General features: G+C 48.3%; 53 protein-coding genes and 2 pseudogenes. 22 read left to right on the top strand and 33 right to left on the bottom strand.

From position 1 onward, the window contains the following. Positions 1-1616, top strand: a 1616-nt coding sequence (locus tag ACN0R1_RS15860) for an SAVED domain-containing protein (protein ID WP_417584600.1), incomplete at its 5' end; no start/stop codon positions are given. 46 nt (positions 1617-1662) lie between these two features. Beyond that, positions 1663-1797 (top strand): annotated as a pseudogene (locus ACN0R1_RS15855) (integrase core domain-containing protein); the annotation flags it as partial. Between the two features lie 4 nt (positions 1798-1801). Here ACN0R1_RS15855 and ACN0R1_RS15850 read toward each other — a convergent pair. Then, positions 1802-2195: pseudogene (locus tag ACN0R1_RS15850) on the bottom strand (transposase); the annotation flags it as partial. 518 nt (positions 2196-2713) lie between these two features. Between ACN0R1_RS15850 and ACN0R1_RS15845 the strand changes: the two are divergent. From ACN0R1_RS15845 to ACN0R1_RS15835, 3 genes are all read left to right on the top strand, one after another. Beyond that, complete coding sequence (locus ACN0R1_RS15845; RefSeq protein WP_417584598.1) at positions 2714-2848, top strand: hypothetical protein; 135 nt, start codon at positions 2714-2716, stop codon at positions 2846-2848. 60 nt (positions 2849-2908) lie between these two features. Then, on the top strand, positions 2909-3697 hold the full coding sequence (locus ACN0R1_RS15840) for a hypothetical protein (protein WP_417584596.1): 789 nt from the start codon (positions 2909-2911) through the stop codon (positions 3695-3697). Between the two features lie 1248 nt (positions 3698-4945). After that, positions 4946-5149, top strand: coding sequence for a hypothetical protein (locus ACN0R1_RS15835; RefSeq protein ID WP_417584594.1), 204 nt, complete (start codon positions 4946-4948; stop codon positions 5147-5149). Positions 5150-5237: 88 nt separating this feature from the next. On the opposite strand, the gene ACN0R1_RS15830 is transcribed toward ACN0R1_RS15835, so the two are convergent. The 5 genes from ACN0R1_RS15830 to ACN0R1_RS15810 all read right to left on the bottom strand — a co-directional run bounded on the left by ACN0R1_RS15830 (position 5238) and on the right by ACN0R1_RS15810 (position 10365). After that, on the bottom strand, positions 5238-6347 hold the full coding sequence (locus ACN0R1_RS15830) for a P1 family peptidase (RefSeq protein ID WP_417584592.1): 1110 nt from the start codon (positions 6345-6347) through the stop codon (positions 5238-5240). Positions 6348-6365: 18 nt separating this feature from the next. Further along, positions 6366-7202, bottom strand: coding sequence for an ABC transporter permease (locus ACN0R1_RS15825; RefSeq protein ID WP_417584590.1), 837 nt, complete (start codon positions 7200-7202; stop codon positions 6366-6368). 9 nt (positions 7203-7211) lie between these two features. Beyond that, a complete protein-coding gene (locus ACN0R1_RS15820; protein ID WP_417584588.1) occupies positions 7212-8105 on the bottom strand; it encodes an ABC transporter permease in 894 nt (297 codons plus the stop codon). Beyond that, entirely contained in the window at positions 8102-9214 is a 1113-nt protein-coding gene (locus tag ACN0R1_RS15815; RefSeq protein WP_417584586.1) for an ABC transporter ATP-binding protein, read from the bottom strand. The genes ACN0R1_RS15820 and ACN0R1_RS15815 overlap by 4 nt, the downstream gene beginning before the upstream one ends. Before the next feature lie 86 nt (positions 9215-9300). Further along, the gene (locus ACN0R1_RS15810) at positions 9301-10365 is read right to left on the bottom strand and encodes a polyamine ABC transporter substrate-binding protein (RefSeq protein WP_417584584.1); all 1065 of its coding nucleotides are present in this window, start codon (positions 10363-10365) and stop codon (positions 9301-9303) included. A gap of 268 nt (positions 10366-10633) precedes the next feature. Here ACN0R1_RS15810 and ACN0R1_RS15805 point away from each other — a divergent pair, with 268 nt between their 5' ends. Further along, positions 10634-11503: a MurR/RpiR family transcriptional regulator gene (locus ACN0R1_RS15805; RefSeq protein WP_417584582.1), complete on the top strand. Its 870-nt coding sequence runs from the start codon at positions 10634-10636 to the stop codon at positions 11501-11503. Positions 11504-11599: 96 nt separating this feature from the next. Here the strand turns inward: ACN0R1_RS15805 and ACN0R1_RS15800 are convergent, their stop codons facing one another. From ACN0R1_RS15800 to ACN0R1_RS15765, 8 genes are all read right to left on the bottom strand, one after another. Beyond that, a complete protein-coding gene (locus tag ACN0R1_RS15800; RefSeq protein WP_417584580.1) occupies positions 11600-12883 on the bottom strand; it encodes a TRAP transporter large permease in 1284 nt (427 codons plus the stop codon). Next, the gene (locus tag ACN0R1_RS15795; protein ID WP_417584578.1) at positions 12880-13380 is read right to left on the bottom strand and encodes a TRAP transporter small permease; all 501 of its coding nucleotides are present in this window, start codon (positions 13378-13380) and stop codon (positions 12880-12882) included. Before ACN0R1_RS15795 ends, ACN0R1_RS15800 begins: the two co-directional genes overlap by 4 nt. Positions 13381-13441: 61 nt before the next feature. After that, positions 13442-14434, bottom strand: coding sequence for a TRAP transporter substrate-binding protein (locus ACN0R1_RS15790; protein WP_417584576.1), 993 nt, complete (start codon positions 14432-14434; stop codon positions 13442-13444). Positions 14435-14482: 48 nt separating this feature from the next. Next, positions 14483-16153, bottom strand: coding sequence for a bifunctional 3-(3-hydroxy-phenyl)propionate/3-hydroxycinnamic acid hydroxylase (locus ACN0R1_RS15785; RefSeq protein ID WP_417584574.1), 1671 nt, complete (start codon positions 16151-16153; stop codon positions 14483-14485). Between the two features lie 132 nt (positions 16154-16285). Beyond that, positions 16286-17104 carry a VOC family protein gene (locus ACN0R1_RS15780; protein ID WP_417584572.1) on the bottom strand — a complete coding sequence of 273 codons (819 nt, stop codon included), beginning with the start codon at positions 17102-17104 and terminating at the stop codon, positions 16286-16288. A 63-nt stretch (positions 17105-17167) separates the two neighbouring features. Further along, positions 17168-17989 carry an IclR family transcriptional regulator gene (locus tag ACN0R1_RS15775; protein WP_417584570.1) on the bottom strand — a complete coding sequence of 274 codons (822 nt, stop codon included), beginning with the start codon at positions 17987-17989 and terminating at the stop codon, positions 17168-17170. 5 nt (positions 17990-17994) lie between these two features. Next, on the bottom strand, positions 17995-18852 hold the full coding sequence (locus tag ACN0R1_RS15770) for a fumarylacetoacetate hydrolase family protein (RefSeq protein ID WP_417584568.1): 858 nt from the start codon (positions 18850-18852) through the stop codon (positions 17995-17997). Between the two features lie 175 nt (positions 18853-19027). Then, the gene (locus ACN0R1_RS15765) at positions 19028-20875 is read right to left on the bottom strand and encodes an ABC transporter ATP-binding protein (protein ID WP_417584566.1); all 1848 of its coding nucleotides are present in this window, start codon (positions 20873-20875) and stop codon (positions 19028-19030) included. Between the two features lie 85 nt (positions 20876-20960). On the opposite strand from ACN0R1_RS15765, the gene ACN0R1_RS15760 reads away from it, so the two are divergent. The 5 genes from ACN0R1_RS15760 (at position 20961) to rfbD (ending at position 25655) form a co-directional block, all read left to right on the top strand. Further along, a complete protein-coding gene (locus ACN0R1_RS15760) occupies positions 20961-21950 on the top strand; it encodes a TRAP transporter substrate-binding protein (protein WP_417584564.1) in 990 nt (329 codons plus the stop codon). A gap of 57 nt (positions 21951-22007) precedes the next feature. Further along, complete coding sequence (locus ACN0R1_RS15755; protein ID WP_417584562.1) at positions 22008-22559, top strand: TRAP transporter small permease; 552 nt, start codon at positions 22008-22010, stop codon at positions 22557-22559. 6 nt (positions 22560-22565) lie between these two features. After that, complete coding sequence (locus ACN0R1_RS15750) at positions 22566-23828, top strand: TRAP transporter large permease (protein ID WP_417584560.1); 1263 nt, start codon at positions 22566-22568, stop codon at positions 23826-23828. 94 nt (positions 23829-23922) lie between these two features. Then, the gene (locus tag ACN0R1_RS15745) at positions 23923-24627 is read left to right on the top strand and encodes a methyl-accepting chemotaxis protein (protein WP_417584558.1); all 705 of its coding nucleotides are present in this window, start codon (positions 23923-23925) and stop codon (positions 24625-24627) included. A 125-nt stretch (positions 24628-24752) separates the two neighbouring features. Beyond that, positions 24753-25655 carry a dTDP-4-dehydrorhamnose reductase gene (rfbD, locus tag ACN0R1_RS15740; protein WP_417584556.1) on the top strand — a complete coding sequence of 301 codons (903 nt, stop codon included), beginning with the start codon at positions 24753-24755 and terminating at the stop codon, positions 25653-25655. 21 nt (positions 25656-25676) lie between these two features. On the opposite strand, the gene ACN0R1_RS15735 is transcribed toward rfbD, so the two are convergent. The 4 genes from ACN0R1_RS15735 to ACN0R1_RS15720 form a co-directional block, all read right to left on the bottom strand. Beyond that, positions 25677-26051, bottom strand: coding sequence for a SirB2 family protein (locus ACN0R1_RS15735; RefSeq protein ID WP_417584554.1), 375 nt, complete (start codon positions 26049-26051; stop codon positions 25677-25679). 69 nt (positions 26052-26120) lie between these two features. Next, the gene (locus tag ACN0R1_RS15730; protein ID WP_417584552.1) at positions 26121-27176 is read right to left on the bottom strand and encodes an META domain-containing protein; all 1056 of its coding nucleotides are present in this window, start codon (positions 27174-27176) and stop codon (positions 26121-26123) included. 91 nt (positions 27177-27267) lie between these two features. Beyond that, entirely contained in the window at positions 27268-28584 is a 1317-nt protein-coding gene (locus tag ACN0R1_RS15725) for an MFS transporter (protein ID WP_417584550.1), read from the bottom strand. Positions 28585-28602: 18 nt separating this feature from the next. Then, positions 28603-28950 carry a hypothetical protein gene (locus ACN0R1_RS15720; protein ID WP_417584548.1) on the bottom strand — a complete coding sequence of 116 codons (348 nt, stop codon included), beginning with the start codon at positions 28948-28950 and terminating at the stop codon, positions 28603-28605. 177 nt (positions 28951-29127) lie between these two features. Between ACN0R1_RS15720 and rarD the strand changes: the two genes are divergently transcribed. Further along, the gene (gene rarD, locus ACN0R1_RS15715; RefSeq protein WP_417584546.1) at positions 29128-30045 is read left to right on the top strand and encodes an EamA family transporter RarD; all 918 of its coding nucleotides are present in this window, start codon (positions 29128-29130) and stop codon (positions 30043-30045) included. Between the two features lie 62 nt (positions 30046-30107). Beyond that, the gene (locus tag ACN0R1_RS15710) at positions 30108-30338 is read left to right on the top strand and encodes a DUF2798 domain-containing protein (RefSeq protein WP_417584544.1); all 231 of its coding nucleotides are present in this window, start codon (positions 30108-30110) and stop codon (positions 30336-30338) included. A gap of 26 nt (positions 30339-30364) precedes the next feature. On the opposite strand, the gene ACN0R1_RS15705 is transcribed toward ACN0R1_RS15710, so the two are convergent. The 7 genes from ACN0R1_RS15705 to ACN0R1_RS15675 form a co-directional block, all read right to left on the bottom strand. Continuing rightward, on the bottom strand, positions 30365-31093 hold the full coding sequence (locus ACN0R1_RS15705) for a M15 family metallopeptidase (RefSeq protein ID WP_417584602.1): 729 nt from the start codon (positions 31091-31093) through the stop codon (positions 30365-30367). 16 nt (positions 31094-31109) lie between these two features. Further along, positions 31110-32387, bottom strand: coding sequence for a TRAP transporter large permease (locus ACN0R1_RS15700; RefSeq protein ID WP_417584542.1), 1278 nt, complete (start codon positions 32385-32387; stop codon positions 31110-31112). Beyond that, positions 32384-32875: a TRAP transporter small permease gene (locus ACN0R1_RS15695; RefSeq protein ID WP_417584540.1), complete on the bottom strand. Its 492-nt coding sequence runs from the start codon at positions 32873-32875 to the stop codon at positions 32384-32386. Before ACN0R1_RS15695 ends, ACN0R1_RS15700 begins: the two co-directional genes overlap by 4 nt. Before the next feature lie 70 nt (positions 32876-32945). Continuing rightward, on the bottom strand, positions 32946-33977 hold the full coding sequence (dctP, locus tag ACN0R1_RS15690; protein ID WP_417584538.1) for a TRAP transporter substrate-binding protein DctP: 1032 nt from the start codon (positions 33975-33977) through the stop codon (positions 32946-32948). Between the two features lie 97 nt (positions 33978-34074). Continuing rightward, positions 34075-35016 (bottom strand): LysR family transcriptional regulator, encoded by a 942-nt coding sequence (locus ACN0R1_RS15685; RefSeq protein ID WP_417584536.1) that lies wholly within the window; start codon positions 35014-35016, stop codon positions 34075-34077. A gap of 24 nt (positions 35017-35040) precedes the next feature. Continuing rightward, on the bottom strand, positions 35041-36078 hold the full coding sequence (pyrC, locus tag ACN0R1_RS15680) for a dihydroorotase (RefSeq protein ID WP_417584534.1): 1038 nt from the start codon (positions 36076-36078) through the stop codon (positions 35041-35043). A 64-nt stretch (positions 36079-36142) separates the two neighbouring features. Then, positions 36143-37207, bottom strand: a complete 1065-nt coding sequence (locus ACN0R1_RS15675) for a sulfate ABC transporter substrate-binding protein (RefSeq protein WP_417584532.1) — start codon at positions 37205-37207, stop codon at positions 36143-36145. 303 nt (positions 37208-37510) lie between these two features. Between ACN0R1_RS15675 and ACN0R1_RS15670 the strand changes: the two genes are divergently transcribed. From ACN0R1_RS15670 to ACN0R1_RS15650, 5 genes are all read left to right on the top strand, one after another. After that, on the top strand, positions 37511-37867 hold the full coding sequence (locus ACN0R1_RS15670) for a diacylglycerol kinase (RefSeq protein ID WP_417584530.1): 357 nt from the start codon (positions 37511-37513) through the stop codon (positions 37865-37867). A gap of 14 nt (positions 37868-37881) precedes the next feature. After that, positions 37882-38562 carry a phosphatase PAP2 family protein gene (locus tag ACN0R1_RS15665; protein WP_417584528.1) on the top strand — a complete coding sequence of 227 codons (681 nt, stop codon included), beginning with the start codon at positions 37882-37884 and terminating at the stop codon, positions 38560-38562. Positions 38563-38569: 7 nt separating this feature from the next. Beyond that, positions 38570-39241 carry a winged helix-turn-helix domain-containing protein gene (locus tag ACN0R1_RS15660; protein WP_417584526.1) on the top strand — a complete coding sequence of 224 codons (672 nt, stop codon included), beginning with the start codon at positions 38570-38572 and terminating at the stop codon, positions 39239-39241. Between the two features lie 94 nt (positions 39242-39335). Continuing rightward, a complete protein-coding gene (locus ACN0R1_RS15655; protein ID WP_417584524.1) occupies positions 39336-40607 on the top strand; it encodes a histidine kinase dimerization/phospho-acceptor domain-containing protein in 1272 nt (423 codons plus the stop codon). 91 nt (positions 40608-40698) lie between these two features. Continuing rightward, positions 40699-42333 (top strand): phosphoethanolamine transferase, encoded by a 1635-nt coding sequence (locus tag ACN0R1_RS15650; protein ID WP_417584522.1) that lies wholly within the window; start codon positions 40699-40701, stop codon positions 42331-42333. Between the two features lie 72 nt (positions 42334-42405). On the opposite strand, the gene ACN0R1_RS15645 is transcribed toward ACN0R1_RS15650, so the two are convergent. The 4 genes from ACN0R1_RS15645 to ACN0R1_RS15630 all read right to left on the bottom strand — a co-directional run bounded on the left by ACN0R1_RS15645 (position 42406) and on the right by ACN0R1_RS15630 (position 45361). Next, positions 42406-43095: a VIT1/CCC1 transporter family protein gene (locus ACN0R1_RS15645; RefSeq protein WP_417584520.1), complete on the bottom strand. Its 690-nt coding sequence runs from the start codon at positions 43093-43095 to the stop codon at positions 42406-42408. 33 nt (positions 43096-43128) lie between these two features. Further along, the gene (locus ACN0R1_RS15640) at positions 43129-43599 is read right to left on the bottom strand and encodes a DUF2271 domain-containing protein (protein ID WP_417584518.1); all 471 of its coding nucleotides are present in this window, start codon (positions 43597-43599) and stop codon (positions 43129-43131) included. A 58-nt stretch (positions 43600-43657) separates the two neighbouring features. Further along, positions 43658-44944 (bottom strand): ferric reductase-like transmembrane domain-containing protein, encoded by a 1287-nt coding sequence (locus ACN0R1_RS15635; RefSeq protein WP_417584516.1) that lies wholly within the window; start codon positions 44942-44944, stop codon positions 43658-43660. A 96-nt stretch (positions 44945-45040) separates the two neighbouring features. Further along, complete coding sequence (locus ACN0R1_RS15630; RefSeq protein ID WP_409525742.1) at positions 45041-45361, bottom strand: PepSY domain-containing protein; 321 nt, start codon at positions 45359-45361, stop codon at positions 45041-45043. Positions 45362-45523: 162 nt separating this feature from the next. Between ACN0R1_RS15630 and ACN0R1_RS15625 the strand changes: the two genes are divergently transcribed. Both ACN0R1_RS15625 and ACN0R1_RS15620 read left to right on the top strand, forming a co-directional pair. Continuing rightward, the gene (locus tag ACN0R1_RS15625; RefSeq protein ID WP_417584514.1) at positions 45524-46183 is read left to right on the top strand and encodes a response regulator; all 660 of its coding nucleotides are present in this window, start codon (positions 45524-45526) and stop codon (positions 46181-46183) included. After that, positions 46180-47505 (top strand): sensor histidine kinase, encoded by a 1326-nt coding sequence (locus ACN0R1_RS15620; protein WP_417584512.1) that lies wholly within the window; start codon positions 46180-46182, stop codon positions 47503-47505. Before ACN0R1_RS15625 ends, ACN0R1_RS15620 begins: the two co-directional genes overlap by 4 nt. Positions 47506-47553: 48 nt before the next feature. Here ACN0R1_RS15620 and ACN0R1_RS15615 read toward each other — a convergent pair whose 3' ends face one another. From ACN0R1_RS15615 to ACN0R1_RS15600, 4 genes are all read right to left on the bottom strand, one after another. Further along, a complete protein-coding gene (locus tag ACN0R1_RS15615) occupies positions 47554-47940 on the bottom strand; it encodes a SirB2 family protein (protein ID WP_417584510.1) in 387 nt (128 codons plus the stop codon). Between the two features lie 155 nt (positions 47941-48095). Further along, on the bottom strand, positions 48096-48803 hold the full coding sequence (locus tag ACN0R1_RS15610; protein WP_417584508.1) for an inorganic diphosphatase: 708 nt from the start codon (positions 48801-48803) through the stop codon (positions 48096-48098). Between the two features lie 381 nt (positions 48804-49184). Continuing rightward, positions 49185-49625 carry a hypothetical protein gene (locus ACN0R1_RS15605; RefSeq protein ID WP_417584506.1) on the bottom strand — a complete coding sequence of 147 codons (441 nt, stop codon included), beginning with the start codon at positions 49623-49625 and terminating at the stop codon, positions 49185-49187. Positions 49626-49650: 25 nt separating this feature from the next. Beyond that, entirely contained in the window at positions 49651-49920 is a 270-nt protein-coding gene (locus tag ACN0R1_RS15600; RefSeq protein WP_417584504.1) for a hypothetical protein, read from the bottom strand. Positions 49921-50037: 117 nt separating this feature from the next. Here ACN0R1_RS15600 and ACN0R1_RS15595 point away from each other — a divergent pair, with 117 nt between their 5' ends. Both ACN0R1_RS15595 and ACN0R1_RS15590 read left to right on the top strand, forming a co-directional pair. Then, complete coding sequence (locus ACN0R1_RS15595) at positions 50038-50241, top strand: DNA-binding protein (protein WP_417584502.1); 204 nt, start codon at positions 50038-50040, stop codon at positions 50239-50241. Further along, positions 50241-50741 carry a hypothetical protein gene (locus ACN0R1_RS15590; protein WP_417584500.1) on the top strand — a complete coding sequence of 167 codons (501 nt, stop codon included), beginning with the start codon at positions 50241-50243 and terminating at the stop codon, positions 50739-50741. The genes ACN0R1_RS15595 and ACN0R1_RS15590 overlap by 1 nt, the downstream gene beginning before the upstream one ends. Positions 50742-51115: the final 374 nt, after the last annotated feature.

The raw sequence follows: 51115 nt of genomic DNA, 5'->3' as shown, positions 1-51115 counted from the left end.
GGACGATGATTAAAGTAATGGACGTCATTACCGCGACAACTCAAACGTTACAGCCGCCCCTAGAAGATTTATCCCTAGTAGAGACTCATAAGTTGCTTCTCGAAAACCTTGAGCAAGTATGGAGTGATGTGGGTATTCTGACTGATAAGGATCAGCACGCTACTCTGATACTGCTCTTGGATAAAATGCGTGTAGTGGCTGTCTTGCGATTCTCGTTGTCAGCTCAAGAAAGCCGTGACGCTGTGGCTCTTTTGGTTAAGAGTGGCGGCAAGGTCTACCTGCGGAATTATCAGCAGAGCAACTACAGTGTCGAAGAATTGCGCTGCCTATCTACTCTCCAAGAGAGGTGGGATGACATCCAGGGACAAGATGTCGCTTTATCTCTGGATGAGATAGGCGACTATTTTAGGAAAGTTGAGACAGGTTGTCGCGACAAGGGCCGAGGGGCGGATTTCTCTACTGATACTAAACGGCAAGTGATGTTAGCAAGTCACGGACGATGCATGTTTGAAGGCTGTGGAGAAAATCTAGGGTTTGAAGGTCTGTCCGGTTATGAGGGTAATTTTGCTTATCTTGCACACAACATCGCCTCATCAGAATATGGTACAAGGGGTGTGCCTGTTCTCTCTGGAAAGTTATCTAACGATCCTCAGAACATATTGCTTCTTTGCGATAAGCATCATCGCTTAGTAGATAAAGTCGCTAAAGCCGAGTTTCCGGCAGAGCGGTTAGCGAAAATGAGACACAATTTTACGATATCTGTTAATCAGCTTTTGGATGGAATTGCGTACGAACAAGTGCCCGCCTACGCAATACTTTGGCCTGTACATCGAAATGTTATCAGCGCTCCATCACTAATCCAAATAAGCCAGTGCCTTGCAGTATCAAAACAGCGTATTGTGGGGCAGTTGCATGACTTGAGTGATAACGAGGCCCTACTGCGTAATCTAGATCCAACTGCGATTAAATTATTGATGGCTGAAGCTATAAATAGTGCAGCAGATCGATTGCTTGGACAACTGCATAGTAACCGTTACCGATCAGCGCTGTTTGCATTTGGTTCCATGTCTGCTCTTATTGGTCTTGGCGCCAGGCTTGGCAACAAAAATGAAATTACGCCAATGCTGCGTTATCGAGATGGCGGTCAGTGGTGTTGGCCGAGAGAGTTCCCGGTTCGTGCTTTTTATGAAATTAAGGGCGTAAATAGCCTTGGGAAAAACGAAAGCGAGATAGTCTTACAATTCACATTTACCGCCTCGCCTGCTGCGTTCAAAGCTTTTTCAGATGAGCAAGCTAAGAGAGGGATAAAAACCATCAATGTGACTGCTTTGGAGGAGCGTATGGGAAATGCTGCTATTGGCCACCCAGAGGAAGGAAAATTGTTCACAAAAGAAATGCAGGGGCTATTGATGAGGTTGAGGGATGCTCATGGAGTGAAAGTCATTCACTTGTTGCCTTGTGCATCCAATGCTGCATGTGTCTTTTTTGGACGGGCATATGATGCAAATCATCCTGAAGTCGTAGTGTACGACTTCGAAGATACCAAGATGCATCCGGTGCTTCGCCTACTTAACGAGCGGCATAAATGCAACGTTATGTCTTATGATATTAAGTAAAGACGTTACATTGCAGGGCGCTACTTTAGAGTCACCGCCACTTATGCTACTTTTTATCCAGCCTGGTAAGTCCCAACAAAATGCCTATATCGAATGCTACAACCGAACCGTGCGTTACGATTGGCTGGCACAGTATCTGTTTGACAGCATCGAAGAAGTCCAGGATTACGCTTCTCGTTACAATCGGCTTCGGAGACCTCCAGTCCGTACATATCCTGCACATGGCTGCAGATGTCTCGATAGCTCATACCGAGGGCAAACATGGACAGGATTTTGCGTTCAATCTCATCGGTGAGCTTGGTTTGGTTCTTCTTCACCAGCTCAGGCTCAAACGTACCGGCTCGATCTCGGGGGGGGCTCCAGCTCAAAGCTGCCGGTAGCGGCTTTGAATGTTTTACGACTACGGCCGTGACACCGATTGGGTTGTGAGCTCTCGGTCAGATGCTGATCCAGCTCTGCACTCAGCGCTGCTTCAGTTAGCTGTTTGATCAACGGGGTGAGCACCCCGTCCTTGCCTGTCAGGTCTTTAGCCGAGCGGAGCGCCTCAAGCGCCGCATCGAAATCGAATTTGTCGGTCACGTGTCATTCCTGTTTTGTATATGATACTGAAATGACACAGATTTCTGAACACTACCGGAACACTACCGGAACACTACCGGAACACTACCGGAACACTACCGGAACTCTACCTCCTCGTCACCAATACATGGGCGATTTCCCTGTGACTACAAAGATACATGTAGAGCACAACCCCAATTGCAAATAGATTTAGATTACCTCACATGACTACATCCCTGCCGATCAAAAATACATTTTTTACAACAAACACTCAGCTTCACTAACATTCACCAATATTCACTGAAATATCACCGATTCATCATCGTAGTTTGTTCTAGTCACTTTATAGAATGAGCTTTCCATTCCACAGAGGAGAAAAGCGATGAGCAACAAGCAAAACAACAACCATTCTAATCAGTTGAACGACAATAAGGGGACGCCTGGTCACAATCACGCTTACCAGAAAGCCCTAAATAATCGTGCTAACCAATTGAATCCGAACAACCCCCTTTACCAGGGTAAGAAATAGGAGCTAGGATATGATGGATACTTCAGATATGTCGAAAGACGAACTCGACCTATGGTCAGACATCAATAATCCGAATAATGACACTGATATGGATGATTGGGCAGATGCTCACAACCCGAACAATGATGATTATTTGGATGAATAAATGAAGGAGCAGCCGATGGATCTTCGCCATCGGCTGTTTAGCCAGGAATGTTGACTCTCAATGAACGAAAATCACCGAAAAAAATATAAACACACCCGTCAGCTGCTCAAAATAGCTAAGGAACATAACAACTACACCCATAAAGAGATTGCTAAAAAAGCTAGGTTGAACGGCACATCTACCTCTCTAGTATCTCGATGGACCAGGGGTAAAGCACTGGCAACAGAGCATCAGATGTTCTATTTCATTCAGAATTATGAGCATTTCCTCAAACGCAAAATGGAGCATTTGTTTTATAGCTTACGATACACCGAAGGCAAGGAGCAGATGGTTTATGTGAAACTCTCTGGCGATATCGTTTTCAAGCATCAAATTAAAATCTCCAACACATCACCCTTACAATTTAAAAAGGAATTGAGTGCCTTACGTATTGTCGTTTTGAATGAAGGGCAGCACTTTCATCTTGTTGTGCAGTACCGAGCAGGTTTACTGATGGTCGAGAAGTATCAGGATGGTGAGAGCGAGAAATTTCAGCCACACAGCTTGGATCATAATGATATCGTTTACTCTGATCACGAAGATAGTAACTGGTATGTGCAGTTTACAGAGAGAGATATTGATTTCGACAAGCTGGTGTTATCAATACAACGTTATTGCCGAGATCTTTTGGATGGCTATAGCGCTCTGGATTGCGCATACAAAAAAGATCAAAATCAAAATTATCAAAAGAGTCACTTCTTCAATAAGAGCAACGTTTACCCTCTAGAGCTGTCTTTCTATCAAAAAATGCTGTCACTAGGCTTGAACAGTCAGCACTACCCCTTTAATGTTGAAGAGCAAACCCAATAGCTTCTGAGGAGCTCTATCCTCAGTACAGAACTGGTCGCCAGTTCACTTATGAATGCCTTCTTATGAGCACCACCTAAGCAAGCTGTGAGGGTCGTGTACAGGCATTCGGAAGACCTTGTAACCTGTCTTAGACTAGGTGAACACGCCGAGGCAAGTAGCCGAAAAAGTTCAAGGTTTATTAGGGTCAGGGGTGGGTAAAGTCGAACCATACAGTTATTGATACTGTATCGTTCGGCTTTTTTATTTGAATAGAGCTTGAATCAGCTCCTTACCCTTTGGAGTTGCTTCTATTCTGACAGGCATTTTTCTTGGCCCTCTCTGGCCTAGCGGAACATCCTCAGAGACACTTACTAAAAAGTGTCGGAGATCTGAGAATAATTTTTCGGACAACCGTTCTATCAATACCCGTCAGTTTTTCGATATCCTGATAGCTCCTCGGCACTATCATATGTCCAATATTGTAGAGGATAAGCGCGCTTACCAGACAGCTTTCATATGCTACTGAAATGGAAAAGATTTCCGAATACTACCCAGGTATGATCATGAGCTATTGGTGCTAACTTAAATTGATAGCTTACAGTTTGCTCTTGACATGCCTTAGGCATAGATATAATGTTTTAAAAGTTGTGTCTGTTGACACTAATATAGTAGCTGGCTATAAACAGCAAGCTAAATTTCATACTGGACAGTCGCAAATTCAAAAGCACTTAGTATGATTTTAAGCAGAAATATCAGGTTAATTCAATAATCTCACGCCCAAGTATGTGCGCCATCATTTAACTGGTGTGCGCCAGAAATCTTGTCCTTCTTGCTTAAATTGTCCATTGTGAAGATTTTACAGTGGAGTCCAGGCTTTCCAAGTAGAGGCTGCACGCACTCTACAGGATTAGTAGCTTTCCTGAGTTGCAGAGAAGTCTACTTCGACCGGTTGATGCTCACTAAAATTGTCTGCTCTAGACACTTGTTTAACGTTCCGTTGTGCCGTTTGTTGACTAGGGCGTTGAGCTAAAGTAGTTTTGTAACGTTTCGTGATAGAAAGTGCGATTTAAACAAAAAATATTACAAAAAACGTTACAGAAAATTAGAGGTCTGATCTAGATTGATCTTGCAGCCCTCTGTTAGTATGGTGTAAGTTGTTTGGTGGCGGAATATAGAGTATTTATACTCGGTATTTCCGTTTTAATAGACAAAATAAACCCATCAAGGCCCTGTTAATTCAGGGCTTATTTGAGCGGATTTTTAGCTGATTTGTCTGATCTTGAAGCTAAAAACGCTATTGAGATAACAACACGTTCGGATTTTGAGCCAGGTTATGGGGCTGTCTGGCGAGTTCGTCTGTTAATCATACAAAACTATGATGAAGTGTTTTGGAGTGCAGGCATCGATTTTCTAATAGAGCAGTCCAGTCGAGCCGTTATACCTGAAAGCTTTAGATGCATCGGTACCGGCTGAGTGGTGTGCAGGATGGAGCCTCATCAACTCCATCCTGAACAACGTTGACTCGTGTGATTTGTGCAGCCTGCTGAGAAGGAAGACAGCATTAGACTTCCTTCAGTTTACTGGCCATATGGAAGCTATTGACCATGGCTGCGAGTGTTTCTCCATCGATGGCTTTACAGACTTTATTTGCCGGTTGTTTAAAGGTGGGGGTGTCTTCTGCGGCTACCATGGCATTGATGATGGACTCTTCTGTTGCTTCTACGGTTGCCATGTAAAATTCGTCAAAGACTTCATCGTTTAAATAGTCCATGGCACAAACAGGTGCTGAGAGTTGTGGCAAATCCTGCTCATTAGCGGTGCTAAAGGCGAGGAAAATATCGCCAGAGTTATTGCCCCCCGGAGAACCATTTTTGCCGACGCCAAGGGCGGCACGTTTGGCAAGGCGTTTGAGTTGATGGGGCAGCATCGGTGCGTCTGTGGCAATAATGACAATGATAGAGCCTTGTTCATGCACAGGGTGAATGCGGTCGTGTGGCATCAGCTTTCCAATCGGAGCCCCCAGCACTGTAAACCAGGGTCGAATACCATGGTTGGCCTGAACCAGGGCGGCGACAGTGTAGGTTGTGTTTGCTATTTCGACCAGTCGAGAAGCGGTTCCAGTACCGCCTTTAAAGTCATAGGCAATCATCCCTGTTCCACCACCGACGTTGCCTTCTGCCAGGTGACCTGACTTGGCATTGTCTAATGCATCGAGTGCGTCCTGCTCGGTAACATGCATGGCGTTGATGTCATTGAGCACACCATCATAGGTTTCTGCAACGACTGGCATGGCCCACAGGTGGTTGTTATGCCATGCATCTTTGTATTGCGCTACAGTCCATTTAACGGCGGCATGGTGGGTAATGCCAACGGCATGGGAATTGGTGATCATAATGGGACCAACAAAATAGCCACCATCCTGAATCCAGTGAGTGCCTGTCATTTCACCGTTACCATTGAGTGCGTACATGCCTGCCCATACTGGTTGTGGTGTGATGTTCCGTCCCCGGGGCAATATGGCTGTTACGCCGGTTCTGCTGGGCGAGCTTGGGTTATCGTTTATCAGTGTTTTGTAACCTACTTGAATTCCGGGAACATCCGTAATGGCATTGAAGGGGCCTGTGGTTCCAGGGAAAGGTAGCCCCAGTGCACGTGCGCGTAATTTGGGCATAGTTCAGCCTTTTGTTCTTTAGTGTGTAGAGGTGTTTTTAGATTTGAAGTAAATACCCGCCGAGGCGACGACCACGGAAAATAGCAGCATCAGTGTCGCAATGGCGTTAATCTCGGGTTTAATACCGCGGCGGATCATGCCAAGAATGAAAACAGGTAACGTGGTTGAGTCGACGCCACTAATAAAATAGGTAATGACCAGATCATCCATGGAAATGATAAAGCTTAATAACGCACCACCGATCACCCCTGGCAAAATTAATGGCAAGGTGACGCGTCGGAAAGTCTGCCATTCATTTGCGCCAAGATCCGCAGACGCGGCTTCTGTTAGGGGATTCATACCGGCGAGTCGGGCACTGACGACAATAAATACATAGCTGGTTAGAAACGTGCAGTGGCCAATAATGATGGTGCTACTACCTAGCGTAAAACCAGCCCCAACGAAAAAAATCAGCAGTGCAATGCCCAAGACGATATCGGGCATGAGCATAGGTACAAACAATAGCAGCCGATAAAACGATTGCAGTTTAAAGCGATAGCGTGCCAAGGCAACCGCTGTGCTTGTCCCTAGCAACGTAGCAATCAGGGTGGCGCTGGAGGCAACGGTGAGACTGTTTACCAGCGCATTGAGTAGTTGATCGGTTGAGTCCACATAGCTGGAAGAATCGGATAAAGAGGTTTTCGCACCAAAAATACTGCGGTACCAGTCTAGTGTAAAACCATCCCAGATCATGATGTTAACTGGGTTGGCGTTAAATGAATAAATCACAATCAATATTACGGGTACATAGAGAAAAACAAAAAAGAGCACACTGTAAATGGATAATAATCGGCCTAAAGGCGTTTGTTTTTTCATCATGAACTCCTATAAAGCGGCTTGGCTTCTGGCTGATTTGTATAAATAAGCTGACAGAATAATGAGCATCATGAAGATGATCACCATGGACAGCGCCGCGCCAAATGGCCAATTACGTGCATAGAGGAATTGCTGTTCTACCATATTGCCTATCATTAGCACTTGAGCACCACCAAGCAGGTTGGGTACGACAAAGTTGCCGAGGCTGGGAATAAATACCAAAATACAGCCAGCCACAATGCCCGGTAGTGTTAAGGGAAAAATAACCTTTCGAAAGGTAGTGAAAGGTGTGGCACCTAAGTCCTCAGACGCTTGAAGTAGATTTTTATCAAGCTTTTCAACACTGGAGTAAATGGGTAAGAACATAAAGGGAATGAAAATATAGACCATGCCGATAATGACGGCTGTCCCAGAAAACATAAGATTTAACGGTTCTGTGATAAGCCCTGTGGCTTGTAAAAATTGATTGGCAAAACCTGAATTACGCAGTATTAAAACCCAAGCGTAGAGGCGCACCACCATGCTGGCGAAAAAGGGTAGCGTGATCAGGAATATGCAAAGTGACTTCTTTCTTGCAGATAGGGTAGAAACCCAAAATGCGACCGGATAGCAAATGCATAAAGTACACAGAACGGTGGCAAGGGCTAGCCCAATAGAATTGAGCAGTATTTTTAGATAAACAGAATCGAACTCTTCATAAAACCCATCTGCCCAGCCAAATACACGTCCATAGTTCCAGTGATAAAAATTCCACTCAACACCACCGTATAAGCCGGGTTCTAAAAAGCTATAGGTGAGCATGATCAACATGGGACCAATAAAAAATATCAGTAAAAACAGGCTGGTTGGAGCCAGTAAAGCGAGCAGCATAAGCTGCTGACGAGAGACGTTAAATACTTTCATACCCGCCCCTTATGGTATTTATTATGTGAGGGGAGTGTGTGCACTGCACTGATCTGATAATGCAGTGTTATTTCATTGCCTTTTACTAAAGGCTGGTTGGTTTTTCTGGTTAAGGCTGAAAACGCCATGCCATTTTCCAGTACACCATGCAGTTGGTAGTCAGTACCGATAAACACGGTCTGCGTTAAAGTCATGGTTAACTGCGCTTGAGGGCTTTGTTGATCAGCATTTGGGGTTAAAGACAGGTGCTCGGGTCTTAGTAGCAGCTCAATCTTATCGCCAAGCGCTGGCGAAGTATCTTGGCTGTGGATAAGCAAACCATTGCAGCTTACGTCTATGCCCTGTTCCGTTTTGTTGACTACTGTGCCTGAGAGGAGGTTGCTTTCGCCAATAAAATTGGCCACAAATTGTGTCTGCGGTGTGTGGTATATCTCATTAGGGGTTCCCACTTGTTCAATTTTTCCGCCATTGAGCACCACGACGCGATCAGACATGGTGAGTGCTTCTTCCTGGTCATGGGTGACGAAGATGAAGCAAATGCCGAGTTCTGTTTGTAGATTTTTCAGTTCAAGCTGCATTTTTAGACGCAGATTTTTATCCAGCGCAGAAAGCGGTTCATCCAGTAGTAGTAATTTAGGTCGATTAATAATGGCGCGAGCCAGAGCGACACGTTGTTGCTGACCGCCTGACAGTTGGGATGGCAGGCGTTTCTCTATCCCGCTTAACCCAACCATATCCAGGGCTTCAGCGACACGTTTATGTCGTTCTGCTTTGTTGACTCTGGCGATGTCTAAACCGTAACCGACATTGTCACCGACTGTTATATGAGGAAACAGAGCATAGGATTGAAACACGGTATTGACCGGACGTTTATGAGCCGGTTGATGAATAATCGATTGCCCATCTAAGAGAATGTCACCGCTGTCCAGGGTTTCGAATCCAGCTATTATTTTTAATAGGGTTGTCTTGCCGCATCCTGACGGACCTAATAAAGTAATAAATTCGCTCTGAGCAATGGATAAATTAATATCATCCAATGCATTGATAACACATCCTTCAGGTGTGATGAACTGACGATGCGCATGACGAATTTTTACATATTCAGGCAAGGGAATAGACGCTGACATAACTAGCCTCAAAGAAAGAAAAAGGGCGGGTGAACCCGCCTAAGTTCTGGGTTTATTGATAAGTAAGGTTATGAGGTACGGATTCTAGTCCACGCACGGTCATAGAGTCTGATGCCTTGGCCTAACTCTTTGAATAGCTGCAGCTTGTTTTTAACGTCTTCAGGTGGGTTAATGCTTGGATTGTTGCGCAAACTCTCAGGTAATAGCTCGATTGCTTTGGTGTTCATGGTGCCATTGGTTTGCTGACTGGTATTTAAAGCCGCAATCTCTGGTTGGGTAAAAAACTCCAGAAACTTCTTGGCATTGTCTTTATTCGGAGCACTTTTCAGGACGCACATGTTTTCTTGGTACATAGTGGCGCCTTCTTCCGGAATAACGTAAGCCAGTTCATCTGGGTTATCGAATACGTAGAGCATCGCTCCGACATACCATTGTGCCGCTACAATATCACCGGATTGCACCATGGGAATGCTGTCGTAGGTAAACGCAGAAACATTGCCTTTTTGCTTAATGATATAATCTTGGGCCGCTTGTATATCGTCACGATCGGTTGTATTAACGCTTTTTCCATTGGTGATCAATCCGACACTGATGACTTCTCGCATATCATCCAGCATGGCGATATTTTTACCTTCTGTCGGTAGCTCAAAGAAATCTGCCCAAGAGTTCAAGTTAGGTGCTAGATTTTTATTATACAGTATTCCTACTGATCCCCAGGCGTAAGGCAAACAGTATTCACCATTAGGGTCAGACTCAGAGTTTAGAAAGTTAGTATCAATATTTTCAAAACCTGAATATTGATTGATGTCGGTTTTTTCGAGCAGGTCTAGTTTAGCCATGATGTCTTGCATATGAACGGAAGGGAATACTATGTCGTACCCCGTCGCACCCGCTTGTAGTTTGGCTAGCATTTCTTCATTTGATGAGTAAGTATCTAATTTAATTTGGATACCTGTTTCTTCAGTAAAGCGCGTTAATACTTCAGGGTTAATGTATTCACCCCAGTTATAGAGGTTAAGTGTTTCTGCGGCTGAAGCTGAGTGAACGAAGCCGAGAGAGGTGATTGCAATGCTTGTTAAAGCGAGCGCATTTTTTACCTTGTGACGACTTTTTAAACAAAATAACTGTTTCATAGTATTGCCTTCTAGGTGAGGTCTAAAGGAGTTGTTCTTGCCTGTCGTAGTACCGTCATTTCATTCTAGATGATAGTATCTTTCTTTCAATATCAATATATGTTATGTTTCTAACAATTTAAAATTCTATATATATTAATAAATTACACTGATATATGTCTTCTAGGACGAGGATTTATTGATAAATGCGCACCGTTTTGGTTTGCTTTTGATTGGGGGTGCACCACATCATGGCAAAAAACGCCCTGAAACAGGGGGAGTTGTTAGAATGAAAAATACCTTTTCTTCAAAACCTGAATACATAGCGACGACGACGGCGCAGAAAATTCAGGAGTGGATTCCGCTGGTGTCTAAATCTGAGGCACGTGTGGCGCAGTTCATTTTGCTTAATCTGGATCAAATTAGTTACGAAACAGGCGCCTCCATTGCTGAAAAAGCGGCCGTTAGTCAAATTACAGTGAGTCGGTTTTTGAAGCGGGCTGGCTATCAAGGAATTTCGGCGCTTAAAGAGGAGCTTCAGAAAGAGTTTATTCCTATTGAAGCGAGTGAAAGCCAGCGCTTGTCATCGGATTTTTTTTATAGAGACAACTTAAAGCAAGAATTAAAAAGCATGGTGCGCTTATATGAGCAATTTGAAACGGAAAACTGGGAGCGTCTAGTGAGTTGTGTGAGCGCGGCAACCCGAGTGTATGTAACCGGTTTTCAGTCCATACGTGGGACCTCTGAAGATTTTTCCCGCCGCTTGTCGCTTGCGCGTGATCGGGTGCAGTATTTGTCTCCACATGACGGTATGTTGGGCGAGTGGTTAGAGGATAAACCCAGAGCTCGACCTGGGTACGATACCCTGATTTTACTCGATGTTGTGCCTTATGCCGCAGAAGGTCGGAAACTGTGTGAGGTCGCTGTCGAAAAAGGGATTCAAATCGTGATACTAAGTGATGAATTTTGTCATTGGGCGAGTGAATACAATGCCCATGTCATTTATTTCAAGTCCAAATCAGGATTGTTTTTAGAATCTACCTGGGGACTCGTATTAACAACAAACATGTTGATTGATGCAGTTTCTCGGCGAAACCCCAATAGCGATGCCCGAATTAAACGTTGGCAAGATATGGCGAAGCGTTTAGATCTTTTTTAACCTCGAAGCGCCGAGCTCTGCCAGGCACAATACCGGTAAAATACCGGTAAATATGTCGATAGGCCGGGTAGATAAATTTACCTACCCGAACCTTAATCACATCAGTCCAACGGCCGACGGTAACCAGAGCGATAAGAAAGGTAGGGCATTGATCAGTGCCATGCACAGAAACATCACCAACAGGAACGGCAGCATCGCCTTAAACAGTGCCGACATGGATATATCGGTTGTTGCCATAACGAGGAACAGTCCCGGTCCCAGCGGCGGTGTGACCAGTCCTACCAGCGTAGCTAAACTGATAACAATGCCGAAGTGAATAGGGTCAATGCCCATCGCTAAGGCGGCTGGCAGTAAGATCGGTACCATTACAATCAAAATGCTCATGCTCTCGAGAAACATGCCGAGCACGATGATCAGCAGGTTGATCAGCAGTAGGAACATGAGGGGTGAATCTGTCAGGCCATTGATCAGCTCGACCACTCGATCAGGTACTTCCTGGAAGGAGAGTGCCCAGCCGAACATGGTGGCCGACGCAATCAGCCCGGTGATCATCGCGGCATTAAGCGCAACGCGGAACAGCACATCGGGCATTTCTGACCAGGTGATCGATTTATAGATCAGCTTGCCAATCAGCAGTGCCAGAAGCGCACCGATTGCGCCGGCTTCAGTCGGTGTCATCACACCGGCGGCGATACCTGAGATAATGATCATCGGAATGCTTAACGGCACGAGATCTTTGAGAATTTCGCTTGGGGATATCTGTTTTGGTACGTCAGCCTGCCCCTCGCGCGGGAAGCCACAGAATAGACCGGTTAGGAAGATGATGATCGCAAATCCGAAGATAATCAGTATGCCGGGGATAATCCCTGCCATGAACAGCGCCCCTACAGGCTGAAACGCGATTACTCCGTAGATGATCATGATCATGGATGGCGGGATGATCGGCCCTAGCAATCCACCCGAGACGGTTACCGCCGATGAAAAATCGCGTTTAAAGCCTTTCTTCTCCATCGCTGGGATCATGACTCGGCTCATCACTGCAATCTGGGCTAACGCCGATCCGAGGATCGAACTGGTGATCGCATTGGTCAGCAGGTTTACGTAAGCCAGTCCACCGTTCAACCGTCCGACCATGAGTGAGGCCAGTGAGATCAGGCGATCGGTCAAGCCACCACGGTTCATCAACTCACCGACCATCATGAACAATGGGATAGCGAGCAGACCACTCTTCTCAAGCGACCCATAGAGTTGCAGTGGCAGGCTACCCGTCAGCATGCTGAGATCGGTTTGATGTAGAAACACCAGTGTACCAATCAGCAGGGTAATCAGGATCGGTAGCCCCATAAATAGGAATATAAAAAATACAGCTAGGGTAATCATGTGTTATCTCCTGACACTAGCTTGCCCAAGGATTCGAACCAGTGGACAAATTGGTGGAAGCTCATGGTGATAAACGCGATCAGCAACACACTATAGTTATACCAGCGTGGGAGTTGGGTGGTGGGTGACAGCTCAATTTGTGTCAGTGGAGCTGACACCCATTGATAGGTCAGCCAAGCAAAGAAAATCAACGTAACCAGTGCGACCAGTTGAAATAGATTTTGTACCAGGCGGCGCAGCGGCTTCTTGAGCATCAGGTAGATGAAATCAATCGATACCAGCTGTTGTTGATGGATCAGGTAACTGACGCCCACAAAACTCATCGCTACCAACATCTGGACAGCCACTTCTTCGGCCCAGAATAGCGGTGCGTCGAACAGGTAGCGTAAGACGACTTGAGCAATGAGTAATAGTCCTAAAGACGCAGACAGGGCGATCAGTAGCCATTTTTCTATTCGGGCGAGACAAGCGTCCACCCAGATTATTAGAGTCAGCATAGTGTGTCTCCGATCCTGTCGGGCATTCATATCAAGTCCGACAGGAACAGTTTGAACTTAATTATTGTTGTTGTGCCCGGACCTGATCGTAAAAGTCAGCAATCAGTTCATCGCTGTCGATATACTTTGAACGAATAGTCTCGGCTTCCTGCTCATAGGAGGCGGCAGAGACCTCAATAATGTTGACCTTGGCATCCACCAGTGTCTGCAGGTTCTCACGTTCTGTCTTAGCCTGCTCCTCAATACCCCACAGCTCGGCTTCGGTGAAGACCCTGCGGATTAACGCTTGGTCTTCAGGGTTTTGCTTATCCCACCAGTTTTTAGAGACCAGCATGATGCCTGGGAAGGTCATGTGGTTGGTGAGTGTCAGGTTAGGGGCCTGCTGATAGAGTTCCAATGCAACCACCAGATCCAGATCGACATCGACGATATCCAGCAGGTTTGTCGTTAAGGCTGGGGCTATCTCTGGCAGCGGTAGCGCGGTGGGTGCGGCCTTGTTGCTCAACCACCATTCATTGAAGATCGGTGCCGGGAAAGCACGCACTTTTTTATTCTCTATATCAGCCAGGCTATTGACTGGCGCAACAGAGATCAGGTGGCGCATACCGGCAATGATATAGCCTAGGCCAACCATGCCCTGACCTTCCATTTTGTCCAGCATCGCCTTGGCTGAAGGCAACTGCGTAGCCTGTCCGGCATCTTCCACACTGTCGAACAGTCCTGGCAGGAACCATCCGTTCAGAGATGACTCACGGTTGGTCATAAAGCCCGCGGGAATGACCGCGAAGTTCAACACGCCAGTCTGCAACATTTGTGCATTTTCCGGATCACGACCGAGTCTACCGAAAGGAAATACCTTGATGTCAAACCGACCTTCGCTTTGAGCTTTCAGGTCTTCAGCAAATTTTTCTGACACCTTGCTGAATATATGGCTAGGCGGTACAGGCGTGCTGAGGCGTAGCGTTTCCGCAGATGCGGTACTCATCATCAATGGGAGTGTAGCAATCATTGACGTGGCAATGTAACGCAGCCATTTATTTGTTACCCATTTCATTGTAATCACCTTTAATATTTATTGTTGTTTCGGGTTTGTTACTGCTTATTAAGCTGCAGATTGAGTCATTACACCAACACCGATCTCACCGGCTTCGGTTTTACAGAACATAGATTGCAGCTTGGGAATCACCCTCGCCGCGTTTTCAGCCGTCAGTACGGCCATCACATAGCGATCGGGTCGCACTAAAAACACGGCATTCTCGAAACCATCGAAGATCCATTCATTGGCTTGGCCGTAGAGATCACGGAACACTTGCACGTCACTGTCCGGCACCGGGTTGTATTGCCGAGGGGTTATACAAACACGCTGGATGTCGGCGGGCAGTTGATGTTTCCAGTCGTTTAAGGGCGCGAAGGCCTCGGCGGCTGAGGTGCCATAAGCCACCAACAGAAATCCGGCGGCGCAGCAGTCATCCAGTTTGGCGACTCGGCGTTGCGGATCTTCCAGTGCAGGTTGTGCCATCATCCGGCCAGCGCGTGTTTTCTTTGCACTTAACCCGTCCGGGATAAACCAGCCCGACATAAAGCGGGGTTTGGGTTTGTAGCGCATCTGCGTGACATAATCTCGAGCAGGCGGATAGAGGCTTAATACTCGCATGCCTGCTTGCATCAGTCGGGCACGCAGCAGCGTGGGTGGCATCATGAATCGACCTAGGATGTCGGCCATTTTGATCAGTTGCCAAGCGTGAGGTTTACGCTCTTCTTCGTAAGAGTCCAGGACCTCGGCAGGTAACTTTCCTTGCACTACCTGGGCTAGCTTCCAGCCCAGGTTAGAGGCATCACGAATACCACTGTTCATGCCCTGGCCCGCGAAAGGGGGGGTTAGATGGGCGGCATCTCCGACCAGGAAAATACGTCCCTTGCGCCAGCATACGGCTTCCCGAGCATGGAAGTGATACACCTGCTTGCGTACAATTTCGGCATCACGGTCCGGTCCATGATCGGCTATCAAGCGGCGTACGAACGCCTCTTCGACGACCTGCTCTTCAGTTTCGCCAGGCAACATCATGAACTCGAAGCGGCGTGTTCCATCCGGTCCCGGTAGGTTGATGCCCGGGCGTCTAGGGTCACAGTAAACACGTGTCTGGCGAAAATTGTCACCTGTGCCTTTCAGGTCAATAATCAACCATTTTTGTTCATAGGTGAGTCCTTCCAAAGGGATATTGAGGGTGGTTCGGAAATAGCTTTTACCTCCGTCAGACGCCGCAACATGGTCAGCCATGATCTCGTAACGATGACCGTCATGATCCTCAACCTCCAATAACACGCCCTGGTCATCCTGCGAGAAGTTGACTACTTCATGGCCAAAACGTGTCTCGACACATGAAAACCGCTTCAGCCCCTCTTTAAGCGTTGCTTCCAGATTCGGCTGTATAAACGCGTTTCGTCGTGCAAAACCGTATTCGCTGGTATTGGGCTCGATACGCGCGAAAGGTTTACGGTTTACATCCAGATAAACGGATCCATAATCCTGAGCACATTGATTGATGACTTCCTGGTCGAGACCGATCATCTGCATGGTCCGCATGGATTCATCATCGATGGAGACCGCGCGTGGTAGCTGGACTGTAGTCAGATTTTTTTCCAGTACCAGTGTTTCAATGCCATAGGTACCCAGCAGATTGGCAAGTGTCAGGCCGTTAGGGCCTGCACCTACTATGACGACTGGTACATGGCGTCGATCGTTTTGGTGTTTTTTATCATTATTATTAGACATAAATACTCCCAGATTAATCCATCACTGAGCCTGCTGCCCTGAAAAAAAGCACAAAGAGTTCCCTGCTGAGAAATCAGCATTTTTGTTATCTCGGTTGCTTTATTCGGTGTCAGGCTTCAGATATACGCCTAATTAGCTGCGCAGAAAGGCCTGCCCCCAGTAATTTAGAGTCTTTGGTGTATGCTGCCATTCGCCCACTGGCCGCCCGTTCATCACCTCAAGCTCAGCTGAGATTTCAACCCAGTTACCATCCGGATCATGGATCATGAAGAACAGGTTGTTGCCGGGCCCATGTCGGCCAGGGCCCCATTTGAGTTCTATATCGAGTGTGGAAAGATGATCAGCCCAGTCGCGGATCAGGTTCCAATCGCCCGCTTCATAGCAGTGGTGATCGAACCAGCATCGCGGCGCCTGGAAAACTGCCAGCGCATGATGTTCTTCGTCACTGCGAAGAAAGCAGGCGCGCATGTTGCCTTCGTCATCCAGTACATTGTCACTGACACTGAAACCGATTATGTCACGATAGAAATGAATCAACGCGTCGACCTCAGTCGTTGCCAACGCTGTATGCTGCAAGCGCGCGCGATAAGGTCCATCTCCAAAGTTGGCTTTTTCAGAAACACCATAGAGGCTGCGGTTACCGTCAGGATCGGTCAGCATAAATGCGTCACCGACAAGATAGGGGGAGGTGGTTGGCTCGATCTTTACCCCTTGGCTTTGCAGCTTGGCACGCAGGGATGCCAATGATGATTCGGACATGCCATAGGCAAAGTGCTTTAGCTCTTTAGCATAGCCTTCACAGATCAGTAGCTTGCGCTCTGGGCCAGTTACCATCCAGCCCGCTTCCGTGAGTTGGGCTTCGTTACGCAAGGCTTTGGCATAGAATTTTGCTAGCGCTTCCGGATCAGGTGATCCTAGCGCTAGATGGTCAAGATGTGCGTTAATTGTCATTATTATTATCCTTTTTTCAGGGGGCATTCAGATTTACTCCCAGCCCCTTGTTAACACCTTGACCTACCTGACAAGTCGCTCATATTCGTGACTGATCCTGTAGGCCAACCCAATAATTCGTTCAGCTCCCGCATCGACTGCAGTTTCGTCATAGTATTCAATTGGCTGTACGATGCTTAAGCTGCCGATGACTTTTTTATCCGGATTAAAGATCGGTGCGGCAATACCGAACACCCCCTTATCGACCTCTGCTTTGGTAACGGCAAATCCTTTTTGCCGTATGCGCCGAAGCGATTTTTTAAATTCGTCCCAGTCGGAACCAAGGTTCGTGCGCTTAATCTCTTCGCTATAATTCACAAAAATCTGCATGAGTTGACGGTTGGGTAAAAAAGCCAAAATTGCTTTTGAGGTCGCCCCTTTTAACAGCGGACGCGGTGTGCCTCGCGAGTAACTGACTTGCCGACCAAAACCACCGAACTCTTCAACACATATCACCTGTTCTTTAAACAAACCGCAGATTAGCCAGGCCTCTCTAGTGGAGACATCCAGCTCTGGTTCGAGTTGTTTGGCTGCCCGTACCAGGGGATCGGACAATCGCAACTGCCGGTCCCACTGAATAATTCTTGCACCCAGGGTGTAGCGTCCTGGCGCCACCTGGAACAGCAGCCCGGCATCGGCAAGCTCCTTGGTGTAGCGGTAGGCTGTGGATCGTGTAAATTCCATCGCATCGCAAATTCCCTCAACCGACCAGACGGTCGCATCTTCGGCAAACAGATCCAGCACCGATAGCATGCGCTCCAGACTGCTGGGCGGCTTACTGTCCTGGCGTTGGGTCGGTACCGTGCTGGACGTGCTGTCTTGTTGAGTAGGCGATGTTTTTTGCATAGCGATCACTTTTCTTCGTCGATAATAGTGTTACGTAGGATGCCGATACTGGAAATCTCAATTTCGACCACATCACCGGGCTTCATCCACACAGGTGGCTCACGAAAAGCACCCACACCGCCGGTAGTGCCACTGACAATGACATCACCAGGCAAGAGTTCAGTAAAGGTGCTGCAGTATTCAATCAAGGCACCAACATCAAAAATCATGTCGGAGGTATCCGTTTCCTGCATCACTTCACCATTGAGGCGGGTAACCAGGTGCAGCGCCTGAGGATCTGGAATCTCGTCCTTGGTGACTAGGCAGGGCCCGAAACCACCGGTTTTTGGGAAATTTTTGCCAGGTACGAACTGAATGGTGTGTTTCTGATAATCCCGCACCGATCCATCGTTATAGCAGGCGTAGCCGGCGACGTACTTGAGCGCCTCTTCACGTTTCACATGGCGAGCAGGCTTACCGATTACTATGGCCAGTTCACCCTCGAAATCCAGTTTGTGCGAAGCAAAAGGGCGCACAATTGGCTGCAGGTGTCCTACCTGGCTGTCGGCAAAGCGGGTGAACACCATCGGGTAAGTCGGCATATCACGGCCGGTTTCTTTCACGTGAGTAGCATAGTTAATCCCTATGCAGAGAATTTTGCCTGGATCAGGGATGACGGGTAGCAGCGTTACGTCATCTAGCGGATAGGATGGGAGGAGATCAACATTGATTGACGCGAGTCTTTCCAATACATACTCAGACAGAATGGACTTCATGGATTTTTCTGTATCACCTAAGTGCGCGGCAAGATCAAAAATCGTATTTTCTTTAAGAATGCCGACTGATACTTCGCCTAGCTCGCGCTGAAATGTGACTAGCTTCATTGTTATTATCTCCGTTTGGGTTGTATTTATATTTGGCTTTTGGCTGCAGTTGAGCGTTTCTGTTGATCTGGATCAATAGTTTTATTTGATTATTATCCCACAATACGAGATTGTCAATATATTTTGTATTGTGGGATATTTGTATTTTTATGGCGGGATAGATCAAGAACAGCGGTTACTCCACATCTTCGGCCAGGAAACCACCCGACTGACGTTCCCAGAGTGAGGCATAGATGCCGCCCCGTGCCAGCAGTTCGGCATGGCTGCCTGTTTCAACAATGCGGCCCTGATCCATCACCACCAGACGATCCATGGCCGCTATCGTCGACAGGCGATGAGCGATGGCGATTACGGTTTTGCCTTCCATCAAGCGATAAAGGTTTTCCTGAATGGCGGACTCAACTTCAGAATCGAGTGCCGAGGTGGCTTCATCCAGAATCAGAATGGGGGCATCCTTGAGCATCACGCGAGCAATGGCGATGCGCTGGCGCTGGCCTCCGGAGAGCTTGACGCCGCGCTCACCAACCTGAGCGTCATAGCCAGTGTGGCCTTTGGCATCACGCAGGGCGGGAATAAATTCATCGGCTTTGGCGCGGGTGGCGGCTTGAATGACTTCCGCATCACTGGCCTCGGGACGGCTGTAGGCGATATTGTCTCGCACTGAGCGGTGCAGCAGGGAGGTGTCCTGGCTGACCATGCCGATATTGGCGCGCAAGGACTCCTGCTGCACATCGGCAATGGATTGACCATCGATCAGAATGCGTCCGCTTTCCAGATCATAAAAACGCAGCAGCAGATTCACCAGTGTAGATTTTCCTGCTCCGGAGCGGCCGACCAGGCCCACTTTCTCACCGGCTTTGATCTCCAGCGAAAGTGCGTCGATAACGCCCGATTGCTGACCATAGTGAAAGCTGATCTGATCGAAACTGATAGCCCCTTTATCAGCTTTAAGTGCGGGTGCAGCGGGTTTGTCCTGCACTTGCTGGGGTACGGAAATGGAGCCGATACCATCACGGACCGTGCCGATATTTTCAAACAGCGAAGCCACTTCCCACATGATCCATTGAGACATGCCCGATAAACGCAGCACCAGCCCCAACGCTACAGCCAGCGCTCCGATACTGATCAGTTCATTCAACCACAGCCAGATGCTCAGCCCGGATACGGCCAGCAATAGCAGTGAATTGAGCAGGTAGAGGCAGGTGTTGAACCAAGTCACCAGACGCATCTGCTGGTGTACCGTTCCCAGAAAGCCATCCATGCCTTCGCGGGCATAGGCCGACTCACGCTGGGCGTGGGAGAAGAGTTTGACGGTCTGGATATTGGTATAGGCATCTACCACCCGCCCGGTCATGATAGAGCGGGCATCGGCCTGGCGCTGAGACACCTTGCCCATCAAGGGCACAAAGTAGCGTAGCATCAAAATATAGCCGATCAGCCAGACCACCAGTGGGATTGCCAAGCGGGTATCCGCACTGCCCATGATCACCAGAGTGCCAATAAAGTAGACGCCAACATAGTTGAGTACGTCGATCAGTTTAATCACACACTCACGTACCGACAGCGCTGTCTGCATCAGCTTGGTCGCTATGCGGCCAGCGAACTCTTCCTGGTAATAGTGCATCGACTGTTTCAGCAGGTAGCGGTGTATTAGCCAGCGGATACGCATCGGGTAATTGCCCATCAGTACCTGGAAACTCAGCAGTGAATGCAGCAATACCATCAGCGGCAGGCCCATAATCACGGCAGCCATGCCTGCCAGTTTCCAGCCCTCGGTGGCTAGAAAAGAATCCCGGTCTTGCTCAGCCAACCAGTTGACCAGATTGCCCATAAAGCTGAACAACCACACTTCAACCAGGGCAACACAGGTCATTACGACTGCGGCCAATAACAGCCAGGGCCCTATGCCGCGTGAGAAGTAGACACAAAAGGCAATCAAACCCTTGGGCGGTTGACCCGGTTCTTCATCAGGAAAGGGATTAATACGGTTTTCGAACCACTGAAACAGGTTAACTCTCTTCATCATCTCTAACATATTTGGCTGGAATTGTGTTTAAATTCAGTGAACAGGAATTACTCATTCGACATAACAATCTCAGGAGTCAACCATGATCTCACTGCGCAACCTACTGACTGCCGCTGGTGTGGCATCCTGCATGACGCTGCTGTCACTGCCAGCCTTAGCGCAGGATTTTCGTTTAGGACTGATTACACCGCCTTCACACCATTGGACCCAAGCAGCTCAACGTTTTGCCGAAGAGGTGCAGACGGCCTCAGAAGGTCGGCATAGTGTAACAGTCTTTCCGGCCGCTCAGCTCGGTAACGAGGCACAAATGGTACAGCAACTGCAGACGGGTGCGCTGGATATGGCCTTTTTGACTGTAGCAGAGATTTCCAATCGCGTACCTGAGTTTGGGGCTTGGTATGCGCCTTACCTGGTTGATGATATAGATGAAGCGGCCGCCTTGTTGCAGTCTGATGCGGCTGTAGAGATGTTTGATCTGCTTCCCCAGCAAGCGGGCCTGGTGGGTGTGGGTTATGGTATGGCGGGTATGCGGCAGATGATGAGTCGTACACCAGTAAGCACACCTGCGGATCTGCAGGGCAAAAAGTTACGCATTACGCCTTTTGATCCTATTCGGGATTTCTACACCGCCTTGAATACCGCGCCAACCCCATTACCCTTGCCTGCCGTGTATGACGCCTTGGCAAATCGTCAGATTGATGCCATCGATATGGATTTTGATTCCATTCTGATTTTCCGCTTTTATGAGCGGGCTGATCACCTGCTGATTTCCAACCACATGATGTTTCCGATGGTAGGTGTGGTATCAGCCAGAGTGTGGAGTAATCTGGACGAAGCCGATCAGGCGCAACTGGCCAGCTTGATGAAAGCCCAGTTGGATGATGTGGTGGAGACCTTCCGTTTACAGGAGCGCGATCAGGAGGCCGAGCTACGTGCACTGGACATCACAATTACCGAAGCAGATCGTGATGCCTTTGCCGACAGTGTAGCCGCCTGGGAAGCCATTTGGTCAGAAAAAACCAGTAGTCTGGATGCTCTGCGTGCAGCCGTGGAAAACAATAGAAATCCTTGATCTCAATGAATGGCAACGGCGTTCCTGCCGTTGTCAGCAGGTTTGTTGATGGTATGCATGCGTAAACTTTCCGATTGGCTGGCCACTGCTGAAATGTGGATAGCGGCGTTATTGGCTGCACTGCTCACTGTGCTGATTCTGCTCAATGTTGTCAGCCGTGCGTTGGGCATGGCGATCTATTGGGTGGATGAAATGGCCATCTATGCGATGGTGTGGATGACGTTTCTGGCAACCTCTGTGGTGATTAAACGCCGCCAGACGTTATCGGTCACGCTGATTGTTGACCTGTTGCCTGCACCGGGGCGGGTCTGGCTGGGATTGTTCAGTGATTTGATGGTGCTGCTGTTTGCCGGGTTGTTGTTAGTGTTTTGTATTCGTTGGTTTGATCCCTTCACTCTGTATCAGCACGGCTTTGATAGCGGGGCGTTTCAGATGCAAACCTTCAATTTCATCTACGCCGAGTCTACCAACACCCTGGGATTGAAAAAATTCTGGATCTGGCTGGCTTTACCATTTGTCGCCGTTACTTTGCTGCTGCACGCCTGGGTAAACCTGCTAGGGCGTTGTTCGCAACTGCTAAAAAGAGATTATAGCGATGTTCAGGGGTAGCGGGTTATGACTCTGATGGCCGTATTCTTTGTGTTGCTGTTTGCATCGGTGCCGATTGCTTTGGTGTTGGCACTGTCGGCGGCCTTTTATATTGCCACGTCTGATAATTCAGTGCTGTTTGATTCCTTTGCCCAGCAGTTGTTTGGCTCTATCGAAAACTACGGCCTGTTGGCGATTCCGCTGTTTATGCTGGCGGGCGAGCTGATGAATGAAGGTGGGCTCACGCGTCGGTTGATCAATATGGCGCGTATCCTGGTGGGTGGCTTTCGCGGTGGCATGGCGTATATCAATCTGGTGGCCAATATGATGATGGCGGCCATTATGGGCTCTGCTGCTTCTCAGATAGCCATCATGTCGCGCGCCATGGTGCCGGAGATGGAGAAGGAGGGTTACAGCCGTCCTTATGCCGCAGCTATCACCGCGGCAGGTGGTCTGTTGTCCCCCATTATTCCACCTTCGATGCTGTTTGTGCTCTTCGGCGTGTTGGCGCAAGTCCCGATTGCCGATATGTTTATCGCCGGTATTATTCCTGGTTTGATTATGTCGGCACTGTTTTTTGTCACCATTACCCTGATGGGACTGGTGCATCAGTACCCAGCGGGTCAGTGGATGACATTGGCTGAATCCCGTCAGGCTTTACTGCTGGGTTTGCCTGCTTTGGCTATTCCAGTACTGATTATTGGCGGGATTCTCTCTGGTTTGGTTACGCCGACCGAATCGGCAGCACTGGCCTCATTGGGTGCGCTGCTGGTTGGGCGTTTCGTGTATAAGGAGTTGCGCTTTTCTCAACTGCCTGAACTGTTAAAACGCACCGCATTGAACTCTGGCATGGTGATTATCCTGATTTCAGCCGCAGGTGTATTTGGCTGGGTACTGGTGTATGAGCATATCCCTCAGAATGCCGCGGCCTGGATAGTACAGCAGACCTCTGACCCTTTTGTGTTTTTATTGTTGGTGGTGGTGGCTTTATTGCTGGTAGGCATGGTCTTGGATGGTATTGCTGCCCTGATTCTGGTGGTGCCTATCTTGCTACCAGTGGCGCAGACTGATTTTGGTATCAGTCCGTATCAGTTTGGTGTAGTGGTGTGTTTGACGTTAGTGATGGGTTTGTTGACTCCACCGGTGGGTGCAGGACTATTTATCAGCTCCGCCATGACGGGTGAGCCACCCATGCGTATCTTCAAGGCATTATTGCCCTTTTTGTTGATGACGCTGGTTACCCTGGTGTTGCTGAGCTGGAAATCTGAGTTGGTATTGATGTTGTTATGAGTTTTAACCTCCGCATCGCTTTACTTTTCTTCCACAACATGGCAAGAATAGAAGATGTTGTGCACTTGCACAATATTTAGGAAGTCACCTTGCGATGAGTGTAATTAAAGCCATGTCATCTATGTCACAATCTCATGAAAATCAGGATGCTACCCAGGTTTACGATAGTATCACCCGTCGTATGAAAGGTTTTCTCTATCGCTGTCGGAATGATGAGCATTACACCATGCTGGTGATGTCTGGGCGAGTCAAAGATACCACTGGCTTTGAGCTGCATGATCTGCTAAATAATCGCAAAGCTTCCTACGTTTCGTTGATTCATGCCGATGATGTCGCCAGTGTTGATGCCGCCGTTGAGGCTGGTATTAAGGCACGTAAGAACTGGGATATTGATTATCGTATTCGTACCGCCAGTGGTAATACCCAGTGGGTGAATGAACATGGCGGCCCAGTCTTTGATGCACAGGGAAACTTGGCATTTCTGGAAGGTGTGGTAGTAGATATTGGTCAACGCAAGGAAGAGGAAAGCCAGCGAGCCGCTAATATGAAGCAGGTAGCGGCGGTCAGTGGTAATATTATCACCGAAACCCAGAAAATCCTGTATATGCTCAAGTCGTTACGCTTGCTGAGCCTGAATGCCAGTATTGAAGCCGCTCGGGCCGGTGATGCGGGTCGAGGCTTTGCTGTGGTTGCCGAACATGTTAAAGGACTGGCTGAAGACACTGGGAAGTCAGCTGAATATATCAATGAGCTGATCGGTGAGCTGGAGCGGCAGTTGGGTGCTCGGGCAAAACAATAATGTTCCCTGGTCAGTTGTTTCAATACCAAACTGGGCCATGCCAGAGGTTTTCAAACCTGGGTATTTCCCTTAAACTCCAGTGAGTTTCCTTAAATCCTCTGTTATCTTCCGGAGATCCATGATTGTTGTCTGATCCGGTTAAAATTCTTATTACGGGTGCTGATGGTCAATCAGGCTCAGCGATCGTCAGGCTTGCTGAATCTGATGCTTTTTTTTCTGTAGTGGCCCTGAACCGGAAACTACTGGATGTGACCCAGCCCGCTAAAATCGTAGCGGCGCTTGATAAGCATCTGCCCGATTACGTGATTAATTGCGCTGGTCTGAATAGTGCTGATCGTGCTGAGCGTGATCCACAGCGCGCTATGTTGCTTAACGCTGAAGCGGCACGCCATCTGGCGGTAGCCTGTGGTGATCTGTCTATTCCTCTGATCCAGTTATCGACGGATTATGTGTTTGACGGCCATTACGCCAGCGGTTATACCGAGGAGGACGATACCCGTCCACTGGGAGCCTATGGTGAGAGTAAATTGCGCGGTGAGGAGTATGTACGCCAATTGTTACCGCGGCACATTATTTTAAGAACCAGTTGGTTGTTTAGTGACCGTGGTGATAATTTCATGCTGCGGCTGTTGTCTGAAGCACGTGAGCATACGCTGATGCAGGCTGTAGATGACCGCCGTGGCTGTCCGACATCGGCCTTTGATCTGGCCCGTGTCATCCTGGCTATTATTAAACAGATGAGCTGTGGTGCGGAAGCCTGGGGAACCTACCATTATTGCGGTGCTGAAGTGACTACACGGTATGGCTTCAGTGAAGCAGTGATTGCGGCCGCACGCCAGTATGAAGATCTTAAGGTTGACAGTATTCAGCCAGTGGCCTCAAAGGACTATGTAACTGAAGCACAGCGCCCGGCTACATCGGTATTGAAATGTGGCAAGGTTTTGAATGCTTTTGGTATCAGGCAGCGCCCCTGGCGCATTGAACTCCAGCGCTTAATCCGGGAGTACTATGGCCAGGTGCGCTTGTAACCCTTTGAGATACTAGCGCTGTTAGAACAAACCCAGCGTAGGTGTCTTGCGTACGGCCACCATGGCAATGTAAGCCAGTGTTGCACCTGTCAGCAGTACGCCCAGCAATCTTGATGGCAGGGTGTTAGCCATCTTGAAGGCATAAACCGAGAAGCCGATATAAGCAAACAAGGCGATGATCTTCGCCAATACCCAGCCGACATGGATCGGATTCATGTTCATCACCACCAGCAAGGCAATGGCAGAAATAATTAGCAGAGCATCCACGCTGTGTGCCAGAATTTTCATCCAGCGTTTACGAATGCCAGCAGGCCAGACGATGACAAACCCTGCCCGAGCAATAAAGAGCAGGATGGTCAAAGCAGCCATTGTCAGATGAAGGTGTTTAAACGCCATGTACATGTCAGTTTTCCATCAGTTCAGTTAACAGGTGCAGACTGTGTCATAAGCCTTGGCTGCACACAACTAGTCCAGCGCGGTTTTTCGGGTAAAGGACGCCAGCCTTTGCATATCTTCGTCATACCAGCTCCAGCTTTCGCCTTCCAGGCTGCTGTAGCTGGCTTTTTCTAGTATCTGTAAAAATGTATTTTCGATCTGCGCCGCTTGTTCACAGTACATACGGGTGCTGGCTACTTGGCTGAGCTGCAGGCGTTCACCCTCTAGCTTGATCTGTCCTGCCATGGCATTACAGCCAGTATGGCCGGAAATTTGCTGGCCACTGAACTTAACATAGGGGCGTGTCTGTAAGGCCTCCAATTGCTCCGATTGCGTGTTCTGTAGCTCGACCAAATCCCATTCATGATGTTCCAGAGACTCAACTGGACTGCCACAGGTGGTGGCTGGCAGGGTTTGTTGCAAATGGTTAAAGTGTAAATGGTGGCGGGGCGCACCTTCTTCCGGTGTGATCCATTTGAAAGTGACGTCTGCCAGGGTATTCAGGTAGCTACCAGCCGCACTGCTGGATGCCAGATAAGTGCGTTCAACTGATAACCACTCGTCGGTCATGATTACCGGGAAACGCTTGCCGGTTGAACACTCGATAAACGAGGCTGCATCGGCCATGTAGGACAGCATGCCTTCTACCGAGCCAGTCACCTCTGCGGGTTTCCAGCCTTGAGGTTCCAGGCTGTAATTGAGCTCGGACACAATGGGCCGACCTTGTATATCAGCCTGCAACCAACCACCACTGTCAGTAGCAAAGTAAATCAACTCTCGGTCTTGGCCTTGTAACAGTAACTGGCCATTATCCAGTGTCCAGCGACCTAACTGACTGACGTTGCCGTCAGGTCTGTCCTGATAGGTTTCGGTCAAAAAATAGCTGCCATCGGCCAGTAAGTCGAGATGGGTATCAATACCAGGACAGCTGGCGCAGGGTAGAACACCGAAATAGCTCTGATTTTGCAGCGCCACTGGCGCCCCCTCTGTTGTATCGGCTACAGGTTGTGTAGCTGTTTGACTGCAGCCACTGATCAATAAGGCGGCTATGCAGGATGACAGGCTAAGGGATAGGGTTTTAGGCATAATAGATTCTCGTTAATAATGTTTCCAAGGCCTTATCAGACACGCGGCTTGTAGACCAATATAGCTGGACGTAACTGAATGCACCAGTGTCTTAGCCGGAGACGTGTTGCCATTGCAAACTCATTAATGCCCCCACCAATCCTGCTAGGCCCAACAGGATTAACGTACCCTGCACAGAGATTAGTGCCGTGAGTGCACCCACCAGGCCGGTGAGCAATAGCACCGCGCCAATCACTGAATTACTGACCGCTACATAGTCAGTACGTTTGTTACCTGAGGCCATGTCTACCATATAGGTTTTGCGTCCTAACCGGACACCGGCATGCGCAACGCCCAGGCCAAAAAATGCCAGCAGATAGACCAGCATGGCTAGCGTGGGATTCAGAGCAAACCAGGATATAACGGCAACAAGGATCGACAGTAGACCTGCCAGGGCGCAGGCTACAGCAAACACCTGTCGGCTGGAGTGATCGGCCCAGCGTCCCCATACGGGAGAGCTGATCAGGCCAGCCAAACCTTCAATAGCAATAAATAATCCCAGTAAACTAATGGCACTGCCCAGGTCATCGCGAGCCAGAGCTATATAAAAGGGCGCGGCCAGCCCTGAACCCATTGCCAATGCTCTGGCGATGACAAAGTACCGGAAGGGTTTATCATCCCGTAGTAGGCTGAGTTTTTTCAACGCTTCGGATAACCCGTTGGCGCCACCGGCTGTTGCGCCAGGAAATTCAACGATGCGACTGAACCACCAGGCCGCCAAGAACCAGCAAAGAGCGGCTAGCAACAATAAGCCGACATAGAGACGTTGTGATGCATCCGTCTGGATCAGGCTCAGTAATATACCCACCCCGAGTGCGGCTAGTCCCGATACAGCGCTGATCCAGCCAGCTAAACGTCCACGCCGCGTTTTCGGAACAGTCTTACCCTGTACATCCTTATAGGCGACAGAGCAGGCCCCGCGAGCCAGGCTAAATAGCACTAATAACGCTAGTAACGTAACGCCTGCTGTGGATCCCTCAAGGACCATGGCGGTCCAGCCCATTGCCATAAGGCTGAGCCCCTGCAGGGTGCCGCCCCAGACCCATACCCATTTTCGCACAGGTTGGCGTCTGACGAGTGCGCCGATCAGCATCTGTGGCAGCATAGAGCCGGATTCGCGAATGGGTACCAGCAAGCTCAGCATCCAGGCAGGAGCGCCCAGGTGCAATAACAGCCAGGGTAAGGTGGTTTTGGCGCTGGCCAGTTTATCGGCAAGGCTACTCAGGGTGTTGGCTATCAGGGTGTGAATGAAGTTCCCAGGTGTTTCATGGCAGGCCTCAGCGGATATGTCTTTGCACACACGTCCTTCATCATCTTCGGCAAGACGTGTATAGAGGGTTTCCTTCCAGTTCGGATGTAGGGGCTTCATGCTGACGCTTCCTGAACTTTATCGGCGCAAGGCGATTGTCTGTATACGCTGATCATCGGGCTGTCGAGCGCAAAACTCCTGAGTATCTCCACCGGCGTAGCGTACACTGACATTAAATCCCAGACCGGGATCATGATTCAATAGCAGCATGCGTTGCTCACCGGGAGCCAGTCGCAGTGTTAATAGATCTGACTGACCATTGGCGTTGCCAAAATTAAGCTGAATAGACTCAATCATGACACTATCCTGATTTTCAAAAGTGACATACATCCCGGCACTGGGTTGCTGTAGATAGTGGTTCAGGCCGATGCCCATAACCAAGCCAATGATTAGAGCGGGCAATGAAAATAGCAATAGTTTTTTCATCAGGAATCCATGTTGACGACGTGTAGCAGGGGGACTGTATGCCTGCCAGCATAGCTAGGCTGCATGAGTATTTATGAATCAATACTAATATAATAAAACTGATCGGTCTATAAGCGTTTATGAGCTGAACTTTATGATCTTACAGGTTAAGATTCCAGATTGTCTAAGGAGAAACTCATGCAGGGCTTGTTGTTGGCATTAGCTGCCTACACTATCTGGGGATGCTTCCCGCTGTTCTTTAATCTACTCAGTCACGTGTCTTCCGTGGAGGTATTGGCAAACCGTATTATCTGGTCGATGCTTGTCACGATGTTGGTGATTCTGGTGCTGGGTAAGCGTGACTCGTTTGTACGTTTGCTGAAAGATCCGGTGCTGATGCGATGGCTGGCACTGACCTCCTTGCTGATCTCAGCTAACTGGCTGATTTTTATCTGGGCGGTAGCGCAGCATCGCGTTATGGAAGCCAGTCTGGGCTACTACATGACACCCCTGATCAGTTTGCTGCTGGCGCGCGTGCTACTCAAAGAAGCCTTGCATCCGCTACAGGCTATTGCCGGCGGCTTGGCTGCGGTAGCGGTAGGCTGGGAGCTTTTCAGCCTTGGCAGCTTCCCCTGGGTGTCCTTATCCCTGGCATTGAGTTTTGGTTTTTATGGCCTGGTACGCAAACGCTACCCGGTAGACGGGCTCAACGGGTTAACGGTTGAAACGATGCTGATTTTTCCGCTGGCTCTGGGTTGGCTAGCTTGGCAATTCATCAGCCCGGCCTACCAACTGGATTTTGGTGGTGACCTGACGACAACCCTCTTGTTAGTTGCTTCGGGTGTGATGACTGCCATCCCGTTGTTACTCTTTGCGGCGGCCGCCAAGCGGCTGGATCTGTCAGTGGTCGGCTTTATTATGTACATTAACCCCACTATGCAGTTTCTGATTGCCGTGCTGATTTTTAAAGAGGACTTCCCGCCACAGCGTTTGGTGACTTTCCTGTTTATCTGGACAGCCTTGGTATTGTTTATGTGGGGGATGTGGATGGCTAATAAGAAATCATCAACAAATGATAAGTTAAAGATAGCCACCCAGTCTTTATCAAAGGAGTGATCGGCTAGAGTTAAGTATCTGTTATTTACATATTAACTAATATATTACGGAATGTTGGCAAGATGATTTTTCCAGCGCGTTATCAACGTTTTGTGTTCACCTTTATGATGTCGATATACATGGTGTTTATCATGACCTGTGTCATCACCCTGGTGAACACCGGTTTTTCCGATGGTTTTTTCCTGCGTTGGTTCAATGCCTTTATTGTGGCCTGGCCAGTGGCATTTGTGCTGATTTTGGTGGGTGCACCGCGGCTGCAGAAGCTGTCGGGTAAGTTAATCCGTCAGACATGAGCATCATGCCTGACGGAAGTGGCAGGTTAGAGTGAAAACTCTGTGGGTCCGTATAAGGCCTGTGTGGCCCCGCTGTAACTGGCCCAGAGTTGATCACCAAAATCATAATGCCACCACTCACTGGGCAGGTTGGTGAAGCCCTGCTGTGCCATAGCATTGAATAACAGCCGCCGACGATCACGCGCAGTCTGTTCAGCACTGCCATCCTCAAACTGTTCAAAATAATCCGTATGTGAAGCCGGCGAAACCTCATCAAAACGCGTACCCATGTTGACCATCAAGCCATCCGCATCACAAAGCGTGACATCGACTGCGCCGCCCGTTAAATGTGGGCTGGGTGCTCGTGGATCTCGGCTGGCGATGGATACAAACTCTCGGGTCATAGTGACTAGTTGTGTTTCACTGGCATCAGGGTGCTGGTGATGCAGGGTTTCATAGAGACTGTCGAACAGGTGCTGCTGTACTCGCCAAGGCCGCCAGCCGTCCAGAATGACCAGGCTGTAGCTGTCCGGTAGTGAGCGCGCCACCGCCAGCAGGCGACGGTAGACACCCTCACGAATAAAGCAGTCAGTCACCGCACCAGGTATTCCGAGCCGCTTGTAGATTGGAAACACTTTGATGGATGCCGGGGCGAGAGACAGTGGCACCAGTGGTTCATTTAATTCCTGAATTGGAATATGGCTGACCAGATTCCAGTCGGGCTCTGTCTGGTGAGGGATGGGTTGCAAAAGAAACTCATTTTTCAACGTTTTCATATTATTCAATATCAGCTTATCCGAAGGTGGTTGGCAGCCAGAGCGTCAGCGCCGGGAAAAATATCAACAGGATTAGTACCAGCACAGCAGTCAGCACAAAAGGCCAGATGCTCTTGAAGAGTTCAATAATCTCTATCTGGCTGACGGCAGCGGCAACGAACACGCAAGCCCCCATGGGAGGTGTGATCAAAGCAATGGTGATGTTTAGAGTGATGATAATGCCCAGATGTACTGGGTCGATACCGGCCATCATAGCGATTGGGGCAACAATCGGTGTCAGCAGCATCAGTGTGGAGACCTCTTCCATGAACATGCCGGTGATAAAGGTGATCAGGCTGATGATCAGCAAAATCATCACGGGTTTATCTACATAGGGTGCCAGTAGTTCAACAAACTGAGCGGGTACCTGTGCATAAGACAGCAGCCAACTGATGGTGGCTGATGCAGCCATAATCAGGAAAATTGCTGACGTCAGCCGGGCCGTATTGACAATTGCTTTCCACAGCGCGGGCAGTTTCAGCTGCCCGAGCAGTATGCCGCATAGTGCAACATAGGCTGTGATCAGAGCACCTGACTCGGTTGGTGTGACAAATCCCATCACAATACTTGCAACGATGATGAAGGGAGCCACCAGCGCTGGCATGGCACCCAATATAGCCATTGCCAGCATATTCATAGAGGGGAGACCTCCCTGTTTCTGTAACTGATGTTTCCAGGCATACCAGGCATTGAGTCCCATAAAGGCAACACCCATAATCAGTCCCGGAATCACCCCTGCCAGGAAGAGGCTGCCGACAGACGTATTAGTCAGTGAGGCATAGAGAATCATAAAAATACTGGGGGGGATGATCGGTCCGATCAATGAACTGCCAGCCGTCAAGCCAGCGGCAAACGCGGTGGAGTAGCCCTCCTTTTTCATCGCGGGTACCAACAGGGATCCCAGCGCGGAAGTATCTGCGACAGCCGAGCCATTAACACCGGCAAAAAATACGCTGGACACTACGTTAACATGACCGATACCGCCTCGTAGATGACCGACCAGCATATTGGCCAGGCGCATCAGGCGTTCAGTCATGCCGCTAGCATTCATCAGGTTGCCAGCAAGAATAAATAGCGGAATCGCCATCAGGGAAAATACATTGATACCGCCAAAAAACTGTTGCGGCATAATGCGGCTGATCATGGATGGGTCAACGAACATAAAGCCCACTACGGCGGTGGTCAGTAGAGCCAAAAATAACGGCAGTCCCAGTAGAACATGGACCAGAAAAACAAGTAGCATTATCAGGGTCATTCTGGATTCTCCGACATGACAGGCAGGCGTTTGGGGCCGTGAAGCAGCACCTGAAGTGCCAGCAATCCGAAGCCAATCGGCATAGACAGTAGTGGCCAGGTGCGACTGATGCCCAGTCCTGGGGTCTTGAACATCCCGACCGATTGGGCATAGCGATAGCTGAACACTGCAGCAACAATTGCCAGTGTCAATGTCAGTAGCCATTGATAGAGAACCAGTGCCTGAGACAGCCGTGTCGGCAGACTTGTTTCCAGCAGGGCAATACGCATGTGACCACCTTCCACCCAAACAGCCCCGGCGGCAAGAAAGGTGCAGCCTATAACTAGGAAGCGTGCCGCTTCATCGGTCCAAATCGGTGCGCCGCCAACCAAGTAGCGCAGCGTAACGGCATAAAGAATGACCAAAATATTGGTCAGTAATAGTGCACTGGCCAGCATTAGTGTTGTTGTCTTGACGAAAGACAGGACTTTCATTCGAAACTTATTCATAGAGTATCCATCGCAAACAGGCAGGAGCAGTGCTGTGCACTGCTCCCTCGAATGGAGTGACTGACGAAGATCAGTGAGCTAGTGTTTTAGCATCTTCCAGCGCCATATCGATTAACTGCTGATCGATGCCGCGTTCTTTCAGCCAGCTCAGGAAAGCAGGTTGTCCCAAGTCACGGAAGGCGTCGAGATCTTCACGGCTGGGATGAATAACTTCCATCCCTTGCTCTTCCAAATAGGAAATGCGTGATTCCACTTGTGCTTCATTGTGGATGCGTGCGGCGGCAGTCGCTTCGGCAACCGCTTCCAGGAAGGCGGCGCGGGTAGTTTCATCCAGGCTTTCCATCAAGGCGCTATTACCTACCAGGAACTGCATGGAGTAGTTAATGTTTGCCAGGGTCAGGTACTGCTGTACTTCATACAGGCTGCCCAGAATGATGTACATGGGTGGATTCATCTGACCATCAGCTACACCTGTGCGCAGTGACATGTAAACTTCTGTCCAGGGGATAGGCGTGCCTGAAGCACCAAAGGCCTCATATAGGGCAACCTGGCTTGGATCCATGGCACGGAAACGCAGCCCTTCAAAATCAGCAGGTGAGTGGATCGGGCGCTTGTTGTTGGTGAAGGCCAGGAAACCACCTTCTTCAACGACTGCCAGCATGTCTACGCCAGCGCGTTCCTGCAGTTTGGTTGAAATTTCCTGCCAGTACTGCCCCTCATCAAAAAAGGCCCGTGCAGAATCAAAGTTATCAAACAGGAAGGGAGTAGCGCTGATGAATATCTCATCTGCTAATGGTGATACACCGGCAAAAGAAGCGATGTTCAGACTCGGTGAATTCATGGTCTGTTCCATGCGTTCTTCTTCGGTGCCCAGCATGCTGTTGGGATACAACACCAGTTCAAGCTGTCCTTGGGTTTTTTCTTCCACCAGTGTTTTTAGTTGGGTGGCAAAGACATGTACGGCATTTTTATCTGGGTCAGGTGCGCCGTTGTAACTCAGGTTAATGCTGGTAGCAGCTTGCGTGTTGGTGGTCAGTGCGACAGCACACAAAACGCATGCGGCCGCTAAGGATTTCAGGGAAAAATGTTTATGTCTCAACATGATTATCTCCATTGTTGTTATTTAGAATAGCCGGGGAGCCGGTTGATTTGATCTTAGGAGTTGATGTGTTGACTATGCAATAGACGAGGTGTTGTTATTATAACAACACTTGGTAGCCGCTTAATCGGGGCGCATCTGCACGAAAAAAGTGCATTCCCTGACGCAGATGCGCCACACAAGCTTTAGCAGAAAGCGTTAGTTCATGTCCGGCCAGACTGACAATTTGTGCACGCGCGCCATTCAGAATGCTATGTTCCATGGGGAGGGCATGTATCTCACCGCGCTGTAGTTCTGCGGCCACCGTCAGCTCCGGCATGAAGGTGACACCGATACCCGAGCGGACAAAGTTTTTTAGTACCGTGACCGAGTTGGTGTGCAAGCGCGCATGCAGGTGTACGCGCTCCTGTTGGGCCACCATATTAACCATTTGACGCATGCCAAAAGGGTTGTCCATCAGTCCCAGTGGCAAGCCTTGTAGATCGCTCAGTCGTATCGGCCGTTGCAGTGACAGCAGCGAATGCTGTGGTGGTACGATCAGGTCCAGCGGTTGGCAGGTTTCCACATGGCAGGTCAGCAGGGGGTCGACGGGTGGGGCATACAGCAGGGCAATATTCACCTCCATCTCTTTGACCAGCGCAATGGCTTCATTGACGCCCGCCATGCGCACCTCGATCTCTATACCTTCGAATGCAGACATAAAGGATTGCAGTGGCGCAGCAATCAAGTCGCTGAGGAAGCCTTCGCCTACGGCGATACGCACCTCACCGCGGGCCAGCCCCTGAATCGCCATAATCTGAGACAACACCACCTCTTCAGCACTGCGCTGGGTGTGATAGTGGCGCACTAACAGGCGCCCAGCCTCGGTGGGGCGCATACCATTGCCTTGGCGTTCACACAGGGATACACCGAGGGTTTCTTCCAGGCTTTTAATATGGCGGCTGAGTGCAGACGCATCAATGTGCAGGTGGGCGGCGGCTCGACGAATCGAACCCCGTTTCACTACTTCATTGAGGCAAGCCAGCGCACGCTGATTTAGCATTGACTACTCCAGAGGGCTCAGAAATCAGTGTGCCAGCTTCCAGCGCAAGGTTTCCCCGGCGCGAAGCGGCACGATGATATCGCGGCCAAACGGTATCTCTGCAGGAACCTGCCAGGCATCCTTAATCAGCGTAATCTGATCCGTGTTGCGTGGCAGACCATAGAAGTCAGCCCCGTTAAAGCTGGCAAAGGCTTCCAGTTTATCCAGTACACCCAAGTCCTCAAAAATCTCCGCATACAGCTCAATGGCCGCGTATGCACTGTAACAACCCGCGCAGCCACAGGCACTTTCCTTAGCGCCCTTGGCGTGAGGCGCTGAGTCGGTTCCCAGAAAAAACTTGTGGCTGCCGCTGACTACCGCATCCTGCAGGGCCTGTTGATGCACATTGCGCTTCAGAATCGGCAGGCAGTAGAGATGTGGGCGGATGCCACCTGCCAGCATGTGATTGCGATTATAGGCCAGGTGCTGAACGGTGATAGTCGCACCGACCTGGTCTCCATGCGCCTGGACAAATTCGGCGGCATCACGCGTGGTGATGTGTTCTACCACCAGCTTCATCTGAGGATGACGTGCTGCCAGAGGTGCCAGAATGTCATCCAGAAACTGCTTTTCCCGGTCAAAAATATCCACATGATTGTGAGTCACTTCACCATGTACCAGCAGCGGCATCTTCGCTTCAGTCAGTGCGGCGCAGATGTCATCCAGCTTACCTAGGTCGGTCAATCCATCATCTGAATTGGTTGTGGCACCAGCGGGATAGAGCTTTACCGCTTTGACATGCTCACTGTCACCGGCTGCAGCAATCATGTCAGCACTGGTATTGTCGGTCAGATAGAGGGTCATCAGTGGGTCAAATCGACTACCCGGCGGTACCTGCGCCAGAATACGTTCACGGTAAGCCAACGCCTGTTGCACATTCGTGACCGGCGGTTTCAGATTCGGCATCACGATAGCTCGCCCCATCTGGCGAGCGGTGGCAGGGACAACATGCTGCAGTACCTCACCGTCGCGCAGGTGCAGGTGCCAGTCATCGGGGCGGGTAAGCGTCAAGCGGTCAGTCATGGTGTTGTGCGCTCCGTAAATTGAGTCGCTGCAGTTTATCACAGACACGCGATGATGCTGAGGCTCATCGTCGGCTCAACTGATCAAAAATACCGCCATTACTGAAATGTTTGCTCTGTGCCAAGTGCCAGTTTTCAAACAGATCTTCCAGGCGGAATAGTGTTACGGGTTGGAAGCGCTGCATGTCTTCAGCATTGACCAATTCAGGGTATTGTGGCCGGAAAAAATGTTGCGCGGCCAGCGACTGTCCCGTTTCTGAGTAGAGGTAATTGACATAGGCATTAGCCGCTTCAGTTGATTGGCGACGCTCTGTGTTGCCTGTCATAACAGCTACCGGGGGCTCTGCCAGAATGGAAAGGCTGGGCACTACCAACTCCAGGCCATCCTGATCCAGATGGAGCAGGCTTAACAGGGCTTCATTTTCCCATGCAATGAGTACGTCGCCCATGCCCCGCTCTACGAAGGTGTTGCTTGCACCTCTAGCGCCAGTATCCATCAATAGAACATTGCCATAAAGTTGCTCAACAAATGCACGTGCTGCGGCATCCGCCTGCTCATGTGCAGTAGTGTCGGCGGATTCAAGCTTCTCCAGCCCACCCAATGACTGTAGGTAAGCATGGCCCCAGGCTGCCAGATAATTCCAGCGTGCACCTCCTGAGGTTTTAGGATTCGGCGTGATAATGCTGACATCGTCACGAATCAGATCATCCCAGTCCTGAATCCCTTTTGGATTGCCTGCACGTACCAGAAATACAATAGTGGAGGTGTAGGGAGATGAGGCATGGGGTAGTTGGTCTTGCCAGTCTGATGGTAGACGTCCGGTGCGCTCAGCGACCATATCAATATCATAGGCCAATGCCAGCGACAGGATGTCGGCATTGAGACCCTGCATGACTGAAAGTGCCTGACGCCCTGAGCCACCGTGAGACATACGTACCCTGACGTTATCACCGGTTTCAGCCTGCCAGTGGTCGGCAAAGCGTGCGTTATACGCTTGATAAAACTCGCGGGTTGGATCATAGGAAACATTCAGCAGATCGATATCGGCTGCCTGCAAACTGCCCGTTATGCATAGAAGTAGGCTAAGGCCCAGTTTTCGAAAGGTGCTAAGGTGAGTTATATCCTTCATTATGCTGTGCTCCGTCAGTCTCATGAGGACTTAGAATAGAATGTTTTTAATAATACAAAAAGGAATTAATAATTATTTTTTTATGCGATCTGGTTATTTGCCGAGTGGCTGATAACGATTGTGTTGGATACGTTCGTATCCGCTAGCCAGGACGATAGACGGGCATGAATCATGAGTGGCTGACAGATCTGTTAATGAGCTTGGATTCTTTAATTTCATAGGATTTTAATTGAGAATTTAAATTAATGTTAGCTTAAGAATAGGTGCCTATGCTTGTTTATAATTTGTTTATTAGGTGATTGTATGAAATCTAATGAAAAGGGGCTTCGGCGCTTGTTTTTTGCCAGCAAGTACTCGTTAAAGGGGCTTTGTATTAGTTTTAAAACTGAATCAGCTTTCAGGCAAGAGTTATTTTTATTAGTTATATTGCTTCCATTAGTTTTTTATTTTGAAATAAGTTCTGTTGAGCGGGCACTACTTATTCTTGTGTTGCTCATATTGCTAATCGTTGAATTACTTAATACTGCTGTAGAAGTCGTCGTAGATCGTATAGGGGCAGACTATCATGAGCTGAGTGGCAGAGCTAAGGATATAGCATCAGCAGCGGTGTTTGTTAGTTTGATTAACGCGCTGCTGGTGTGGATGGTAATCTTATGGTGATTAAGCGATTTTTCATGGATAAAGTAGTTCTGGTCATATTGCTCTGTTATACCATTATATGGTTTTCTCTAGACCTAGGGGGTGGTGATGTTTATATAGCATCTAAACTATATAATTATCAAGGAGGTGAGTGGTTTTTTCGTGAGCATTGGTTGATGGAAGATGTGTTTCATAAGGGTGCAAGAAAACTGAATACCTTTTTTGTATTATGTTTGTTGTTGATGACATGTTATTTTTGCATTAAGTCCAGATCTCATGGGGCAGTAGCTAAAGCCTGCGTAGCTTTGAGTCTTTCTATTATATTTTCTTTACTCAGTGTTTCGTATTTTAAATCAATTACTAATATTGCCTGTCCTTGGAGTTTAAGCCTGTTTGGTGGCGCTGAGCCTTATTATCATCTACTGGAGTCACGTCCTTCTTATCTTCCCTATCATCGCTGCTTTCCAGCAGGTCATGCAAGTAGTGGCTATGCATGGGTTGCGCTTTACTATTTTTTTGCATGCTTAGTACCTAAATGGCGCTTTGCGGGATTGAGCGTTGGAGTTCTCTTGGGTGTTATGCTCGGGTTTGTGCAGCAACTTAGAGGGGCGCACTTTTTATCTCATGATATAACAACGTTGGTTTTATGTCTGTTGATTGCAAAATTTTTCTTTATGTTGTTTTATAAAGAGTTTGATAAGCCAATATTAAGGTGAAAAAATAATGCGGATTTTGCTGGTAGAGGATGATGTTTCCCTGGCTAATGGCATGGTTTTTCGGCTTAAAAAAATGGGATACCAGCCGGAACATTGCATTAACGGAAGCCAGGCAACATCAGCCTTGAAAACCAGCCATTTTGATTTGATGATACTGGATTTAGGGTTGCCAGATGGTTTTGCAACCGGTCTTATCAGGTCTATACGTAAAAAAGGCTGGCTGGTTCCAATCCTGGTATTGACAGCTCAAGATGAACTGGCTACAAAACTGGATGCTCTCAACAGTGGCGCCGATGACTTTCTGGTTAAGCCAGTCGATATTCTGGAGCTGGAAGCACGTATCAGGGTTTTGAGCAGGCGCAGCACTAATCGACGTGATGACCTGCTGCAAGTCGCTGATCTAGAAATTGACCTCAGCAAGATGTGCTGCCATTTCCAGTCCAGGGCAGTTGACCTGACGAGACGAGAGTTTATGTTGCTCAAAGCCTTCATGTTAAACCCCGACCGTATTCTTTCGCGTCAGCAGCTTGATGAGCTTTGCCATGGCTGGGGCGGTGAAACTGAGAGTAATGCGATCGAAGTTCACATTCACAGCCTCCGAAAAAAACTAACGCCAACGATTATCAAAACGGTTCGTGGTGTGGGTTATAAGCTGAACAGTCACTATGCAGACGAATAGTATTCGATTTTGGCTGCTAGTCGCGCTCAATAGCATCCTGTTGATTAGTCTAAGTTTTACTGCGTACATCTCTTATCAGGATGCACTGCATGAAATGGATGAAATGTATGATGCGCAGTTAGCCCGAAATGCGCGCTTGATCGGTGCTCTGTTGGAAAGCACAGCGCCTTCCGAACATTCGGACAACCCTTTGATTGTTGGAGTTCCTGAACTGCCTGATTACGGTGAATCATTAACGGCTGCTCAAGAGCGAGTGTACTCAGGCCATAAATATGAGCAGAAGCTGGCATTCCAGGTATGGCGAAACGGTACTTTACTGATGCAGTCGGAAAACAGTGTAGATTTTCCTGAGCTGGTAAACATGGATGGGTTTCATGACATCGCCCATCAGAATATTCACTGGGTAGCTTTTGTTATGCAACTAAGTGATGGGAAGACCTGGGTGATGACCGCTCAGCGTGAAGATATTCGCGAAGAGATGAGTACGCACTTGGCATTAGCTCAAATCAGACCAATCCTGGTAGTGATGATTCCCTTGAGCGTGTTTATCTACTTAATAATCGGTTGGACACTTCGTCCCCTGCGTCTGCTGGAGCAAACGATTTCAACTAAATCGCCGGAACAGCTTTCGGAAATAACCCTGCCACTGCCTACAGAATTACAGCCGATCAAACTTGCAATTAATCAACTGATTAACCGTGTATCGCATTATGTGATGCAGGAGAAACGCTTTGTGTCTGATGCGGCACATGAGCTAAGGACGCCTCTTAGTGTATTACAGTTGCATGCAGAAAATTTGCAGGAGGCGACGAAACCGGAAGAAACCGCTATCGCTGTAGACTCAATACTGGACGGTAGCAGGAAAATGACGCATTTAGTCAATCAGTTACTGCAGCTAAATCGGATTGAGTCTATTGCTGATATACCTTACTCAACTATTAATTTGACTGAGTTAATTCAAAACAGCTTGTCATTACTGCCCTTTGTTATGTTGGATAGAGTTAAATGGAAATTAGATGTTTCGGAACGTATTTATATTAAAGGCAATACCTTTTTATTAGGGGTAGCGTTAAGGAATTTGCTTGAGAATGCAGCTAAGTATGCAGTACCTGAAAGTGAAGTTACTGTTAAGGCTAAATTTATACCCAGCGGTACGTTGCAAATTTCAATTTCCAATAAGGTTCAATCTTTACCTGACACTGACAGAATGGGAGAGCGTTTTTTTCGTCATCAGGCGCATCAGCATATCGAAGGGTGTGGGCTGGGTTTGTCTATTGTTGAACATGTCACTAAATTGCATGGTGGTAGTGTTTCTTATCAGCTGGATAACGCACTACTTACAGTCTGCGTTTCTTTGCCTCAATAAAACTGGATTCTGGTTCAGGTAGCTTAAGGCTCACTTAAGGTCATTAAATCATACTTAACTCCTTTGATTGGTAATATGATGGGGTTTGGCGATGATGTTTCTCGATTATAAGTATTATTACTTTAAGCTAAAAACACTCGCTTCTACTCAGTTGGCTCCTTGGCAGTTGACTGTGACATGTGCCTTGGTGATTACGGTTTTTTATAATAAGCCAGTGATGTCCAGTGTTGCTTCTCTGGATAGTACAGGTCTTTTTTTTGCGATTATTATATTGCTTTTTCTTATAAATTTATTTATTTGTCAATTACTTAGTATCAAGTATATTCAAAAAGCCTGGCTTGTTATTTTGCTCTTGGTTGCTGCAGCAGGACAATATTTTATGCTTCAGTATGGAGTTGTTTTTGATAAAACCATGCTTGTTAATGTAATCGAAACGGATATTCGAGAAGCTTCGGGTTTACTCCATACAGGAATGGTTAAGTATTTTTTGTTTTACTTTATTTTTCCAGCGATGACTGTAATTTTTCTAAATATAAAGCCTCAGGGTTTTAGGTTGTTTTTGAGGGGGTATGTTTTAACGCTGGCCGCTAGTCTTGTTATGCTATCTCTGCTTTTATTTAGCCAGTACCAAAGCTATGCAGGTGTATTTCGTGAGCATCGCTACTTGAAGCATCAGGCGCTGCCACTGAGTGTTATTTCTGCTACGACCAGCATCGTAAAAACAGAGTCATCCGTAGCTGAGCCATTCCAGGTTTATGCACCAGATGCACAATTAATCCTAAATGGTTCAGATAAACCGAAACTGGTCGTTATGGTGCTTGGTGAGACCGTACGTGCTGATCATTTGGGTATTAATGGTTATTCGCGTAATACAACGCCCAAGCTTGGTTCCAGAGATCTAATTAATTTTGGTGCAATTGAGGCCTGCGGCACAACCACCGCAGTATCTGTACCCTGTTTGTTCAGTTATCTGCAGCGATCAGAGTTTGATGCTGCTAGAGCTAAAAACTCTGATAACCTGCTTGATGTGTTGCAGCGTGCGGGTGTTAAAGTTATCTGGCGAAATAATAACTCAGGTTGTAAGGGGATGTGTAACAGGGTTGAGCAAGATGTTTCTTACGGTGAAAGTAGTCTGTTTAATTGCAAGGCCGGGCAGTGTCCCGATATTGCTCTGCTACATGAGTTACCCCAGACTATTGCTATGCGAGCTGCACCACAACAGAGTGTTCTGGTCGTATTGCACCAGCTAGGCAACCATGGACCTGAATACTATAAACGTAGCCTGCCCGAGCAGAAAATTTTTCTGCCTGAATGCCAGACTAACTTATTGGGTGAGTGTGAACAGGAGCATATTATCAATGCTTATGACAATGCGATTGCGGCGACGGACAGTCTGTTAGACGATGCAATAGAAATGTTGATGGACCTGGATGATCAATATGATACAGCCTTACTGTACGTTTCTGATCATGGTGAATCATTGGGTGAGAAGGGTATTTACTTGCATGGCCTGCCGTATTGGATGGCTCCCGAATCACAAACCAGAGTACCCATGTTGCTCTGGTTGTCTGATGGCTTCAAGCGGCGGGCAGAGTTTGACGTTGACTGTTTAAGCCGTTCTGAACATGTCAGTCATGACAATATCTTTGACTCCATGCTCTCATTATTTTCTGTTCATACTGAGGCTAAGGAAGCATCGCTTGATCTGATAGGGCTATGTAGTTAACGAAAGCGTAGAGATCATTTAAGAGACACCGGCTTTCTGGTTTATTCAGTGAGTCAGTGTGGTTTTTAGAGGTTATGCAACCACTCCAAAAACGCTACCCACTCCTGCAGTTATTGCCATGGCAAGACTTCCCCAAAATGCAACCCTGATAGCGCCGATCATCATCGGTGCACCGCCTGCGCGTGCTGCAAGGGCACCAAGAAGAGCGAGTAATATCAAAGAAAATATTGCAACAAGAATAATCAGCAGATGGAGAGGTACCACCCATGCCACCACTAATGGCAGTGCCGCCCCAATAGTAAAAGTACCTGCCGAAGATAACGCCGCCTGAATTGGCCGTGCATTCCCCGTCTCCGAGATGCCTATCTCATCTCTGGCATGTGCTCCAAGGGCATCGTGTTCCATAAGCTGCTCAGCAACCTGGCGTGCCAACAAAGGTTCCACGCCTCTTCCCTCATAAATTTCGGTAAGCTCCTTTTTTTCGAATTCAATATCTTCTTCCAATGATTTTTTTTCAATTGCAAGGTCAGCACTTTCAGTATCAGCTTGAGAGCTTACAGATACATACTCTCCAGCCGCCATAGACATCGCACCTGCGACTAATCCAGCAACACCAGCCAGGATAATACTGTTATGGGTAGTGCTGGCTGCGGCAACACCAATAATAAGACTGGCAGTAGAAACAATGCCATCGTTTGCGCCAAGCACAGCGGCGCGCAACCAGCCAACACGATGTGACCTATGTATTTCTATATGGCTCATATAAATTCCTTTAGTTACGTCTCCACTATAGCTTCAAAAATCATAGATCAATGAATGCACATAGCCATTCCCGTTGACAGGTTTACCCGCCCCTTCAGTAGTCAGTGGGGCAATAATATCAGCCGGATTTTCATTCATATCTTCCACTGCGCTGTCCACGCGTATCTGGTACCCACTATCGATCAGCGAGTCATCCAGGTTTACCGTTATCTGCAACGCCTGATTACGCGAAATGCTGGCGCCCGTCAGCCCATCATATTCAGCTCGTCTCCTGTTACTGCCGCGAGCCCAGTCAGTCAGGTGTTTATAATGCTTGCTTTTTTTTCCAGCAATCCAGAGTGTCCGCTGATACATTCCTTCCGGGTCGGTAAGATAGATTGCCAGGTAAGCGCCATCGCCACGGTAATTATTCAATTGCGTGGTGATGGTTACCTCCCTGGCCTGTGCGAGAGCAGGTAGGACTATTACCCCTGCAAGTCCCGCAATAAATAACAGTTTTTTCATGGTGCACCTTGGGTATGTTGGGTCGGTATGTTGAGTCGTTTAAATCCGTTACGCGTCCTTACCTGAACTCAAAACGTTCCTGATGAAAACGTAATGAAATAGACATATCTTCCAGACCTTTACGCAACGCTGTGGCCAGACCTTGAGGGCCACAGAACCAGACATCGACCTGGATGTGATGGATCTGTAACTGATCTGCCGTCAGCCGCTGCCCCTGTTGGCTTTGGTGAATCTGCAAGGTTATATCTGGCAACTGCTCAACCAGGGTTTGCAAGCGCGCCGCATTGGGATCATCGGTTGCGAGTTGGGTAGCGTAATGTAAGGTCACGGCTGGATAGCTCTTGTCTGTATTGACCAGACGGCTTTCCAGTGCAGCTAGAAACGGGGTGACACCAATGCCACCAGCCACCCAGATCTGCTGCGCTTTGGCTCTACCTTTCTCTGGATTAAAACAGCCATAAGGGCCCTCAACACTAACCTTGCTACCACTGTGTAATCGATGCGGCAGGGTGCGGGTATAATCACCTAATGCCTTAATTTGAAAGCTGAGCAGACCATCCTTCTGATCAGTTGAAGCCAGGGTGAAAGGATGTGCACCTTCAGTCCTGTCGAAAGTTACCAGTGCAAATTGCCCCGCTTTGTGTCCTGGCCAGTTCTTTCCCATCTCACAGACTACTTCAGTGGTTGTGTGGGATGCTTGCTGAACGGTGCGAACCAGACCCTGCCAGCGGCGATTCTTGCCTATCTGTCCTGTCAGTGATTGAAATGAAGCCACTACGCCTCCGACTATGAAGACAGCCATCAGCCAACCCGTAGGCTGTTGCCACCATTGCAGTGGCGCCAGCAACACGGCATGGGAGGCCAGTGCCAGGTAAATGAGTGGCATGATCCGGTGCAGATAGCGCCAAAAGCGGTAGGGGACCCAACGGATCAGGGTCAGGACAACCAGCGCCAGCAACAGATAAAGCCCCGGCTCACCCAGATCCTCGGCCAAATCTTGTAGACTGTCCAGTAGGCCAGAAAAATGGGCTTCCCTAAGGCTACGCTCCTTTCCAAACAGACCCTGGATGGGATCATCTGCCATTTCAATTAGCCAGTGCCCCATAGCAAAAATGGCACCGAGAATACCGGTCCATTTGTGTAGATGATACATTTTATCCAGGCCACCCAATGGGAACTCCAACCATTTAGGGCGCATTGCCAGTAGCATAGTGAGGGACATAAAATTGATGGCAAGAAAGCCGCTGAGTGTGAGTAAATGCTCATAGCTGAGCCCCCACTGCCAGACACTTAACTGTAAAGTCAGTAGTGCCAGCAGGCTCAGGGGTAAACGTAGATTTGACATGAGTACACTCCTTTAGGTTTAGAATCCATTCTGCGCTGCCATCCTGACAGCAACCTTAAAGAGTGAATTGTCGTGCTTAAAAATCAGGTATTCGCTTTAACGAGTGATTGCACTTCTATCCAGGTAATCTTCGGCTGAGCCCTGATTATTGAATTTTATCTCCAGCTCACGTATTTCCAGTGATGCGGGTGAATATACTGCCTCGAAGCGGTTCCCAAGCGTGTCAACGCCCTTAACTTCATAGCAGCCATCGTCGATCTTGATGCGATCAACTTGCCAGCCGTTGCTCTCTAAATTCTGTTGCAGGTTTTCTTCTGGTTGCCAGCTATCAACAGGATCATCACAATCATCACTGGCAAACGCCGCTCCAGTTGTAAGTGAAGTAGCGATAAGCAGGGGTAGTAATACTTTTTTCATGGTGGCTCTCCAATTTTTGCGTTGTTTGTTAGTGTTGGGTGACTTTACTTCACTTTCCTGACAGTGACCTGAACAGCTAACCTTACCCAGGGTGTAAAAAATAATAACGATTCAGGCTGTTGTCAGAAAAGCGGGTTAAGATGGTTTTTTTGGGAAGATATTATGCGAATACTCCTGGTGGAAGATACCGCAGGTCTTGGCGAAGCGATCCGTGATCAATTACAGGATGAGGGCTATGCCGTTGACTGGGTGACGCGTATAGAGGCTGCTACAAGCTGTTTACGCAGTACAGGCTATGATCTGTTGCTTTTGGACCTGATGCTACCTGATGGTTCCGGGCTGAATTTTCTGCAGCAATTACGAAAAACCAGCAGCGTTCTGCCAGTGATTATTATGACCGCCAAGGACCAGATTGCTGACCGTATCAACGGGCTCAATGCCGGTGCCGATGACTATTTGGTTAAACCCTTTAATCTGGATGAAATGATGGCGCGTGTGGCAGCAGTAGCTCGGCGCTATAGCGGTAATCCTAATCCGAATATAGTGTTGGGCGATTTGCAGGTGAATTTGGCAGATAAAACTGTTTACCAATCGGGGCGGCCAGTTGAGTTGACCTCGCGTGAATGGGCCATCTTCGAAACTTTTTTGCAGCACCCAGGACAACTCTTAACCCGCTCACGTCTGGAAGATGCCCTGTATGCCTTTGGTGCTGAAATCGAAAGCAATACCATTGAGGTCTATATCAGTCGTTTGCGTAAAAAGTTAGGTAAAGGGTGCATCGAAACCGTGCGTGGCATGGGATACAGGATGCAACGGGGATGAAAGCGATCAGCCTGCAAAAACAACTCATTTTACGTCTGCTGATACTGGTGACCTGCTTATGGCTGCTAGGGTTGCTCCTGGCCGGCGTTCAATTGAACAAAGAGCTGAATAAAACCTTCGATAGTGCCTTGCAGGAGACCGCAGAGCGCATCTTGCCTTTGGCGTTAGTTGAAATCTTTAACCGGGAAGACGCGAAATTGCTACAACAGTTACCTGCACTGAGCGCTCATGAAGAACGCCTGACCTATCAAGTGCGCAATGCAGACGGCGAGGTGTTATTGCAATCGCATACTGCTCGGCAAAAATCCTTCAGTATCCCTCTCCAGAAGGGTTTTGACAGTCAGGATGGTTATCGAGTTTATACTGTATCAGCTGTACAGGACTCCTACTTTATACAAGTGGCTGAACCAATCGCCAAACGTCGTGAGGCGGTACTGAACACATTGCTGATCATGGCCATGCCCTTGTTGTTGTTATTGCCTCTGTGTTTACTGATGGCCGTCTTTCTGGTGCGTCAGGTGATCAGGCCTGTCAGGCAATATGGTACCCAATTAGCCCAGCGAGGCGCCGGCGATCTGTCCCCGGTTACGCATGGCAATTTGCCCCATGAACTGGAGCCGATGAGACAAGCCGTTAATCAGCTCATGTGGCGCCTGCAAAGCGCCCTGGAAGCTGAGCGTCATTTTACCGCCAATGCCGCCCACGAATTGCGCACGCCACTGGCGACAATGATGGCTCAGACTCAGCGCCTGGAAAAAACACTGAACGATGAAGCTTCGCGGTTAAAAGCAGGCCAGTTAGTCACGACGCTTAATCATCTGGTGAACCTGTCAGACAAGCTGTTACAGCTTGCCAAAGCGGACAGCAGCGGGCTGTTGACCGATACACCTCAGGACTTAAGCCAGCTCTTGTCCCTGATTGCCGATGAGTATCAACGGTCAGGGGTGCAAAACCTGCAACTGCAGCTTCCAAAGCAAGCGGTAAAAGCGTGTATTGATGCCGATGCCTTCTCCATTTTGGTCAAAAATCTGATTGAAAATGCCATTAAGCATGGGGAAGCGAATAGTAGGATCACTGTGCAGTTGAGCGTGAAGGGCGAACTACGGGTTGTAAATGCCTGTGAGCCCTTAAATGCAGAACAGTTGAAACGTCTGCATGAACGTTTTTTTCGTGCCAGTATGACTACGCCAGGATCAGGCTTAGGGCTAGCTATAGTGGATGCCTTGGTAAAAGGCATGGGTGGACAAATACAGCTGGTGTCGCCAGCGAGTGATTCTGACAGAGGCTTTGAAGCAGTTGTTCAGCTACCTGTTCAGTCATGAATTAACTGGTGATTGAACTTATTAATCTCGCAGCGCCAGCGCTGTAAACTATCTGAACCAAGATCCGGGATGGTGGTTATGCGCGGCACCTAGCATATAGATGAACACCAGTACGGCAAGAAAAGTCGCTACCAGTCGTATTCCAGGTGTGGAGCCACGCTTGATTGCAATGGTGCCCAACAGAATGTACACGACTAGCCCGACAAGCTTTGCACTCAACCAGCTTGGTAGGGGCCATAGGCTAAGTAATATAGCCATAGTCACACCCAGTGTCAGCAGCAGGGTGTCGAGTAAGTGGGGTGTGAATTTAACCCAAGCCACTTTTAACCTGCTGCTTTCACTAACTGACCAGGTGGCGCGCAAGACAAAAAATGCCAGGCTGGCATAAGCGGCGGTGATATGCAGATGTTTCAGCAGAGAATAGTGTTCAAGCATTGGTCATCAGATGAGTTAGAAATGCCGGGCTTTATTGGGATAGTATGAGGGGGATACTAGGCTTAAGAGTTGGGGGTTGCAAGGCAAGAGTAGCCGTTTATTGGGCCCTTGGCTTGACACCAAGGACCCGTGGGGTCAGCTAAAATTCTCTGGTATCAACGTTGCGCTTCGAAATTCGCAGCCGCGGCATCCAGTACAGCGCGTGCAGATTCGGCATCTTCAAAGCCAAGCCCTTCCATACCGCCATCCGGACCTTTGTAATTTGCGAACCAAAGATCAACAATCTGGCTTACACCGGCGAACTCGGCATCCAGTTGCGCCATGCTTTCAATATGAGCAAAGGGAGAGTCCTGCATCATTACCGCGATGAGTTTGTCATCCTGTTCGCCATCATCCAGCATCTTCAGGACACCAATAACCCGCACATCGACAATTTCACCACGTGGAGCTGCCTGCCCCAATACGATGACATCAAGTGGATCGCCATCACCGCCCAACTCTTTGGGCAGAGCGGTGCCCGGAATCGCACCATAGTTGCCTGGGTAGCCCAAGTAATTCACAACGCGTGGTTTATCATTCTTGTATTCCCAGTAAACAGCTTTAGGATCATCTTTACTGACTTCCCATTTAGCTGACGTACCGGTAGGTATTTCGATAATCGCTCGAACGCTGCCGTCTTCATTAATAGCTCCCATAGCCATCAGGTCTTCACTGCCGACGATGGTGAAAGCATCTTTAGGTGTCATGGCGGTGGTATGGGGTGTCGTTTCTGAGAAGGCCAAGGCGCCAAGTGCATCGGCTTGAGCAGAAACAGATAAGGCTGCAAAACAGGCTGCGCCGGTCAGCATTAGAATTTTTCGCATGATGTAGCTCCTTGAATAGTTGTGCCAATAAACTAGCAAGGAGAAATGACGAACAGATTACAGTGGGTGGTAATTTGGGGGGGCTGATTTAGTGTCTACCAGGGCTATTGCGTAGCGTGAAAAATGTGATTGAGAACCCCCAGTGTCACCTGTGAGTGTCACCAATCGGGTAGGGGATGTTCTCTTGGAAAGAAAATGATTGAGAATCAATCATTTATTGCAATTTGGTGGAGGTGGCGGGTTTCGAACCCGTGCCTTCAATGTCTTGTTATGCCGCTATATATCATAATGCATTGATTTTATAAGATGCTCTTATTTCTAACACCATTGTTAGACCGCTATATAACGTAATGCGTGTGACACATCGGTGACACTATAGCTTTAATCTGGGCAGTATCGACGCACGTTCTCTAGTGACCGCTGATCTTGGTTGTTTCTGTAGTGATCTGTCCAGAATCGGCATTGTGGAGAAGCTAGCTGTCTTAATCTTTCTTGTCTTTGTACTTCCTGTAATCGTACTTGCTCTTGTCGCTGTCGCTCTTGTGTATTTATTTGCTGTTGCTGTACCTGGTGAATGCGTGCTTTCTCTGCTGATCTTTCTACAACTTTGCTCAAACTCCAGGCTGAGAATGTAATGAATCCGAACCATATTGCCCATATTAGGAACATTGCGGCGACTATGCCTATCATGATATCTATCCATAACGGCCGTTGAGCTTTTACTGGTTGATAGTTGGCCGTTCTTCTACTTGGATTGATAATGTCTTCTGGATCTATTTTAAAATCCAGGTTCAGACCGTTCCCCTTTCCCTTTTCATCCATCGCTTTTGCACCTCTTGCGCCGTTTTTATCCCGCGCTCTGTTTCCCTGAGTCTGAGTGTCTAACTTCATCTAGTTCTGGGCTTGTTTGTCCCGCTTGTGGCGCTACTTTGCCACTTACTAACCACAGAGCGTATTGTGGAAAAATTTTAACCACAGCTTCTATTTCTGCATCAGATAACCTTGCTTTACCGTTTCTGATGTTTCCCCAACGATAGCGGTCAATCCCGGTTTCTTTTTCAAACCAGGTGCTCGTTCTTTCGTTATTGAAAAGGCTTATCAGCCTCTCTTTAATCATAGTTATAAACCATATAAGTAGTATTTACTTAGTATAATATATCATCTATTATTACTACTAAGTAAAGATTACTAAGTAATCATTTTTGTAACAACCACTGATTATAGAGGTACAACCATGGAACAACAACTGATCCCGGTCGCAACTCCAATCCCTCCGCTGATGGCATGGAGAGAATTTGCAGACTGGATACGTATGGATCAGTCAATTGTCCGCGGTTGGATTGAAAACGGCTATCTGCCAACTGAGCGAATCGGTAAGCATCGCCTGGTGAATGTTGTGCTGCTGTCAAAACAGTTATCTGAAAAGGAGTCAATCTGATGAATCCTTATACCCCTGAGCAGATGTTGAATGCGTTGATTGAAATTGCATCTGTATCACCAGAGCAGAAAATTTGTATTGAGTTTCCATATTCAGTTGATCCCAATCATCATCAAAGCCTGACTATTACTACATCTGGGCGCATCGTTTATTTCCAAGAAAATCGTACTTATGAAGATTGCTTCGGTAATTACCGTCTTAAAGAAACTCCCTTAACTGCTGATCACGCTTTAGTGTTTATGAAGGGTTATGAGTCTACTGTGTATTTATTCATCACAGATCAAGAGCATACCATTGCTGCACAAGATTCTGTCATGTATCACGGTGAATATGCCCATTTAGAAAAAATGATTAATGATCATTTAGATGCATCTGCTGAAATAATTGCTGAAGTTAAATTCGGTGGTAAATCTCCAGCTTATCTAAGTAATGTTAATCATAGAATTGACGCTATTAAATCAACGCTTCAGATTCACCGCGTTAAGGAGGATCAAGCATGAATGATCTTATTCTTTTTGTGATCGGCTCATGCATTGGTTCTTTTATCGGTGTATCTCTCTCCAATATTGTTTTTAAGAAAAGGGAGGATTCTTGATATGACTAGCATCATCCCCCCTCGTCAGGACCAGATAGAAGATAAGGAGCGCCGTTTCTACATTGTCGCCCCCTCGTCTGTTTACCTGGAACTACAACAGGAAGCCATTCAGCGCGGCACCGACTTATGGACCCTCGGCGGTTCAGTATTAACAGCTTGGCTTGCTGCTGGATGCCCTGATTTCTCAGCTGGTAAATCTGTTTGTCCGCCCCCGTCGCCGTCACCGATCGCGGACGTTAAGGGAGGTGCTGAGTCATGAGCGCAAGGGCAGAAGCAACG

Source organism: Nitrincola sp. (assembly GCF_048264025.1).
In the GTDB taxonomy this organism is placed as follows: Bacteria; Pseudomonadota; Gammaproteobacteria; order Pseudomonadales; family Balneatricaceae; genus Nitrincola.
The sequence above is the reverse complement of the archived record's forward strand: the minus strand, read 5'-3'. Positions and strand labels throughout refer to the sequence as shown.

What these genes read in the sequence shown, in the direction of transcription:
- ACN0R1_RS15845 (WP_417584598.1), top strand. Translation starts at nt 2,714, where the DNA reads ATGATGGATACTTCAGATATGTCGAAAGACGAACTCGACCTATGGTCA.
- ACN0R1_RS15840 (WP_417584596.1), top strand. Translation starts at nt 2,909, where the DNA reads ATGAACGAAAATCACCGAAAAAAATATAAACACACCCGTCAGCTGCTC.
- ACN0R1_RS15830 (WP_417584592.1), bottom strand. Translation starts at nt 6,347, where the DNA reads ATGCCCAAATTACGCGCACGTGCACTGGGGCTACCTTTCCCTGGAACC.
- ACN0R1_RS15825 (WP_417584590.1), bottom strand. Translation starts at nt 7,202, where the DNA reads ATGAAAAAACAAACGCCTTTAGGCCGATTATTATCCATTTACAGTGTG.
- ACN0R1_RS15820 (WP_417584588.1), bottom strand. Translation starts at nt 8,105, where the DNA reads ATGAAAGTATTTAACGTCTCTCGTCAGCAGCTTATGCTGCTCGCTTTA.
- ACN0R1_RS15810 (WP_417584584.1), bottom strand. Translation starts at nt 10,365, where the DNA reads ATGAAACAGTTATTTTGTTTAAAAAGTCGTCACAAGGTAAAAAATGCG.
- ACN0R1_RS15805 (WP_417584582.1), top strand. Translation starts at nt 10,634, where the DNA reads ATGAAAAATACCTTTTCTTCAAAACCTGAATACATAGCGACGACGACG.
- ACN0R1_RS15800 (WP_417584580.1), bottom strand. Translation starts at nt 12,883, where the DNA reads ATGATTACCCTAGCTGTATTTTTTATATTCCTATTTATGGGGCTACCG.
- ACN0R1_RS15795 (WP_417584578.1), bottom strand. Translation starts at nt 13,380, where the DNA reads ATGCTGACTCTAATAATCTGGGTGGACGCTTGTCTCGCCCGAATAGAA.
- ACN0R1_RS15790 (WP_417584576.1), bottom strand. Translation starts at nt 14,434, where the DNA reads ATGAAATGGGTAACAAATAAATGGCTGCGTTACATTGCCACGTCAATG.
- ACN0R1_RS15785 (WP_417584574.1), bottom strand. Translation starts at nt 16,153, where the DNA reads ATGTCTAATAATAATGATAAAAAACACCAAAACGATCGACGCCATGTA.
- ACN0R1_RS15780 (WP_417584572.1), bottom strand. Translation starts at nt 17,104, where the DNA reads ATGACAATTAACGCACATCTTGACCATCTAGCGCTAGGATCACCTGAT.
- ACN0R1_RS15775 (WP_417584570.1), bottom strand. Translation starts at nt 17,989, where the DNA reads ATGCAAAAAACATCGCCTACTCAACAAGACAGCACGTCCAGCACGGTA.
- ACN0R1_RS15770 (WP_417584568.1), bottom strand. Translation starts at nt 18,852, where the DNA reads ATGAAGCTAGTCACATTTCAGCGCGAGCTAGGCGAAGTATCAGTCGGC.
- ACN0R1_RS15765 (WP_417584566.1), bottom strand. Translation starts at nt 20,875, where the DNA reads ATGAAGAGAGTTAACCTGTTTCAGTGGTTCGAAAACCGTATTAATCCC.
- ACN0R1_RS15760 (WP_417584564.1), top strand. Translation starts at nt 20,961, where the DNA reads ATGATCTCACTGCGCAACCTACTGACTGCCGCTGGTGTGGCATCCTGC.
- ACN0R1_RS15755 (WP_417584562.1), top strand. Translation starts at nt 22,008, where the DNA reads ATGCGTAAACTTTCCGATTGGCTGGCCACTGCTGAAATGTGGATAGCG.
- ACN0R1_RS15750 (WP_417584560.1), top strand. Translation starts at nt 22,566, where the DNA reads ATGACTCTGATGGCCGTATTCTTTGTGTTGCTGTTTGCATCGGTGCCG.
- ACN0R1_RS15745 (WP_417584558.1), top strand. Translation starts at nt 23,923, where the DNA reads ATGAGTGTAATTAAAGCCATGTCATCTATGTCACAATCTCATGAAAAT.
- ACN0R1_RS15735 (WP_417584554.1), bottom strand. Translation starts at nt 26,051, where the DNA reads ATGGCGTTTAAACACCTTCATCTGACAATGGCTGCTTTGACCATCCTG.
- ACN0R1_RS15730 (WP_417584552.1), bottom strand. Translation starts at nt 27,176, where the DNA reads ATGCCTAAAACCCTATCCCTTAGCCTGTCATCCTGCATAGCCGCCTTA.
- ACN0R1_RS15725 (WP_417584550.1), bottom strand. Translation starts at nt 28,584, where the DNA reads ATGAAGCCCCTACATCCGAACTGGAAGGAAACCCTCTATACACGTCTT.
- ACN0R1_RS15720 (WP_417584548.1), bottom strand. Translation starts at nt 28,950, where the DNA reads ATGAAAAAACTATTGCTATTTTCATTGCCCGCTCTAATCATTGGCTTG.
- rarD (WP_417584546.1), top strand. Translation starts at nt 29,128, where the DNA reads ATGCAGGGCTTGTTGTTGGCATTAGCTGCCTACACTATCTGGGGATGC.
- ACN0R1_RS15710 (WP_417584544.1), top strand. Translation starts at nt 30,108, where the DNA reads ATGATTTTTCCAGCGCGTTATCAACGTTTTGTGTTCACCTTTATGATG.
- ACN0R1_RS15705 (WP_417584602.1), bottom strand. Translation starts at nt 31,093, where the DNA reads ATGAAAACGTTGAAAAATGAGTTTCTTTTGCAACCCATCCCTCACCAG.
- ACN0R1_RS15700 (WP_417584542.1), bottom strand. Translation starts at nt 32,387, where the DNA reads ATGACCCTGATAATGCTACTTGTTTTTCTGGTCCATGTTCTACTGGGA.
- ACN0R1_RS15695 (WP_417584540.1), bottom strand. Translation starts at nt 32,875, where the DNA reads ATGAATAAGTTTCGAATGAAAGTCCTGTCTTTCGTCAAGACAACAACA.
- dctP (WP_417584538.1), bottom strand. Translation starts at nt 33,977, where the DNA reads ATGTTGAGACATAAACATTTTTCCCTGAAATCCTTAGCGGCCGCATGC.
- ACN0R1_RS15685 (WP_417584536.1), bottom strand. Translation starts at nt 35,016, where the DNA reads ATGCTAAATCAGCGTGCGCTGGCTTGCCTCAATGAAGTAGTGAAACGG.
- pyrC (WP_417584534.1), bottom strand. Translation starts at nt 36,078, where the DNA reads ATGACTGACCGCTTGACGCTTACCCGCCCCGATGACTGGCACCTGCAC.
- ACN0R1_RS15675 (WP_417584532.1), bottom strand. Translation starts at nt 37,207, where the DNA reads ATGAAGGATATAACTCACCTTAGCACCTTTCGAAAACTGGGCCTTAGC.
- ACN0R1_RS15670 (WP_417584530.1), top strand. Translation starts at nt 37,511, where the DNA reads ATGAAATCTAATGAAAAGGGGCTTCGGCGCTTGTTTTTTGCCAGCAAG.
- ACN0R1_RS15665 (WP_417584528.1), top strand. Translation starts at nt 37,882, where the DNA reads ATGGATAAAGTAGTTCTGGTCATATTGCTCTGTTATACCATTATATGG.
- ACN0R1_RS15660 (WP_417584526.1), top strand. Translation starts at nt 38,570, where the DNA reads ATGCGGATTTTGCTGGTAGAGGATGATGTTTCCCTGGCTAATGGCATG.
- ACN0R1_RS15655 (WP_417584524.1), top strand. Translation starts at nt 39,336, where the DNA reads ATGGATGAAATGTATGATGCGCAGTTAGCCCGAAATGCGCGCTTGATC.
- ACN0R1_RS15650 (WP_417584522.1), top strand. Translation starts at nt 40,699, where the DNA reads ATGATGTTTCTCGATTATAAGTATTATTACTTTAAGCTAAAAACACTC.
- ACN0R1_RS15645 (WP_417584520.1), bottom strand. Translation starts at nt 43,095, where the DNA reads ATGAGCCATATAGAAATACATAGGTCACATCGTGTTGGCTGGTTGCGC.
- ACN0R1_RS15640 (WP_417584518.1), bottom strand. Translation starts at nt 43,599, where the DNA reads ATGAAAAAACTGTTATTTATTGCGGGACTTGCAGGGGTAATAGTCCTA.
- ACN0R1_RS15635 (WP_417584516.1), bottom strand. Translation starts at nt 44,944, where the DNA reads ATGTCAAATCTACGTTTACCCCTGAGCCTGCTGGCACTACTGACTTTA.
- ACN0R1_RS15630 (WP_409525742.1), bottom strand. Translation starts at nt 45,361, where the DNA reads ATGAAAAAAGTATTACTACCCCTGCTTATCGCTACTTCACTTACAACT.
- ACN0R1_RS15625 (WP_417584514.1), top strand. Translation starts at nt 45,524, where the DNA reads ATGCGAATACTCCTGGTGGAAGATACCGCAGGTCTTGGCGAAGCGATC.
- ACN0R1_RS15620 (WP_417584512.1), top strand. Translation starts at nt 46,180, where the DNA reads ATGAAAGCGATCAGCCTGCAAAAACAACTCATTTTACGTCTGCTGATA.
- ACN0R1_RS15615 (WP_417584510.1), bottom strand. Translation starts at nt 47,940, where the DNA reads ATGCTTGAACACTATTCTCTGCTGAAACATCTGCATATCACCGCCGCT.
- ACN0R1_RS15610 (WP_417584508.1), bottom strand. Translation starts at nt 48,803, where the DNA reads ATGCGAAAAATTCTAATGCTGACCGGCGCAGCCTGTTTTGCAGCCTTA.
- ACN0R1_RS15605 (WP_417584506.1), bottom strand. Translation starts at nt 49,625, where the DNA reads ATGGATGAAAAGGGAAAGGGGAACGGTCTGAACCTGGATTTTAAAATA.
- ACN0R1_RS15600 (WP_417584504.1), bottom strand. Translation starts at nt 49,920, where the DNA reads ATGATTAAAGAGAGGCTGATAAGCCTTTTCAATAACGAAAGAACGAGC.
- ACN0R1_RS15595 (WP_417584502.1), top strand. Translation starts at nt 50,038, where the DNA reads ATGGAACAACAACTGATCCCGGTCGCAACTCCAATCCCTCCGCTGATG.
- ACN0R1_RS15590 (WP_417584500.1), top strand. Translation starts at nt 50,241, where the DNA reads ATGAATCCTTATACCCCTGAGCAGATGTTGAATGCGTTGATTGAAATT.